Consider the following 57671-nt stretch of genomic DNA (forward strand, 5'->3'; position numbering starts at 1 on the left):
CGGCCATGCCAGCCTGTTCCGCGCCGCGGCCGAGGGCGCGGCCGGCGTGCCGCGAGAGGACGCGGTGTCCCCAGCCATCGAGGCCATCACCCGCCGCCTGCGCGCCGAGTTCGATCCTCTGAACCTCTTCCACCGGGCCGCCTGAGTCCGCGCGCACCATGCAGACCCAGCTCTCTCCCGAATACCAGCAGCGCGCCGATGGCCGGGCCGCCGAAGCCATCCTGCGCAAGTGCGTGCACTGCGGCTTCTGCACCGCCACCTGTCCCACCTACCAGGTGCTGGGCGACGAGCTGGATGGCCCGCGCGGCCGCATCTACCTCATCAAGCAGGTGCTGGAGGGCGCCGAACCCACGCGCAAGACGCAGTCGCACCTGGACCGCTGCCTGACCTGCCGCAACTGCGAGAGCACCTGCCCCAGCGGCGTGGACTACGGCCACCTGGTCGACATCGGCCGCCAGATCGTGGAGGAGAAAGTACCGCGCCCGGCGGGTGAGCGCGCTGTGCGCTGGCTGCTCAAGGAAGGCCTGCCTTCGCCGCTGTTCGGCCCCGCGATGAAGCTGGGCCAGGCGCTGCGCCCGCTGCTGCCGCAGGCGCTGAAGCACAAGGTGCCGCCGCGCCAGCCCGCGCGACCGCTGCCCACGCGCACGCACGCGCGCAAGGCGCTGCTGCTGGCCGGTTGCGTGCAGCCGGCCATGATGCCCAACATCCACGCCGCTACGCTGCGCGTGCTCGACGCCGCCGGCGTCCAGGGCGTGGTCGCGCCCGAGGCCGGCTGCTGCGGCGCGGTGAAGTTCCACCTCAACGACCAGGACGGTGGGCGGGCGCAGATGCGCGCCAACATCGACGCCTGGTGGCCACACATCCACGGCGGCGCGGTAGAGGCGATCGTCATGAACGCCTCCGGCTGCGGCGTGACGGTGAAGGAGTACGGCCACCTGCTGGCCGACGACCCGGCCTATGCCGAACGCGCGGCGCGCGTGAGCGCCCTCACGCGCGACCTGAGCGAACTGCTGCCGGACCTGGTGCCTGTCCTGCGCCCCCAACTGCGCGAAACCCCGGACGCACGGCGCGTGGTGGCCTTCCACCCACCCTGCACGCTGCAGCACGGCCAGCAGCTCAAAGGCGGCGTCGAGAGCCAACTCACCGCGCTGGGCTTCAACGTGCAGGTGGCGCGCAGCGAGGCGCACCTGTGCTGCGGCTCGGCCGGCACCTACTCGGTGCTCAACCCCGGCATCGCCACCACCCTGCGCGACCGCAAGCTGGGCCATCTGGGCGAACTGGCGCCGACCGTCATCGCCAGCGCCAACATCGGCTGCATCACCCATCTGCAGAGCGGGACCGACACGCCGGTGCGCCACTGGGTCGAGCTGCTCGACGAGGCCCTCCGCGAACCGGGCTCGCCATGATTCCCGCGCTCGCCACGCTGCTGTTGTGCCAGTTGCTGGGCGAGGTGGTGGTGCTGCTCACCGCTGCGCCGGTACCCGGGCCGGTGGTCGGGCTGGCGCTGCTGCTGGGCCTGCTGGCGCTGCGGCCCGCGTGGGCCGACGCGGTGCGGCCCACCTCGCAAGGCCTGCTGCAGCACCTTTCGCTGCTTTTCGTGCCCGCCGGGGTGGGCGTGATGCAGCACCTGCAGCGCCTGGGCAGCGAGGCGCTGGCCATCGGCGTCGCGCTGGTGCTCAGCACCCTGGTGGGGCTGGCGGTATCGGCCTGGGTGATGGTCGCGCTGATGCGCTGGCAGGCCAGGAGACCCCATGGCCGCTGAGGCTCCCCAGCGTCTGGCCGACATCTGGGTCTACCTCGCGGCCACGCCGCTGCTGGGCCTGACGCTCACCCTGCTGGTCTACCACGCGGCCTTCGTGCTCTACCGGCGCAGCGGCTTCCACCCGCTGGCCAACCCGGTGCCGCCGGCCGTGCTGGTGCTGGCCACGCTGCTCTGGGCCACGGGCACACCCTACGCCACCTATTTCGAGGGCGCCCAGTTCGTGCACTTCCTGCTCGGCCCCGCCACGGTGGCGCTGGCGGTGCCCTTGTTCGAGCAGATGCACCGCCTGCGCCGGCTGGCCCTGCCGCTGCTGGGCGCGCTGGTGGCCGGCGTGCTGGCCACCACCGTCACCGCCATCGCGCTCGCGTGGGCGCTGGGTGCCTCGCCCGCGACCCTGGCTTCGCTCGCGCCCAAGTCGGTCACCATGCCCGTGGCCATGGGCATCGCCGAGAAGATCGGCGGTCTGCCTTCGTTGACGGCCGTGCTGGTGATGGGCACCGGCGTGCTCGGCGCGGTGAGCGCCCGCTTTCTTTTCCAGGTGCTGCGCATTGAAGACCCGGCCGTGCGCGGCTTCGCGCTGGGCACCATCGCGCACGGCATCGGCACCGCGCGCGCCTTTCAGGAAAGCGAGGAAAGCGGTGCCTTCGCCGGCCTGGCCATGGGCCTGAGCGCGCTCTTCAGCGCGCTGGTGCTGCCTGCGGTGGCGGCCGGGCTGCTGGCATGGATGGCGCCGTAGGCCTGTCCACACGGTACTTGCATGCGGCCCGTCCGGGCGCGCCACTCAGGCCGCCAGCGCCGCCTCGATGTCGCCCGCCAGCTTCTCCGGCGCATCTTGTGGTGCGTAGCGCCGGATCACGCGGCCGTCCTTGCCGACCAGGAACTTGGTGAAATTCCACTTGATGGCCTTGCTGCCCAGCAGCCCGGGGGCCTCGGCGGTGAGCCACTGGTAGAGCGGGTGGGCCTTGGCGCCGTTGACGTCGATCTTGCCCATCATGGGAAAGCTCACGCCGTAGTTGAGCTGGCAGAAGCTGGCGATCTGGTCGTTGCTGCCCGGGTCCTGCGAGCCGAACTGGTTGCAGGGGAAGCCCAGCACCACCAGGCCGCGTTCGCCATAGGTCTGGTGCAGTTTCTCCAGGCCGCCGAACTGGGGCGTGAAGCCGCAGGCGCTGGCCGTGTTCACGATCAGCAGCGGGTGGCCGCGAAAGCGCGACAGGGGCACCGGCTTGCCGTCGATGGACTGGGCTTCAAAGTCGTAGATGCTGCTCATGGGACTCTCCTGGGTGAGGGTGTGTTGGCCAGCCGGATTGTGGCGTGCACGCCCTGGTGGCGACAAAAGTGTCACATTCCGCGGCCCTGTGCCGACGGAGGGCGGTGCAAAGCCGCCCGGGCCCCGACCTTCGCGGGCATACTGGCCGGCGGTCGATACTCCCATAACAAAACGAGTCGGGGGCAGGTGATGTTGACGTACACAGTGGCGCTGGTGGGCTTTTCGCTGGCCGAGGCCGCCACCTTCGAATCCTTTTTTCGTCTGGCGGCGCGCCGGCCACCCGGCTACCGCGTGCAGGACGAGGTGATTGACGCCCAGATCCTGGTGGTCAATGCCGACAACGCGCAGGCCCTGCACCTGGTGCGGTACGCCGAGCTGCCGGGCAAGGTGCTGCTCGTGGGCAGCACCGACGGCGGCACCGGCTGGCCGCTGCAGAACAAGCCGGTGCGGCTGGTCAGCGTGCTGGCCGCGCTGGACAAGATCGTGGGGGCCAGCCCTTCCATGGCGGCCGGCGCCTCGCGCTACCAGGCCACCGAACCCTTCAAGGCCTCGCAGCTCCAGGGGCTGGACGCCAGCATGCGCCGTGCCGCCAGCCGCCGTGGCGGCGCCGACACCGAGTTCCCGCCCACGCGGCCCATGGTCCGCGAGGCCGCTGCCATGGCCACCGCGCCGCGCACGGCCACGCGTCCGGGGGTGGTGCGCATGACCGACTTTGCCGGCCTGGAGGACCTGCCTTCGCCGCCCCCGCCACGCACCCGCTCGCCGCGCTCGCGCCTGAGCGCCGAGAAGGCCGGGAGCGCCGGTGCGTCGGTGCCCGAGGTGCAGCGCGGCGACCTGCTGCTGGTGGCCGAGAGCCTGGTGGAAGGGCGCATCCTGCTCAAGCGGTTCAAGAAATACGGCCTGGCGGTGGACTGGTCGCGCGAAGCGCCACAGGCGCTGGTGATGCTCAAGGCCCACCACTACCGAGTGGTGGTCGTCGACCGCCTCAAGGGCGAGCCCGACGCCTTCCAGATCTGCCGCTCCGCCAAGCAGGCCAAGGGCCCCAAGGGGTCACCCGTGGTCATCATGTTCGCGCCCACCGCCGGCAGCATGGACCGCATGAAAGCCAGCCTCGCCGGCAGCGATGCCTACCTCTCGCGTTCGGTGAGCGAAGCCGATCTCTACAAGGTGCTGGCGCAGCACCGTCTGGTGAGCCTGGACGGGTTCGCACCCACGAACGTGGGGTTCTGAACCACCTCCGGGGCATCGGCCCCGAGCGGCGCCTTACCCGTGCAAGTCGTCCCGCCGGGCAATCTCCAGCAGGCGCTCGATCTCGTGCGGATGGTGCCGCTGGTTGTGCCGGTGCCAGAACGCGATCATCGCCATGGCGGCGGCCACCAGCAGACCGAAAGCGGTGATGGCCGCGAAAGCCGACAGGCCCATGCCGGTGGAGAAGCTGTAGAGCGCACCCAGGCCCAGGATGCAGGCCTGCTCGTTGAAGTTCTGCACCGCGATGGAGCGGCCGGCGCCCATGAGGTTGTGGCCGCGGTGCTGCAGCAGCGCGTTCATGGGAACCACCAGGAAGCCCCCCAGGCCGCCGAGCAGCACCAGGAAGGGCGCGGCGACCCAGACGTTGTCGATGAAATTCATGAGGATCACCAGCAAACCCATGCCGATGCCCAGGGGCATCACCCGGGTGGCCTGGTCCAGCCGCATGCGCATGGACGCGACCACCGCACCCACCGCCGTGCCCACCGCCACCACGCCCACCAGTGAGGACGCCTGCGTGGTGGAGTAGCCCAGCGCCGCGCCGGCCCAGGCCAGCACGATGTAGCGCAGGTTGCCCGAGACGCCCCAGAACAGCGTGGTGGTGGACAGGGAAATCTGGCCCAGCCGGTCGCGCCACAGTCGGTTGTTGCAACGCCAGAAGTCCGGCAGCAGCTCCAGCGGGTTCTTCGGCATGGGCCGCGGCGTCACGCCGGTGAGCGGGATGCGCAGGTTGAACCACGCCGCCAGGGCGTACACCACCACCAGCGCGGCCACCGCCGCTTCGGCTGGCCGGTCGATGCCGGTGTGCACGCCGGGCACGTTGATCGACAGCAGCCAGCCCGAGAGCACGGGCCCCACGAGCTGTCCGCCCAGCAGCACGCCCAGGATGATGGAGGCGATGGTCAGCCCTTCGATCCAGCCGTTGGCCTTGACGAGTTGCGAGGGCGGCAGCAGTTCGGTGAGGATGCCGTACTTGGCCGGTGAATAGGCCGCCGCGCCCAGGCCCACCAGGGTGTAGGCCAGCAGCGGGTGCACGCCGGTGAGCATCAGCAGACAGCCCGCCACCTTGATGGCGTTGCTGATGAACATGACCTGGCCCTTGGGCCGCGCGTCGGCAAAGGCGCCCACGAAGGGGGCGAGCGCGACATAGAACAGGGCGAAGAGCGGGACCAGCGCGGCGCTCTGCCATTCCGGCGCGCCGCGTGAGCGCAGCAACTCGATGGCGGCGACGAACAGCGCGTTGTCGGCCAGCGAGCTGAAGAACTGCGCCGTCATGATGGTGTAGAAGCCGCGCTTCATGAGGATGATTCTGTGTGCCGGGCGACTTCTGTGGGGCTGGCGTGAGGCTGCCGGCAAGCGCTTTGTGCGACAGTCGGCGTTCGGGCGTCTCCAACGATGCGGCGTTATAGCATGCCGCCTTGCAGGCCCCGTGTCCCGCCAGCCCAGCGCCAGCGCCCAGGCCCGCTTCCGCCGACTTTTCGCACGCCATCCGCCCATGCCACGCCCCATCCTCGCCACCGTCCACCCCGAGGCTTTGCGCCACAACCTGCAACGCGCCCGGCAACTCGCGCCCGATGCGCGGGTCTGGGCGGTGGTCAAGGCCAACGCCTATGGCCACGGCATCGAGCGCTGTTTCGAGGCCCTGCGCGGCGCGGATGGTTTCGCGCTGCTCGACCTGGCCGAGGCCGAACGCGTGCGCGCGCTCGGCTGGCGCGGCCCCATCCTGCTGCTCGAAGGCGTGTTCGAGCCGCGCGACCTGGAGCTCTGCTCGCGGCTGCAGTTGTGGCACACCGTGCACTGCACCGAGCAGATGGACTGGCTGGCCGCGCACAAGACGCAGGCACCGCACCGCGTCTTCCTCAAGCTCAACAGCGGCATGAACCGCCTGGGCTTCACGCCCGAGGCCTTTCGCAGCGCCTGGGCGCGCCTCAACGCCTTGCCGCAGGTGGAGGAAATCTCCTTCATGACGCACTTCAGCGACGCCGACGGTCCGCGCGGCATCGCGCACCAGATCGCGGTGTTCGAGGCCGCCACCGCCGACCTGCCCGGCGAGCGCACCCTGAGCAACAGCGCGGCCATCCTGCGCCACGCCACCGCGCGCGTCGGTGGCCAGCCGCTGGCCGCCGACTGGGTGCGCGAAGGCATCGCCCTCTATGGCAGCGCGCCCGACTTCCCCGAGCACAGCGCGGCCGACTGGGATCTGCGGCCGGCCATGACCCTGGCCAGCCGGCTCATCGGGACGCAGCAGCTCCAGGCCGGCGACACCGTCGGCTACGGCTCGGCCTTCACCGCCGACGGCCCGATGCGCGTCGGGGTGGTGGCCTGCGGTTACGCCGACGGATACCCCCGCCACGCACCGGTGGGAACGCCGGTACTGGTGGGGGGTATTAGGTCCCGCACCGTGGGTCGGGTGAGCATGGACATGATCACCGTGGACCTGTCTCCGCTCGACGCGGCAGGCCTGCCCGCCGGCGTCGGTACCGAGGTGGTGCTCTGGGGCCGCGCCGCCTCGGGCGAGGTGCTGCCGATCGACGAGGTGGCCCGGCCGGCCGGCACCATCGGCTACGAACTGATGTGTGCGGTGGCGGCCCGCGTGCCGTTTGCATCACCCTGAGCCGGGCACGGATTCAACATACTGGTTGGGGTATGTAATATACTGCGCTCCTGAGAGGAGTCCGCAGCATGTTTCCCTGGCTTTTTTCCCGTCGGTTTCACGTGTTCGCCGCGCTCGGCGCAGCGGCTGGCATGGCATGGGCGCAGGCCGAGGCGCCCCGGGTGCCGGTGGCCGAGGTGGGCGCGCGCGCCGTGGCGCAAGGCCTGGTGCTGGACGGCCACCTGCAGGCGGTGCGCCAGAGCACGCTCTCGGCGCAGGCCAGCGGTCGCATCGCCAGCTTGTCGGTCAAGGCCGGCGACCGCGTGAAGGCGGGCCAGGTGCTCGCGGTCGTGGACGACCGCCTTACCCAGGCCGGTGTGGCCCAGGCCCAAGCCGGCGTGGCGCAGGCCGAGGCCTCTCTGGCCAACGCCCGCGCCCAGTTCGAACGCACCCGTGACCTGCGTGCCCAGGGCTTCGTGGCCCAAGCGGCGCTGGACACCGCCGAAGCCCAGTTCAAGGCCGCGCAGGCAGGGGCCGCGGCAGCCCGCGCCGGCCAGGCCCAGTCTTCGCTGGCCCAGGGCTTCACGCGCCTGACAGCCCCTTACGACGGCTGGGTGCTGCAGACGCACACCGAGGCCGGCGCACTGGCCACGCCCGGCGCGCCGGTGCTCACGGTGTACGCGCCGCAGCCGATCCGCGCCGTGGTCTACGTGCCGGCCTCGCAACAGCCGTTGGCCGAGGCCGCGCAGCGCATCGAGGTGCAACTGCCCGGCACCGGACGCTGGATCCGCCCGGTGCAGCGCACCAGCCTGCCGGCGGCCGATCCGGTGTCGCAGACGGTGGAGTGGCGGCTGGACCTGGCCGAGGCCGATGGCGCCGGCCAGGTGCCCGGGCGCCAGGTGCGGGTGCGCTTCGTGCGCGAGGGCGATGCCACCAGCGACGCCCGCCTGCGCGTGCCCGCATCGGCGCTGCTGCGCCGTGGTGAGTTGACCGCGGTGTACGTGGTGGTCGAGCGCGGCGCCGAACGCGCGCCGGGCTTCTCGCTGCGCGCGGTCCGCACCGGCGCCAGCGACGACGGAGCGGGTGTGGAGATCCTGGCGGGCCTGAAGGCGGGCGAGCGCATCGCGCTGGACCCTGTGCGCGCCGGGCTGGCGGGCGCGCGCCCGGCACCCTGAGGACGCTGCCATGAACAAGACGCCGTCTTCCCACGATGCGGGCCTGGGCTTCTCCGGCGCGGTGGCGCGCCGCTTCCAGTCCAACGCCATCACGCCGCTGCTGGCCATCGTGGCCCTGCTGCTGGGCTTCTTCGCGGTGATGGTGACGCCGCGCGAGGAAGAGCCCCAGATCAACGTGACCATGGCCAATGTGCTGATCCCGTTCCCCGGGGCTTCCGCCGCGGACGTGCAGCAGCTCGTGGCCGTGCCGGCCGAACAGGTGCTCTCGCAGATCCAGGGCATCGAGCACACCTACTCCGTGGCGCGCCCCGGCGTGGCGGTGCTCACCGTGCAGTTCAAGGTCGGTGTGCCGCGCACCGAGGCCCTGGTGCGCCTGTACGACGTGCTCAACGCCAACCAGGACTGGCTGCCGCAGGGGCTGGGCGTGTTGCCACCGGTCGTCAAGCCCAAGGGCATCGACGACGTGCCGGTGCTCGCTGCCACGCTGTGGACGCACGACGCCGCCAGTGCCCTGGAACTGGAGCGCGTGGCGCGTTCGCTGGAAGCCGAGCTCAAGCGCGTGCCCGGCACGCGTGAGGTGCAGACGATCGGCGGGCCGGGGCGTGTGGTGCTGGTGGCCCTGGACCCCGCGCGCCTGCGCGAGCGCGGCGTGAGTGTGCAGGCCTTGCAGCAGGCCATCGCATCGGCCAACCAGGCCATGCCTTCAGGCACCGTGGCCCAGGCGGCGCGCGCGCCGGGCGAGCCCGGCATGCTCAGCGTGGAGACCGGCGAGTTCCTCAAGGGTGAGCAAGACGTGGGCGACATCGTGGTGGGCACCAGCAATGGCCGCCCCATCTACCTGCGCGAGGTGGCCCATGTGCAGGCGGGTGCCCAACAGCCGACGCAGCATGTGTGGTTCACACCCGGCCCGGCGGCTGGCGGCGCGGACGCGGCCCAGGTGGGCCAGGCTTTTCCCGCCGTGACGCTGACGGTGAGCAAGAAGCCGGGCGAGAACGCGGTGGACGTGGCGCGTGGCGCGCGCGAGCGGCTGGACCAGCTCGCCAACAGCGTGATTCCCGAAGGCGTGCAGGTCAGCATCACACGCGACTATGGCCAGACCGCCGCCGACAAGGCCAGCAAGCTGATCCAGAAGCTGGTCTTCGCCACCGGCAGCGTCATCGTGCTGGTGGGCCTGGCGCTGGGCCGGCGCGAGGCGGTCATCGTCGGCGCGGCGGTGGTGCTCACACTCACCGCCACCCTGTTCGCCAGCTGGGCCTGGGGCTTCACGCTCAACCGGGTCTCGCTGTTCGCGCTGATCTTCTCCATCGGCATCCTGGTGGACGACGCCATCGTGGTGGTCGAGAACATCCACCGCCACCGCCAGCTCGAACCCGATGCGCCGCTGGCGGCCATCATCCCGCGCGCGGTGGACGAGGTGGGCGGTCCCACCATCCTGGCCACCTTCACCGTCATCGCGGCCCTGCTGCCCATGGCCTTCGTGAGCGGCCTGATGGGGCCGTACATGAGCCCGATCCCGATCAACGCCAGCATGGGCATGGCGATCTCGCTGGCCATCGCCTTCACCGTCACGCCCTGGCTGGCCCTGCGGCTCACCAAGGCCGATGCCAGCCATGCGGCCCATGGCCCGGGCAGGCTCACGCGCGCGCTGCAGTCCGGTTTTGCCCGTCTGCTCACGCCCCTCTTGCAGAGCGCACGCAAGCGCTGGCTGCTGCTGGCCGGCATCCTGGCCGCGCTGCTGCTGTCGGTGGGGCTGGCGCTGGTGCAGTGGGTGGTGCTCAAGATGCTGCCGTTCGATAACAAGAGCGAGTACCAGGTGGTGCTGGACATGCCCGCCGGCACGCCGCTGGAAGACACCGCCGCCGCGCTGCAGGACATGAGCGCCTACCTGGCCACGCAGCCCGAGGTGGCCAACGTGCAGGGCTACGCGGGCACCGCCGGGCCCATCACCTTCAACGGCCTGGTGCGCCAGTACTACCTGCGCGCCGAAGCCGAGAGCGGCGACCTGCAGGTCAACCTGGTCGATGCCCACCAGCGCCATGAGAAGAGCCACGCCATCGCGCAGCGCCACCGCCCCGCACTGGAGAAGATCGCCGCCGCGCACGGCGCGCGCGTCAAGGTGGTGGAGGTGCCGCCGGGTCCGCCGGTGCTCTCGCCCATCGTGGCCGAGGTCTACGGCCCGGACGAGGCCGGCCGCGCCGAACTCGCGCGCCGCGTGGCCGCGGCCTTTGCCGCCACACCCGACATCGTGGGCGTGGACACCACGCTCAAGGAGGCCGCGCCGCGCGCCTTCCTGCGTGTGCGGCGCGCGCGCGCCGAAGCGCTCGGCATCCCGGTGCAACGGGTGGCGCAGACCGTGCAGGCCGCGCTGTCGGGCAGCGACGCGGCCTACCTGCACGACGGCCTCTCCCGCCGCGCCGTGCCGGTGCGCCTGCAACTGCCGCGCGAGGCCCAGGTCGGGCTGGACGCGCTGCTGGCCCTGCCGCTGCAGGCCGCCAATGGCAGCATGGTGCCGCTGTCCGAGCTCGTGGTGGTCGAGCGCGGCGTGATCGACCCGCCGCGCTTCACCAAGAACCTGCTGCCGGTGACCTACGTGCTGGGCGACATGGCCGGCGCGCTCGACTCCCCCCTGTACGGCCTGTTCGGCATCCGCTCGAACCTGGGCTCGGCCGCGCTGCCGGACACCGGCGCCTTGGGCGAGTACTGGATCTCGCAGCCAGGCGATCCCTACCGCGCCTACGCCCTCAAGTGGGACGGCGAATGGCAGATCACCTACGAGACCTTCCGCGACATGGGTGCCGCCTACGGCGTGGGCCTGATCCTGATCTACCTGCTGGTGGTGGCGCAGTTCCGCAGCTACGTCACGCCCCTGATCATCATGGCCCCGATCCCGCTCACCCTCATCGGCGTCATGCCCGGCCATGCGCTGCTGGGTGCGCAGTTCACCGCCACCAGCATGATCGGCATGATCGCGCTGGCCGGCATCATCGTGCGCAACTCCATCCTGCTGGTGGACTTCATCGAACTGGAGACCGCGCGCGGCATGCCCTTCGTCGACGCGGTGGTGCAGTCCGCCGCCGTGCGCGCCCAGCCCATCGCGCTCACCGGCCTGGCGGCCATGATGGGCGCCTTCTTCATCCTCGACGACCCGATCTTCAACGGCCTGGCCGTCTCGCTGATCTTCGGCATCGCGGTCTCCACCCTGCTCACGCTGGTGGTGATCCCGGTTCTCTACTACGCGGTCTACCGGCGTCGCCACGAGGCGCCGCCACCGGCCACTGCGTGAACGTGTGTCCCCTCTGTTCTTTTTTAACCAAGGAGTCTGAAATGACCGTCGAACGCTACATCCGCATCCTGGCCGGCTTTGTCGTCATGCTCTCGCTGGCGCTGGGCGTCGAAGGCAGCCCTCTCTTCATCAACAAATGGTTCCTGGCGCTGACGGCCTTCGCCGGCTTCAACCTGTTCCAGTCCGGCATCACCGGCTTCTGCCCACCGGCCTTCCTGTTCCGCAAGCTGGGTGTGCCTGAAGGCGGCGGCGCCTGTGCCACTGGCAAGCGGAGCGACTGACGCTTTCGGGAGACACGCCATGCGCCACGCCACGCCCCTGAAGTTCCTCATGCCAGGCTGGTTCTCGCTGGTCATGGGCCTGTGCGGCCTGGCGCTTGCCTGGCATCGCGCGCAAGGCCTGCTCGGTGACATGGCCGAAGGTGTTGCGCTGGTGCTGGGCGTGGCCGCGTTGCTGGTGTTCCTGGTGCTGCTGGTGGCGTCGGCCGTTCGCGGTGTGCGCTACGCCCAGGCCCTGGCCGAGGACCTGCGCCACCCGGTGCGGCATGCCTTCGTGGCCGCGCTGCCGGTGTCGCTGCTGCTGCTGGCCACCGTGGGCGTGGCGCTGGCGGGCCCGCAGGCGCCGCTGGCCGCGCTCTGGCAGACGCTGTGGTGGCTGGGCAGCCTGGGCCAGCTCTGGGCCACGCTGTGGGTGCTCGGGCGCTGGCTGGCGCCGCCCGAGCCGGGCGCGCCGCCTGGGCTCTGGCCGGCCATCACGCCGGTGCTGCTGATTCCCGTGGTGGGCAACGTGGTGGTGCCCCTGGCCGGCCTGCCGCTGGGGCATGGGCTCTGGTCGGCCGCGCAGTTCGGCATCGGCGCGGTGCTGTGGCCGGTGGTGCTGGCGCTGCTGCTGGCCCGGCGCATCGCGCATGGCCCGCTGCCGGAGCGCATCCTGCCCGCCTGGTTCATCACCGTGGCGCCGCCGGCCGTGATCGGCGTGGCGCTTCTGCAGTGGCAGGCACCGTTGCCACTGGCGTTGGGCGCCTGGGGCGTGGCGGTGTTCTTCCTTCTCTGGGTGGCCACGCTGGCCCCGCGCCTGGCGGGCCAGCCGTTCACCATCGCCTTCTGGGCGCTGTCGTTCCCGCTGGCCGCACTCACCGTGTTGACCCTGCGCCTGGCGGACGCGACGGCAGAGCCCGCGCTGCGCACCCTCGGCCTGCTGCTGCTGGCCATGGCGTCGCTGGCCGTGCTGTGGCTGGGCTTCGCCACCGTGCGCGGGCTGCGCGAAGGCAGCCTGCTGGCGCCCGAGCCGGTGGCCGCCATCGCGCCAGCGGCAGCCTGAGTGAACGTTCAGCGGCCGGGCGAACAGGCGGGAAAGCCGTAGCGTTCGCAGAACGGGTTGCCCAGCACCGGCAGCCAGGCCGGGATGCCGTGGAACTCGCGCGCCACCTCGGCCAGCACCGTGTCGCGGTACGGCTGGAAGCGGAAGCCCGTGCCGTCGACCGCGTAGAACGCCACGCCGTCGATCTCGAAGCGGCGCTTGCTCACCCGCTCGAAGTAGGGCGCGAAGGCGGCGAGGTCGGGGTCGTCGTAGGAAAAGATGCGCAGCGGCTTGCCGTCGTAGCCGCGGAAATCGATGATCTGGTCGTCCTGGCGCGCATGGTGGCGGCCCACGCCGAACACCGGCACGTAGCGGCCATGGTGGTAGGCCAGCATGGCCGCCGGGTTGTAGGTGCGTGCCATGAGCGTGGCGTCGGCCGGCAGGTCGCGCCGCAGCTCGGCCACCACGGCGGCCGTCTCACGCAGAAACACCGCCCGCTCGTGGACCTTGAACGGCTGCCACCAGGCCAGCGGCGCCCAGGCCACGGCCGCCACCACCAGCAGGTGCGGCACCGAGAGTGCCAGCGTCCAGGCCATGCTGCGGCGCAGTTCCCACGCGCCCAGGCGCAGGCCGGCCCACAGCACGAACAGCGGCACGAAGCCCAGCACCCAGTGCAGGCCGATGGTGCGGCGCGTGCTCAGCAGCAGGAACACCAGCAGCGGGAACAGCCACAGCACCGCCGCAGTGCGCGCGGTCACGGGTGACACGCCCGGGGCGACGCGCGACACCATGCCGCGCCAGAGCAGCCAGGGTGTGAGCAGGTAGAGCGCCATGCCCACGTACACCCCGAAGGTCTGCAGCGACCAGTGCGAGCCTTCGTTGCGGTTGAACACGTTGAACATCACGTTGCTCCAGCCGTGCGTGGCGTTGAAGGCCAGGTTCAGGGCGATCGAGGGCAGGGCGCAGGCGAAGATCAGGAACGGTGCCCACCAGCGCTCGCGCCGCCAGCCGAAGGCGTGCACAGCGTAGGCAAAACCCAGCAGCGCGGCGAAGTACTTGGAGAGAAAGGCCAACCCGAGGAACAGGCCCGCCAGCGCATAGCCCGCGGCGGCACCGCGCTGCGCGCCGTCGGCCCGCAGGTAGGCCCAGGCCGAGAGCGCCATGAAGAAAATCAGCGGCGTGTCGGTGGTGACCAGCACGAACATCCACGACCACGGCATCACCAGGTAGACCGCCCCGGCCAGCCAGGCGCTGGCCTCGCGCTCTTCGGGCAGGAAACGGCGCAGCAGGTCCACGATGCCCAGCGCGATGACGCTGGTGACCAGCAGCGTGAAGCTGCGCAGCGCCAGCGGGTGTTCGCTGATCTGGCGCAGCAGGGCCAGCAGCCAGCCCACCATGGGCGGGTGGTCCGAATAGCCCCAGGCCGGGTACACGCCCCACTGGTAGAAGAAGGCTTCGTCCCCAGTCATGGGAAAGCCCGCCGCCAGCACCACCTTGAGCAGCAGGGTGGCGGCGAAGGCGGTCCAGAAAACGCGGCGCGCGGCGTGCGGTGTGTTCACGGAAAGACGGGCAACGCTCAGGCTTCGAGCGCGAGCAGCGAGACGCCGATCACGATCAGCGTGCACGCGCCCACGCGCAGCCACGAGAACGGCTCACCCAGCCAGAGCACGCCCGCGGCCATGGTGACCACGAAGCCCAGGCTGACCAGCGGGTAGGCCACGCTCACATCCAGGCGCGACAGCACCCAGAGCCAGAGCACGGCGCCCGCGCCGTAGAGAACCAGGCCCACCCACACCATGGGGCTGGTGAGCGCATGCAGATAGGTGGCACCGACGTCGCCTCCGGCGGGCGCACCCATGCCGCGCTTCATGGCGATCTGTGCCAGCGACGAGAGCAGCACGCAGAAAAGGGCCAGGCCCAGGGCAATGGATTTCATGGAAGTGAGGTCCTCGGGTGTCAGAAACCGGTGGTGGCGAGCAGGCCGATACCGCCCATGGCGATCAGCATGGCCCAACTGAAGGGATCGCGCAGCGCGAACTGCAAGGGGTCTTCGCCGTGCAGTTCGCGCCGGCCCGTCTTGAGCCAGATCCGCATGATCCACAGCAGCAGCAGGGGGGCCGCGCCCCAGAGCCAGTCGGGCTGGCGGTAGAGCGAATGGCTGTTCTGGCTGTCGATGTAGAGCGCCAGCACCATCACCGACAGGAAACCGCTGGCCAGGCCCATGGCGCGCAGCGAGGGCAGGTCCTGCATCTGGTAGCCGCGACCCGGCGCCAGCCGGGCTTGCTCATCGGCGGCGATTTCTTCCAGTTCCGCGCAGCGCTTGACCAGGGCCAGGCTGAGGAACAGAAAGATCGAGATCGCCAGCAGCCAGTTGGAGAGGTCCACGCCCGCGGCCACCGCGCCCGCGCCGATGCGCAGCGTGTACAGGCCCGAGAGCATCAGCACGTCGACCAGGGCCAGCCGCTTGAGCACCATGGAGTAGGCCAGTGTGGCCACCGTGTAGCCCGCCAGCATCGCGGTGAAGCCGGGCGAGACCGCCCAGGCCAGCACGAAGGCCAGCACCAGCATGGCCAGGCCCAGCAGCACCGCGGTGGGAATGGCGATCGCGGCGGCCGCCAGCGGGCGGTGGCGCTTCAGGCGGTGCACGCGGTCGTTGGGCAGGTCCAGCAGGTCGTTGAACAGGTAGGTGGCCGAGGCGCACAGGCCAAAGGCCAGGAAGGCCATCAGCACCATCGCCCAGCGCTGCGGGTCCAGCGAGTGCGCGGCCAGCAGCGGCACGAACAGCAGCGCGTTCTTGGACCACTGCTTGAGGCGGATGGCGCGCAGCACCGTGCCCAGGCGAAGCGGCTCGCGTGCGAAGACACGGGCCTGCGGGTGCACCTCGCGCAGCGAAGCCAGAACGCCCTCGGGCGCATTCACCGCCACGGCCTGCGCGCTGCCGGCCCACACCGGCAGGTCGTCGCGGCTGTTGCCGGCGTAGGCCCAGCGCGCGTGGCCGCCCTCGCGGGCATGGTGGTCGATGGCCGCGCGCTTGCGTTCGCGGCTGAGGTTGATCCGTCCATCCTGCGGCGCGTTGCTGCCCAGCGCGTCTTCGAACAACCGCAGGTGGTCCGCGACCTCCTGCACGATGCGCTGGTCCGCTGCACTGGCCAGCACCAGCGGGCGCCCGCGCCCATGCTCGTCGCGCAGGTACTGCAGGAAACCATCGTGGTAGGGCAGGCGCGCCGGATCCGGACGCACCGCATCCGCCAGGCGCTGCTTGAACCCGGCCTTGCCGAGCAGCAGCCAGGCCAGCAGGCGCAGCAGGTTCAGCGGGTGGCGCCGCACGAACAGCATCACCGACTCGTGCAACGTATCGGTGCGCGTGAGCGTGCCGTCCAGGTCCACGTACAGCGGCCATTGGGCGGACTCGTTCAGTGGTGCGGTGGTGGGGTTCAATCGGCGCTCTGATCCGGGGGGTCGAGCCGATTCTAGTGTCGCGGGTTGGCGCTTCGTTGAGCCAATCCGTGAGCAAAGGGCATGCCCCGTTTCAAGCACCGGACCACGGCGAGGGTCGGCCGTGTCCGTCCCACCCCAAAGAACACGGCCCAGCGAACCGCTCGGGCTCGCTGGGCCGTGCAGCCCGTCGCGCCGGCTTCAGGCGGTGGCCTTGGCGAAGAACTCCCGGTACTTGGCCCCCAGCTCCTCGGCGCGCGCATCCACCTCAGACAGCGGCATGCGCAGGCATTCGTAACCCAGCAGGCGGTGCATGACCTGCATCTCCCTTTCGGTGAACACCACGGTGCCATCGGCTTCGATGCGGTCAATCCCATCGAAGCGCTGGCAGTCGTTGTTCACCTGGATCAGTGTGTCCAGCGCCATGCCATCGGGTACGTCGACGACCGCCTCGCCGCCGACCAGGCGCACGCGGTACCCGCCCGGCAGGCCACCCGGTGCCGGTGCGTGCACCGTGGCGGTCTGCTCCAGCAGCACCGGGGAGAGCACGGAAACCGCAGAGGACGCGGTGATCAACTGGCGGAATGCGCCACCCGTGCGCTGGAACTTCGTCTGCACCAGGCCGAAGGCGTCTTCGAAGTCCACCTCGCCGGTGACATCGTGGCCGTTGATCCTTGCCCGGGCAACGTAGGGCGCGCCGCCAGAGTCGCCAGCGGCCGGAACGCGGTGGCTCAGGTAGTGCTGGGTGTACAGCGAGACATGGACTTCCTGCAGCGGCACCTCCAGCATCAGGCCCAGCGCGCCACGCAGCGCGGGCAGCACGTTGGCGACGTTGCCGATCCCGATCTGCGGCGCCATGCCCACCGACTTCAACACGGGTCCCACCGCGTCGGGAAACGCAGCGTTCACGACGAAGGGCTTTTGCCCGCTCAGGTCCACCGCCTTCATGAGCTTGTGCATGAGGGACAGGTGCATGGGCAGCCACGGGCCGAACTGCGCTTCGTCCAATGCCTTGAACGCGGCGGTCGGCAACTGCGTGATGATGCGCCAGGACTGCAGGGTGGCCGTGTTGAAGATCACGTCGGGCTTGAGGTCGCGGATCCAGTGTGCGGACTGCTCGACGTTCTGAAGGTCCATCTGCACACATTCGATCCGGTGGTAGCGGCCCAGCTGGGCAGAGAACAGCAAGGCCAGGTTCTTGCGGCGGTTCATCTCGGCGAGATCGCGCCCGGCGAGGATGATCTTGCCGAACTCCTTGCCCTGCACCAGCAGGTTGAGCACCAGGCCGGCGAGGTCGCCGACGCCGATCATGAGAAGGGTCTTGGACATGGGTGTTTCCTTTCAGAGAAGTTCTTGCGGTGTCATCGGCAGGTGCGCACGATGTCCAGCGCCTTGCGGTAGGCGGCGTTCACGTCCTTCAGGCCCGTGATGAAGGCGGGATGGAAGCAGAACGCCTCGGGGGGCATGCCGTCGGGCTCATAGGCCTCGCAGAAATAGGGAATGCGCATCAGCTTGTCCATGACCTCGCCGGGCACGGGCTCACCCCACGCCGGGCCAGGAGGAATGCGGTCCGAACCCGACTCGAACAGCTCCAGAAAGAACGCGGGTGGGATGGTGTAGACGCAGTCGGAGCCGATGCTTTGTTCGATATGGAAGCAATGCCTGGCCGTGCCGCTTTTGTCCACCCGCAAGCTGCACAGCAGCATCTTGATCGGCAGGCCCAGGGCTTCCACCATCGGCTGTATGCGTTGGAACAAGGCCATTTCCGCCCAGCGGATGTCGCGCACGGTCAACTCGATGCCGCGCTCCCGTGCCTGCTGCGTGAACTCCTCCTCCGCGCCCAGTCGGCCCACCATGTAGGTGATCACGGCGCGCCAGCGCGTGAGATCGACGCCATTGGCCTGGGCCTGTGCGTAGCCTGACTTCAACGCATCGAGTGCGCGCACGAACTGAGGCACGGAGAAAGACAGGGTGTTGTTGATGGAGATGCCGCGCGCGGCCAGTGCCTCAATGGCCTCGTAACCCTGCTTGCTGCCCACCACCTTGATCATGAGGTTGGGCGATACGGCCGCCATCTCGACGCCCTGGGCCACCAGCGCCTCCGTGTCGAAGCTGGAAACCGGTGGCATCTGCGCGCAGACCCAGCCCTGGCTGCCGCCGGAACGCCTCCAGTGCTCCAGCCACAGCCGGCTCTCGTCGGCGAACGTCTCCATGTAGAGCTGCCAGTAGATGTCTTCGTCGGTCGCCGTCGTGCGGGACGCCGCGATGCGCGAAATGCGCTCGCGCGTCCGCTCAGGGTCCATCAGGAGCGACTCCAGGAACAGGCGGGGGTTGGTCGTGGAGCCTTTGAGCAGGCCGGAGCCCTCTCCCCTCCCGCCGATCAGTTGGGCGAAGCCGGCATGGAAAAGCTCGCGTTGCCTTTCCGGCAAAGTCTCGGCCAGCCGGTCTCGCCACTGGACGAAGCTCGATGGCATGGAATCCCACCAGACCTCGGCATGGGGACTGCGATGGGCAATTTGATTCAACAGCAGCATGGTTGCGCTCCCTTGATTGGGCGTTCTGTTCAGCGAGGCCGTGGTCTCGGCCCCGCCACCTCACCCGCGAAGGCCTGATGGGCATCGCGGGCGACGGAAGTGTCACAAAGGAGACGGCGGAACAGGTTGCAAACTTCGAAGTGAAGATTTCAGGCCATGAACGTGATGAAGAACGGTTCGATCTGCGAATGGCCGTCGTCGCATGTCCGCTCCGCATGCAGTTCGGCGTTCATTTGCGGCGACTGGGTCACGCGGTGGCGCGGTCGTCGTTCGCTTGGCATGCAACTCGAATCTGAGTCATGACCGTTGGAGCAGCGAATCTGTTGATTCGAGACTTTCAGCACTTCTGGGCCACCGTCTTGGCCACACTCCCGGCGGCTGCCGCATGCATGGCATGCCAGGCGCCGGCGGCGGAAACAGGGAACCCTGGACCCGCCTAAAGAACGTCCATTCATCAGGGAGACATCACATGTTGGCCACCCCAGTCCTGCAGGAACCCGCACCTGCGCGCGCGCATCCCCACTTCGGCTCGCCGGGCCAGTCGGCTTTCGACGCCGTGTTGTTCGACTGCGATGGCGTGCTGGTCGACTCCGAACCCATCACCAAAGAGGTCCTGCGGGAGATGCTCACGGAAATGGGGTGGGCCATCTCCTCCGACGAGTGCATGGGCCTCTTCATCGGCAAAGCCCCCACCGATGAGGCCGCGCTGATCGAGCAGCGCACCGGGCACCGCCTCACGGAGCCATGGATTGCCGAGTTCCGCCGGCGGCGCAACGAGGCGCTGGAGCGTGAACTCCTCGCGGTGCCCAACATCCACCAGGCCGTGCACGCCGCGTACGTCCACCACGGCGGGCGCATCGCCTGTGCATCGGGGTCGGACCGGCGCAAGCTGGAACTGCAACTGGAAAAGGTCTCGCTGATGCGGTATTTCGACGGCCGCATCTTCAGCGGGCCTGAGATGAAGCGTTCCAAGCCGGCGCCAGACGTCTACCTGGCGGCCGCGCAGGCGCTGGGGGTGTCGCCGCAGCGCTGCGTGGTGATCGAGGACACCGTCACGGGCGTCACGGCCGGGGCGGCTGCCGGCGCGCTCGTGTTCGCCTACAACCGCGAACCCATCGGCGACCTCACGCCCCGCGCACTCCTGAATGCCGGCGCAACGCTGGTGTTCCATGACATGGCGGAACTCCCATCGCTCGTATGTGGATAGGCCTGGGCGCCGGTGCGCTGGCCGGCGCGCTGTGGGGGCTGGTGTTCATCGCGCCACGCATGTCCGCCGGCTACTCGACGGTGGACCTGGCGGCGGGCCGCTTCATGGTCTACGGGCTGGTCTCGGTGGCCCACCTGGCCCTGACCGACGGCCTTCGCAGCCGGCCCAGCCCTGCCCAGGCGCTGGCCGCCCTCGGCATGAGCGTGCTGGGATTCACCGGGTACTACGCCCTGCTGGCCTTCGCCATCCGCAACGCGGGTACCGAATTGCCCACCCTCATCATTGGCACCATCCCCCTCTGGGTGACCGTGCTGGGCAAACCCCAGGACCTCAGGCTGAGCGCGCTGCTGCCGGGCATTGCATTGACTATCCTGGGTCTCCTGCTCATGGCCAGCGCACAGGCGCCCGACGCATCCGGACAGTCAGCCACCGGCCACTGGGTGGGCCTGGGGGCCACCGCGCTGGCCCTGGCGTTCTGGGTCGCGTTCTCCCTCCTGAACTCGCGCTGGCTCGCCGCCCATCCCGATCTGGGCGCCACGCGGTGGACCAACTGGCTGGGCATCGGCGCGGGCCTGGGAGGGCTTGCACTGTGGTGGACCGCCGGCTCACCCATCGAGGTACTGGCGCAGCAACCGCGGCTCCTGGAACTCGTCCTCCTCGTGGCGGTGCTGGGCGTGGGTTCCACGTGGCTGGCCACCGTGTGCTGGAACGTGGCGAGCCAGCGCCTGAGCGCCAGCCTGTGTGGTCAGTTGATCCTGTGCGAGACCTTGTTTGCGCTGCTGTACTCGTTTACATGGGACCAGCGCTACCCCAGCGTGGCGCAAGTGACCGCCTGCGTATTGTTTACGGCCGGCATCGTCGCTTCGGTTCGCGCCCATGGCCCTGCGGCCCAACGTCTTGGGCACGGGCATGGGCCGCCTGCCCAGCCTGTGCCAGGAGGCCATGGCCCGTGAAGGACGAACCGGGCCTCGTCTTCGAAACAAGTTGATTGCGCAGATTCAGCCGCACAGGTCTATCAGGCGCGATTTCATGCAATTGCCTCTGATGCAGCTTGAACGGTACCCATGATGTGGATCTGACTCCCCATCTGATCGATTCATCGGCGGCCTTGTCGGACTGCATGGCCAACTGGTCAAGAGACCTCAATGGGGCGCAAAACCAAGACATTGGATACATCGTCAAGGAGCCATATGCCTGAACTGTTGAACTGCTCGTTGTGCAAACACAAGGTGTCCAGTGACGCAAGCACTTGCCCTGGTTGCGGGACTGCTTCATTCAAGCCCAGATCCGGGGGGTCGTCGCGCCCGGGCCCTCAAATTACATGCCCGACATGCCACGGTTCAGGCCAACTGACCCGAGAGCGAACGACGCTGCGTTGTCATGGCTGCTCGGGGCGGGGATCGGTTCCGTCTTATTGACGGCCAGCGCGCCGCGCCCGTGCTCCCTTCCCGTCCGTTTTAACCCTTGCGAACATCTCGTCGCCTGAGGGAGATATCTCATCCATAGGCCTGGTGGTGGAGGGGGCTGATGGGCGGCTCATCATGTTTGTAGATATTCGCCGTTGCGATGCGCGATGTGTTGCGCGTGGCATTTGATTCCGACTTTAATTTTTGAAGTGAGGTATCTATGGAGTTTGTATATAAGGGCAATTTTCTGTATTCATCTCTCGTCATCTTTTGGTTGACTGTTGGTGCTATATGGCTGTTGCCGATGAAGAGGCGCCTTCAAAAGAAACATGGCTTTGATAAGAGTAATGATTACTTTATTGATCTGGCCCGGGCTGGTGACCCAGAGTCTAAGAGGGTTGTGATGCATACCAAAATTCATCTTGTGTTATCGGCTTCTACCTCTGGATTGATGTTCATGTTCTTTTGATTTGATGGCTGGAGTCACCAGTAGCGGGCTGTGCTTTTATGGCTCTTGCCAGAGTTAATTCGAAGAGCCTGATGCCTGTGTTGAATGGAGGTGGGTGGTGAAAATCTTGTTTGTGGTTGTTCTGCTTATTGTTGTGGCGATCCAGTTCTATTTCTCGTGGAGGATATTTTCTATGAGGAAAAATTTTGATTCTGAGAAAAATAAAATCGAAAGAATGATGAAGCACAGTAGAAGAATGCAGCTGATGGGGCTGCTGTTCTTTGCGGCTGTCTATTTTTCAGGGGGATTCAAATAGGTCGCAGCAAGTGCGACGGAATGGTTGCGGAGACTGGTGGATCTCTACGCACACCACCACAAGCTGGGTGCATCTGGAAAGACGGCGACGGCCAGACCGACGCGGGCGAACTCCTCAGCCTGGAACAGGCCAGGGTGCTCAAGCTCAACCTGCGCTACGCCGACCTGAGCAACCACGTCAACACCGCAGACCCCCAGGGCAACCAGCACCGCCAGGTAGGCAGCTACGTGGCCGCCGCCGACGGCAGCACACGCGGCATGAACGACGTGTGGTTCTCCGTCAACCCCGGGCAGACCGCGGACCTCAACCCTGTGCCCGTGAGCGAGGCCATCGCCGCGCTGCCCGACGCCATGGGCATGGGCAACCTGCCCAGCCTGCGCCAGGCCATGGCGCGGGCACCGCGCCGTTCTCCTTCTCGTACCTCCGCCCCGCTCGCTCATTAACCCGCACGGGTATCTCGTCACCTGAGAGAAATGCCCCGCCATGGGCTTGATGGCCAAGAGGCGGCGGCTCATGAAGAACGAACCGGGCTTCGTTACTTTATTACTGGGCGGCTGATACGGCACTCATCATGCTTGGCGGTATTCGTCATCTTGATTGCTTGTGCAGTGCGTTTGGAATTTGATGCGAAATACTTCTTGAAAAGGACGTTTGATAGTGAAAATTGCGAAATCTCAATTTTTAATCTTGGCAATTTTTGTGAGCATCTTATGCCTGCTCTGGGGTGCTTTGAAATACTACTCCATGCAAAATGAAAGCAAATACAAGGTGCTCATCAATATGCATGCTTCTGCGTTGCAGAATGGGGCTTCTGAAACTATAGATATGGGTCAAGAAATTCGCAAAATATGCTTGCAACCTCCATATGTAGCGTTAGATGATTTTGGGCGGAGTTCAGGGGAGCATCTAAAAGCATATAAAAAACTAAAAGATGGGCAGGTTGGCGTGCATTTTTTTCTTCGAACTAGCGGACATAGTTATGCCATTTTTAACGATTCAAAACTGCATGTGGACGTGATGTCTAAAGGACTCTGTGGCCTATCTTCGATGCTGACACTGAGTAATCGAGATGGCTTGATTTTTATCCGAGTGGAAGGGGGTAATCTATGATCATAATTTCACCACTGTTTTATACGGGTGATATCCTAAAAATAGCAGAAGTGATGCCCTGGCCGAACTCGACGACAACCGCGACGGCGTCGTCGACGCCCTGGACACCACGAGCTGGGCGCAACTGCGCATCTGGAAAGACAGCGACAGCGACGGCCAGACCGACGCGGGCGAACTCCTCACGCCGGAACAGGCCGGAGTGCTCAAGCTCAACCTGCGCTACGCCGACCTCAGCAACCGCGTCAACACCGCAGACCCCCAGGGCAACCAGCACCGCCAGGTCGGCAGCTACGTGGCCGCTGCCGACGGCAGCACGCGCGGCATGCACGACGTGTGGTTCTCCGTCAACCCCGGGCAGAGCGTGGACCTCAACCCCGTGCCCGTGAGCGAGGCCATCGCCGCGCTGCCCGACGCCATGGGCATGGGCAACCTGCCCAGCCTGCACCAGGCCATGGCGCGGGTGCCGCGCCGCTCTCCCTCTCGTGCCTCCGCCCCGTTCGCTCATTAACCCGCACGGGTATCTCGTCGCCTGAGGGAAATGCCTCGCGCATGGGCTTGGTGGTCGAAAGGCGGCGGCCCATGAAGAACGAACTGGGCTTCGTAACTTTATGAGTAGGTTGCGGAAACGGATGTTCATCATGCGTGACGCCCCGGCGGGGGTAGGCAAGTACAACGTGCTGCAGTTCAAGGCGGGCATCGCGCCGGGGGACGTGGTGGTCACCCGGTCCGACGATGCGCTGGTGCTCGGCATCGCGGGCAGCACGGACAAGGTCACGGTCGCGTACTTCTTCTACCAGGGCGACCCTGGCAACAACTACAACCCCATACAGGCCGTGAAGTTCGCCGATGGCACGGTGTGGAACACGGCGCAGATCGTGAGCCAACTGCCCGTCTACGCCAACAGCAGCGCCACTCTGGGCAATGAGCAAAAGGACCTGGTGCTGACGGGGTCGACCAACGCATCGGGCACCGGCAACGCGCTGAACAACAACCTGACGGGCAACACCGGCAGCAATGTGCTGCTGGGACTGGCGGGTGGCGCGCTACGAACTCAAGCCGTCGGCCAAGGGCAAGCCGCCACTGGCGGTGTGGACGGCGTTCTGGGCGGGTGCGGACGGCCGTCGCCGCAGCCGCGCATTCTCGGTCAGCCGATGGGGCGAGGAGGGGGCCAGGCTCAAGGCGATCGAAGCGCGCGAGCTGAGCGTGGCGCTGGTCGCTGCGGAGCGGACCACGCCGCGCAGGCGGGTGTCCTGAGGTCTGGATGGGGAGCCCCGCGTTGCTCAGGGAGCGGGGCGCGTGTAGATATCGAACCAGGCCGGCTGGCCGGGTTGGCCAAACTGCAGCATCACCGCCTTCACGGGTCCTTCGTTGGTGGCGTTGACGCGTCGGTAGTCCGGCATCACGCAGTGGTCATGGCGTTCACCGGGTTGCTCTGAATTGGCCATGGGGATGAAGCTGGGCTGCCCGTCGGCCTTCTCATGCAGCGCGAACCACACGCGGTAGCGCGGAACGGGCACGGGCAGGCTGAAACCGTCGGCGCGGAAGCCGACCTCCAGTGGTTCCGTCGCACCGGCGGCGGTGTCGGGGCGGTGCGTGGCCATCACGCGCTGGCCGTCGGTGCCGACCCAGTGCAGGCGCAGCCAGGGCGCACCTTCGCGGGCCGACCACACGAGGTGGACACTGGCGCCGTCCAGGCAGAAGCGCGGGTGCGTGCGCTCCCGCATGTCTTCCCAGCGCTCGCCGTGGCGCTCGTCCACACGCTGCAGGCGCAGGCCGGGCGGCGCGGTCAGCGACTGGGCATAGACCACGCCGGCCTGGGGCAGCGCGAACTGGCGCACCGGCTGCACCGTGTGGGCCAGGGCCGTCGGTGGCCCCGGGTCGCGGGGGTTGTCCTGTGCATGGCGGAGCGCCGCTTGCAGCGGTTCGATGGCGTTGACAAGTGCGATCAGAGGCAGGCCCCAGATCAGCAGTCCGCTGAGTGACAGCGCGGTGCTTTCTCCGACGCTGAACGCGGGACGCAGTCGCGGCCCCAGGAGCAGGTGCGTGCCGAACCAGATCAGTGGCGCCAGCGTGAACAGCAGGCCGTAGAACACGGCCAGGCCTTCCATGCCACTGACGGCGCGGGCCGGTACCAGCACCACCAGCACGCACAGACCGGCCGCCAGCAGCGACGTCAGGCGCAGGACGGCCCAACTGGCGCCCCGGCTGCGCGTGCGGCAAAGGCGCCATTCGAGCCCCAGCGCCAGCACCACCAGCGCGGCCACCACCGCCGCCATCATCTGGACGTGAGCGGGCAGCAGGGGCAGGGCGGTGGTGAGGTCGGAGAGGTTCATGGGCGAGGAGGTATGCCTGCATGCTACGCCGCGTGCGCGCGGGCTTGGGGCGCGGGGTGTTCAGCGGCGGCATGGGTCTCGTGTGCGGTTGGGTCCGCGTCCAGGAGAATCGGCACATGTCTTTTTCTGACTGGTTCACCGGGCTCACGGCCCGTTTCGACGCCGATGTGATGCGCGAGCCCGCCGCCAGGGCTGGCCCTGTGGCGGCGCCGACACCGGCGGGGTGGGTGCCGCTGCTGGATTGGTGTCACAGTGGCGCGGGCGACGGCCGCTGCCCGTGGTGGCGGCCTGGCGCGCTGCCTCGCGTGGGCCAGCGTTTTGAGGTGGCCTGGCTGGATGCGTCCTGTGCGCCTGTGGTGGCGGCCTTCTGCCTGCATCTGGATGGCAGCGAGGCCCTGGCCGCGGGCGGCCGGCTGGCGGGCCTGCTGCTGCGCCTGCGCACCAAGCGGGACGACGCGCTGTGGTGGCGTGCGCGCCAGCGCACCGATCCCTGGGACTGTGGCCACTTGCGCGAGGGCACGGCCGCGCTGCAGGCGCTGGCGCGCTTTCGCCCGCGCCGCGCCACGCTGATGGTGGTCGAGGGGCTGCCGGACGACAGGCTCCAGGCGGTGCTGCGGATCCTGCGCGAACACGGCGCCGCGTACCGGCATCCGGTGCGCCTGCTGGTGCTGGGCGGCGAGCCGCCGGCGGGTGGCCGGCGCCTGTGAAGTGTCAATGCGGCGGCGGCAGTTCGTGCAGCAGCCGGGTGACCAGTTGCGACTGGCTGTGCACGCCCACTTTGGCGAACACCCGCTTGAGCGTGGTGCGCGCCGACTCGTAGGTGGTGCCGGCGCTGCGCGCGGCCTCGCGCAGGCTGTGTCCCTGGAGCAGGCCCATCACCAGCCGTGTCTCCGCCGGGGTGCAGCCGTACCGCGCCCGCAGCGCTTCGGCGGCTTCCCGCTGACTGGCGCCGTCGTGGCGTGTCACGCTCAGCAGGACCAGTGCCGGCCGAGGCAGGTAGCGCGCGGCCGCGTGGCCACGCACCGGGGTGGCCTGAATGCGCAATGGGCCCTGGGTGCCGTGCGGCAGCTCCAGGGTGTGCGCGGCGGCCGCGCCGCTGGCTTGCTGCGCGGGTGACAGCGCGGCCTCCACCAGCGCCTGAAGGCGCCATTGCGTGCTGGCCGTGCCCGTGGCCAGCCGGCCCTCGCGCAGGCGCAGCCCGCCACCTTCGCGCAGCAAGGCTTCCATGGCGCGGTTGGCCAGCACCGGGCGCAACTGGCGGTCCACCAGGGCGACGCCGTACCGCAGGCCGTCCAGTGCCGCCGCCCCTGCGCCGGTGACGTCGGCGCGTTCCATCTGCACCGCCATGCGCAGCGCGCGCGTCATGTGCCGGCTCAGGCGTTCGAAAGCCGCCACCTCGGTGGCGTCGAAGGTCGGCATGTCCGGCGCCCGCAGCAGGGTCACGTTGGCCACCATGTCGTCTTCGGCGAACAGGGTGTTGCCCAGCGTGTAGCGGAAATCCTGTGGCCGCATCCAGTCGTTGTAGTAGGCCGATCGGTAGAGCGCCTGGTCGTCGCGCAGGTACGCCGCCAGGCGTTCGTTGGTGCGCACCACGCCGGGACGGTGCAGGCGTTCGCTCAGGTGGATCCAGGGGTTGTCGGGCGCGAAGTACAGCGCATCGAACGCGCCCAGCCAGCGGGGCGATACGCCTTCGAGCGCGACCGGCCGCACGCGGCCGGAGAGCTTGTCCAGGAAGTAGAAGGTCTGCCCGTTGGATGGAAAGGCCTGCGCCGCCAGCCGCATTGCATCGGCCCAGGCGTCGGGTTCGAACACCGCGCGGTAGACGGTGTCGGTCAGGGACTCTTCCAGATCGGCTCGCATGGCGGGGCGACGTTCGGCTGGCAGTTTCAGAGAGGGTGGTGTGCCCATGGCCGTGGGCGACGTGCTCCCGTTTGGGAGATGCGCGCGGCAGGGGCTCTTTTTACCCTTGCCCGATCCTCTCACCAACCCGCAAGGAGCCGCAAGTGCCTTTGACCACTTTGTCCGGTGTCATCACCGGTATCCGCCATTCCACCGAAACCGTCGGACAGATCGGCAAGAACGGAGGCTCGGTGCAGACCGGCCAGGTCCTGGCCTTCCGGGTCGACGACCGCTCCGCGCGCATCAAGCTCAAGGACATGCCCGACGTGCGCGACGACGACCGCGTGACCCTGGCGGGGCGCGTGAAGAACGGCACCTTCCACGCCCTGGCCATGCGCAACGACCAGACCCGCGCCGTCTTCGCCACCGCCGCCTGGCCGGGCTATGTGATGGGCGGCATCATGGTGGCGCTGGGCATTCCGCTCAGCCTCATGATCATCGGCCTGCCGTTTCTCGTGGTCGGCATCTACACGCTGTACCAGGCGGTCCAGTACACGCAGGCCGCCCGGCTTCTGCAGGGTTGATGTGGGGCGGACCCGCCGCCGGATTTTGTAACAAACCTCCCCATTCCTGTCACTGCCTGGCCCGTCCAGGCATTTTCATATGGTGGATTTTGGGGTCTATTTTTGACAAAAAATAATCTAATTAAGAAAACTTAAGTACTTGCACCACATGGGTGCGAGAAGATATGGTTTCTGTTGAAAATCAAAAAAATCCATATAAAACATTGTTAAAACAATGTTAATAAAAAACTATCTGAGCGAATCTGAGCTTTCTGCTTGTTGTAAATGTGTCGAATAGATCACTTTTTCGGATCTAGTTTGTGCTCCGACGGACTTTGTAACCAGTGACGTCGCTATAGTCCCCGCTTGTAACGAAACGCAGCCTTAACGGGGTGCGTGCACACCGGCACCAGGCCCGCGTGTGCGTCCAAGAGGGGAAAAAACATGTTCCGTTTTTTTGCACGTGGTGCGGCCACGGGTAAGGGCACTCCTGCGCCTTTTGCAAACACGGCCCGCACGCTGGCGTTCGCCGCCGCGCTGCTGGCGGCCACCTCGGTTCACGCCACGCTGGTGGTGAGCCAGGCGGTGAGTGCCAGCACCATCGTGGTGGGGGAGCGCACCCGGCTGACCATCACCGTGAGCAACGACAGCGTCCAGGAAGACGGTGTCCAGCTCATCAACAACCTGCCGCCACAGTTGCGCCTCTACCCGGCCAGCTACCCCGGCTACGTGGCGCCCGTCAGCACCTGCGCTGGCGCCGTGGTCAACGCAGCGCCGGGCGCCGGAGTGGGCGGGGTGGACGTGCTCTCGGTCACCGGCATGAGCATCCCCGCGCACAGCGCCGGCATCGACGGCTCGTGCACGGTCTCGGTGGACATCACGTCCTACAACGGCGGCGGCACCTGGAACAACGTCATCAACGCCACCGACCTCTCGCCCGCCGCCGCATCGCCCGCGCAGCAGAGCGTGCTGGTCAACAGCATCCTGCTGCCCGCGGTGAGCAAGAACCTGGGCGGCGCCACGCTGGTGCAGGGGCAGTCGCGCACCGCGACCATCACGTTCACCAACCCCAACAGCGGGGTGAACATTCCCTTCACCACCTTCACCGACAACCTGCCTTCCAACCTGGAGGTGCTGGGCATCGTGGGCAACACCTGCGGCAGCAGCACCAGCTTCACCCCCAGCAGCGTGACGCTCTCGGGCGGTGCGATCCCCGCAGGTGCGCCGGGCACCTGCAACCTGCAGTTCACCATCCGTGGCGTGCTGCCGCCGGGTGCGGCCTCGGCGGCCGACGCCAACACCATCGCGGCGGGCGACATTGGCAACACGCGCGGCCTGACCTACCCGGGCGCAAACACCAACATCACGGTCAACAGCCCGATCAACCTGTCCAAGGGTTTCTCGGTCACGCCGCTGACCGCGGGAGCGGACTCGCTGCTGACGGTGCGCATCGGCAACACCAGCACCAGCCCGCTGACCATCGTGGGTCTGAGCGACACGGTGGGCGCGGGCTGGCCGGCCGCGTTGCGCAACTCGGGGCCGATCGGCGCGGCGAACCTCAATGGCTGCGGCCCGGGCGCCACGCTGGTGGCCGGCTCCGACGGCGGCGTGGACAAGGGCTTCGTGCTGAGCGGCGCCGAAGTGGCGGTGGGCGGCGAGTGCCGCATCCAGTTCAACGTCACGTCCACCACCACCGGCATCCACACCAACAGCCTGCCCCTCGGCGCGGTGACCAACGCGCAAGGCTTCACCTCGCCTGCGCGCCCGGCCTCGATCGACGTGCGCGACAACGCGCTCACGGTGTCCAAGGCCATCAGCCCGACCACCGTGGCGCCGGGCGACATCGCCACCTTCGCGGTCTCCGTCACCTCGTTCAGCATCGCGCCGCAGACCAGTGTGAGCTTCACCGACACGCTGCCCGCAGGCATGGTCTACGTGGACGCGACCCAAGGGGGCATCACGCCCACCATCACCGGCGGCTGCAGTTTCTCCGCACCCATGCCGGCACCGCTGGTGACCGCGCCGTCCTTCTCTTTCGACTTCCCGGGCGCGGCGGCCGGTGGCACCACCTGCGTGGTGCGGTTCACCGCCCGCGTGCCGGACAACGCCTCGCCCAGCACCCTGCTGACCAACCAGAGCTTCACCGCCGGCAACGGCACCGTCACCGGCAGCGCCGGCGCGGTCAGCCTGACGGCGGTGAACCCGCTGGTGGTCACCAAGACCTTCGATGGCGTGGTCGCGCGCCAGCGCTTCCAGGGCACGCCCTCGGTGGTGCAGATCGAGCTGACCAACAACAACTTTTCGGTGCTCTCCAACCTGACCTTCACCGACACGCTGCCGGCTGCGCTGCGCGTGGCCAATCCGGCCAACGCCACCACCACCTGCGGCGGCACGGTCACGGCCAACCCGGGTGACGACCGCTTCACCCTGTCCGGCGGCAGTCTGCCCGGGCGCCTGGCCACCAGTCCGTTTTCACCCGGCCAGTGCAGCGTGCGCGTGACCGTGGTGGGTGGCACCGTCGGCGTGCACAGCAACCAGATCCCGGCCTACAACGGCAGCAACGCGGCCCAGACGGTGAGCGCGACCGGCACCGTGGCGAACGTGCCGGGCAGCACGATCCGCAACCTCAACACGACCACCTCCTCGCTGGAATACCTGCCCGCGCTCACGGTGGCCAAGACCTTCCTGACCAACCCGGTGCAGGTGGGTGGCAGCAGCCGCGTGCGCATCACGCTGGGCAACACCGGCAGCGGCCAGCTCACTGGCGTGTCGGCGACCGACCCCCTGGCCGGTACCGGCCTGGTGGTGGCCACGCCCGCCAACGCCAGCACCACGTGCGCCGGCCCGGTGTCGCTGAACGTGCCGGCTGGCGGCACCAGCGCGGCGCTGACGGGCGCCACCATCGCCGGCGGTACCTCGTGCGACTTCCTGTTCGACGTGCTGGCGCAGAGCAGCACGCCCTCGGTGAACACGCTCGGCCCCGGAGCCGTCACGGCCGACGGCGGCGTGGCCAGCACCACCACCACCACCGCCACGCTCAACAAGATCACCAGCGCGGTGAACCTGACCAAGGCGTTCTCGCCCAACACCATCGCCGGCCCGGGCAGCGTCTCGCGTTTGACGATCAGCATCGACAACACCAGCGCCACCGCGCTGAGTAATCTGGCCGTGACCGACAACATGCCTGCCGGCATGGTGGTGGGCGTGGTGCCCAATGCCAGCACCACCTGCGCGGGCGGCATCGTCAACGCCACGCCAGGCGCGGGCGTGGTGAGCCTCTCGGGTGGCTCGCTGGCGGGCAACAGCGCCTGCACGGTGTCGATGGACATCACCTCGTCGGCCATCGGCACGCTCAACAACACCTTGCCTGCGGGCGCGGTGACCAACACCCAGGGGGTGACCAACGCCAACCCCTTTACCGCCAACCTCGCGGCGCTGGCCGGCCTGGGGGTGGAGAAGTATTTCGACCCATCCGCCGTCGCTGCCGGCCAGCCCGCGCTGCTGGTGATTCGCGTGCGCAATTCGCTGCCGCAGCCGCTCACCAACATCTCCACCACCGACAACCTGCCCGCAGGCCTGCTGGTGGCCACGCCCGCCAACGCCAGCACCACCTGCGCCGGTGCGGTGATCACCGCCGCCGGTGACAAGGTGTCCTTCCGTGGCGCGCAGCTCCCTGGCGGCCCCAGTGCCTGCGAGGTGCGCGTCTACGTGGTCGCGGCCGTGCCGGGCAGCTACGTCAACGTCATCCCGGGAGGCACCGTGGTGGCCAACGACGGCGCGGTCACCAACCCGCAGCCCGGCCCCAGCGCCACGCTGCACGTGCTGCAGCCACCCACCATCGCCAAGGCTTTCGCTCAGGCCACCGTTGCCCCGGGCACGCCCAACCGCCTGACGGTCACCATCACCAACCCCAATGCCACGCAGGCCCTGACTGGCGTGGCCCTGCGCGACAACCTGCCCAGCGGCCTGTTCGTCGCCCAGGTGCCCAACGCGTCCACCACGTGCGCGGGCGGCACCGTGAGCGCGGTGGCCTCGGCCACCAGCGCTCAGGTGGCCGGCGCGACGGTGCCGGCGGCCGGCTCCTGCACGTTCGCTTTCGACACCGTCTCCAACATCCCGGGCCTCTACACCAACACCATCCCGACCGGTGCGCTCACCAGCAACCAGGGTGTGAGCAACCCCGATCCCGCCAGCGCCAATGTGCGCGTGCTGGAGCCGCCGACGGTGGTCAAGACCTTCGTGCCGCCGACGATCTCGCCCAATGGCGTCTCGCGCCTGACCATCACCCTGGGCAATGCCAACGCATCGGCCCAGACCCTGGCCCAGGCGCTGGACGACACGCTGCCCGCCGGTGTGGTCGTGGCGCCCACGCCCGCCATCGGCGGCACCTGCACCAGCGGCGCCGTCACCGCAGCGGCTGGCACGGCGCTGGTGCGCTACGCCAACGGCGCCAGCATCCCCAGCGGTGGCTGCACGATCGAGGTGAACGTCACCGCCAGCACCGCCGGCACCTACCCCAACGTGATCCTGGCCGGCGCGCTGCGCACCGGCGCGGGCAGCAACCCCAGCCCGGCCGAGGCCGACCTGGTGGTGAGCCCGCTGGGCTCGATCTCGGGTCGCATCTACATGGACGCGAACAACAACGGCGTCCACGACATCGGCGAGCCCCCGCTGGCCGGCCAGTCCGTGAGCCTGATCCGCGCGCTCGACAGCGTGGTGCTGCAGAAGACCACCACCGACGCCGGCGGCTTCTACGTGTTCCGCGGCCTGGCCGATTCCGCCACCCTGGGGTCGGACTACACCGTGCGCTACCTGCGCGGTGGCAGCGACAGCGTCGGCGTGGGCGGCCAGCCTTCGCCCTCGGCGCAGATCAACCCCGGCAGCGGCACCTTCCAGGCGCGTCTGACCGCGGGCTCCACCGCCGAGGCCAGCATCGTCGGCAGCGGCCAGATCGGCACGCCGAACAACAGCAACGTCGACTTCGTCTCGCGCCGCAGCAACATCCGCCTGGACGCGACCGGCGGAACGGTGGCCAGTTCGGTGGGCAACAACTTCGGCGAACTGGTGCCGTCGGAAATCTCCGGCAAGGTTTACCGTGACGACAACAACAACGGCGTGGCCAACGGCACCGAGCCCGGCATCGCTGGCGCGCAGGTGACCCTGGCCGGCGTGGACGACCTGGGGCAGGCGATCTCGCTCACCACCACCACCGACGCCGATGGCAATTACCGCTTTGCCAACCTGCGGCCCAGTTGCTCGCCGCTGAACGCACCCACCTGTCCCGGCTACGTGGTGACGCAGGGCGCGCAGCCGGCAGGCACGGTCAACGGCACACCCACGGCCGGCACGGTGGTCAACCTGTCCTCGGGCAGCGCGACCGGCACCGCCGGCACCGCGTCCAACAACGCACCCGCCATCAGCCACGGCGCGCCGGCCTACAGCATCCCGGCGGGTACCAGCCGGGTCGCCGGCATCGTGCTGCCAGCCAATGCGCGTTCGGCCGGCAACAACTTCGGTGAACTTGCCAACGACCGCAGCGTCAGCGGCCGCATCTTCACCGATGCCAATGGCGATGGCGTGTTCAACGGCAGCGACAGCGGCGTGGGCAGCGGTGCGCCTGGCGCGGGCAATGTGGCGCAGACGCTGACGCTGACCGGTACCGACCTCAGCGGCAACCCGGTCTCCCTCACCACCACCACCGACGCCAACGGCCAGTACACCTTCACCGGTGTACCGCCGGGCGCCAACTACACGGTCACCTGCACCAGTTGCGCGCCGCCGGCCGGCTTCATCAACAGCACGGTGCCGCTGGCCTGGCCCGGCAGCACCGGCGGCACGGCCGCCGGCACGCAGGCCGTGCCCGCCATCACCGGCATCGACCTGAGCGGCCCCCAGACCGCCTCGGTCAACAACCACTTCACCAAGACGCTGCCGGGCAGCCAGGTGAGCGGCTATGTCTACTTCGATCCGGACAACAGCGGCGGCGTGGCCACGGCCGACGACCTGCCCGTGCCCGGCCAGACCCTGGAGCTGCGCGACCAGGTGTCCGGTGCGCTGGTCGCCACCACCACCACCGACGCCAGCGGCGCCTACGTCTTCACCGGCTTGCCCGCCGGCAACTACCGCGTGCTCATGCCGGCACTGCCGGCCGGCACCACGCACGGCCGCACCAGCGCCGGCACCCTGGGCGGTGCACCCAATGGCACGGCCACGCCGCCGGGCACCGCGCCCGCCGCGATCGCCAGCATCGCCGTGGGCGCGAACCAGACCACGGCGAACCACAACTTCCCGCTGGTTTCCGACATCCGCATCGCCGGCCGCGTGTACGAGGACATCGACTTCGATGGCCAGTACAGCGGCGGCGAGCCGGGCCTGCCCGGCGGCACGGTCACGCTGGTGGGCACGGACGCCTTCGGCAATGCGATCACGCGCTACACCACCACCGACGCCAGCGGCCAGTACGGCTTCGCCGGCCTGCCACCGGGCCAGTACACCGTGCGGCAGTCGCAGCCCCTGGGCTACACCAGCGTGGCCAACACGGTCGGCCCGGTCACGGGTGGCAGCGCGGGCGCGGTCGGCGCGCTCGGCGGCGCCGTCGAGACCCTGGGCCTGAGCTTCAACGCCACGCCAGGCGCGGCGCTGCAGGTCAACTTCGGTGAGTCGCAGGGCAACGGCGTGCACGGTTTCAAGGCCGTGCGCATCGTCACGCCCGCAGCGGCCGTGGGCATCTCGCCCGGTGCCGAGGTGGTCTGGCAGATCATCTACCGCAACGAGACCGCCCACCCGGTGACGATGGACGTGCGCGACACGCTGCCCACCTACATGACGCGCACCGGCGCGCCCGCCATCACCCACCGAGGCGGCAACGGCGGCGTGTTCACGCCCAACGCCGGCTACACCGGCGTCGCCGGTGGTGACCTGCTGGGCACCGCCGTGCTGGCCGCCAACGGCGGCTGGATCTCGGTGGACGTGCCCGTGGTCGTCACACCGGGTGCCACCACCACGCTGTTCAACCAGGCCAGCGCGGGCGCGCTGGGCATCCGCACCGACACCGTGGACGACACCACGCCCAGCGGCGGCCCCGGCCAGCCGCCGGCCGGCGTGATCACGCCCGGCAGCGTGCCGCAAGGCACCTACCAGACCAGCGGGCTCGACGCCACCGGCGTGCCGCTGGCCGCGCTGCCGGCTTCGCTCTCCGGCTCGGTCTGGCGCGACGACAACGGCGACCGCCGCCGCGACGCGGGCGACACGCCGGTGGCCGACTGGGCGGTCGAGGTCGTGGGCAGCGACGGCCAGGCCGTGGCCTGCCGCACCGTGCCCGCCAACAGTGCGCAGGGGTGCGTGACCATGCCCGACGGGCGCAGCCTGTTCCGCACCGGCGCCGACGGCAGCTACGGCGTGATCGGCCTGGTGCCCGGCGACTACCGCATCTACTTCCGCGACCCGGCGAACAACGTCGTCTACGGCACGCCGCAGAACACCGGCGGCGACACCAGCTCGCGCCTGTCCAGCGAACGCGACCACCTCGCGGTGACGCTGCTGCCGGGCGCCGACCTGCGGCAGCAGGACCTGCCGCTGGACCCCTCGGGCGTGATCTACGACGCCAGCAGCCGTGCGCCCATCGACGGCGCCCAGGTGCGCTTCTGCGGCCCGGCCGGCTTCAACCCGGCGACCATGCTGGTCGGCGGCGCGAGCTACACGGTGGTCGGCGGCTGCGCCCAGATGCAGACCGGCCCGGGCGGCTTCTACCAGTTCCTGCTGGCGCCGGGCGCGCCTTCGGGCGAGTACACGCTGGCCGCGTCGGCGCCGAACTACGCACCCACGCCCATCGCCTCGATCCCGCCGCAACCGGGCGCGCTCACGCCGTCGGGTGCCTCGCCGCTGCGCGTGCAGGCGCAGGCCGGTCCGCCCTCGGGCACCCAGCCCACCACCTACTACCTGCGCATGAACCTCGCACCGGGCATGCCCGACGTGGTGCACAACCACATACCGCTGGAGCCATCAACCGGTGCGGGCCTGTTCCTGCAGAAGCAGGCCAGCCGCGACGTCGTCGAGCTCGGCGATTCGGTGCAGTACACGCTGCGGGTGCTGAGCCCCAACGGCCCGGCCACCGACGTCGTCATCACCGACAGCCTGCCCGCGGGCCTGCGCCTGATCCCGGGCACGGTCCTGCAGGACGGCGTGCGCGTGGCCGATCCGGCCGGCTCGCCCGGTCCGGTGCTGAGCTTCGCGGTCGGCGGCTTCGCCGCCAACACACCGGTGACCGTGACCTACCGCGTTCGCGTCGGCGTCGGCGCGCAGCAGGGCGACGGCATCAACCGCGCGCAGGCCGCCGGGCTGGTGAACGGGACACGGGTCTCGTCCAACCGGGCCCAGGCACGCATCCGCATCACCGGCGGCGTGTTCTTCCAGGAAGCCTGCGTGGTCGGCAAGATCTACATGGACTGCAACCGCAACCGCATCCAGGACGCCGAGGAAGTCGGCATCCCCGGTGTGCGCTTCTACCTGCAGGACGGCACCCACCTGGTGTCCGACAGCGAAGGCAAGTACAGCATCTGCGGCCTGCCCGCGCGCACCTCGGTGATGCGCGTGGACACCACCACGCTGCCCACGGGCAGCCAGCTCGTGACCAGCAGCAACCGCAATGCGCTGGATGCCGGCAGCCTGTTCCTGGACCTCAAGTTCGGTGAGCTGCACCGGGCCGACTTCATCGAAGGCAGTTGCTCGCCCGAGGTGCTTGAGCAGGTCGAGAAGCGCCGCCGCGTCGGCCAGATCGTGAGTCCCCTGGTCGATCCACCGAGTCCGCCACCCCCGCGCGTTTTCCGCTCCGGTCCTTCGCCGGCCGGCAAGGGAGGTGCGCAATGAACACCACCCGTTCCGCCATGCGACCTCTTGATGCCGCCCTCCACGGTGTGCGCCGCCCGCTGCTGGCGCGCGCCCTGACCTCGGCCCTGGTGCTGCTGCCGCTGGGCACGGCGCTGGCGCAAACGCAGTCGCTGCCGCCGCGCTTCACGCCGCTGGCCCCGGGCAGCGACCCGGCCCAGCCCGCACCGGCGACCGCGCTGCCGCTGGCCGCGCACTGGCGCGCCGGCAGCCTGGCCGACAGCGGTCAACTGGTGCTGGAGGTGGCGCAGGACCAGATGGTGGCCGACGGCCGCTCGGTGGTGCTGCTCACCGTGCGCCTGTTCGACCGCGATGGCCAGAAGGTCACCGCCCCCACCGACGTGCTGGTCAGCACCAGCCACGGCCGTGTGCGCCTGCCTGGCGCGGCCATCGACGAACCGCCGCGCCAGGACCTGCGCCTGACGGTGCGCGGCGGCGAAGCCGTGGTCGAGCTGGTGTCCTCCTTCCGCCCCGGCGATGCGCAGTTGCAGGTGCAGTCCGGCAACGTCGCCGTGCGCGGGCGCGTGGGCATGGTCACCGAGCGGCGGCCCATGATCGCCGTCGGCGTGGTCGAGGGCACGCTCAACCTCAGCCGGCTGGACGCTTCCCAGATCAGCCCGGCGCGCGAGGACGACGGCTTCGAGCTTGAGATCAAGCGCCACACCGGCAGCTTCGACAACGGCAAGGGCTCGCTGGGCGCGCGCACCGCGTTCTTCCTCAAGGGCGTGGTCAAGGGCGAGACCCTGCTCACGCTGGCCTACGACTCCGAGAAGGAGTCGCGCGGCCGCCTGTTCCGCGACATCCAGCCCGACCAGTTCTATCCCATCTACGGCGACTCCTCGCTGCGCGGCTTCGACGCGCAGTCGCGCCAGCGCCTCTACGTGCGGGTGGACCAGGGCCGTTCCTTCGTGCTCTACGGCGACTTCAACACCGGCACGGGCGGCCCCGCGCGAGAGCTCAGCCGCATCAACCGCTCGGTCTCGGGCCTGCAGGTGCACCACGAAGGCGAGACCTTCGAGGCCAATGCCTGGGTGGTGCGCGACAACGTGGCCCAGGTGGTGGACGAGCAACCCGCGCGCGGTGTCTCCGGTCCCTACCGGCTCTCCAGCAGCGACGGCATCTCCGGCTCCGAGAAGGTCGAGATCCTCACGCGCGACCGCAACCAGCCGTCCATCATCCTGCGCGCCGAGCCCATGGTGCGCTTCGTGGACTACGAGTTCGAGCCCTTTGCCGGCAGCATCGTGTTCCGCGCGCCCGTGCCGTCTGTGGACGCCAACCTCAACCCGCAGTCGGTGCGCGTCACCTACGAAGTGGAGCAGGGCGGGCCCAAGTACTGGCTCGGTGGTGTGGACGGCAACTGGCGCATCACGCCCGCGCTGGAGATCGGCGGCAGCCACGTCGAGTCGCGCGACCCGGCCGACCCCTACCGCCTGAGCGGCGTCAACGCCACGCTGCGGCTGGGCGAGCGCAGTTGGGCGCTGGTGGAAATCGCCCGTTCCGAACGCGAGGCGCTGGGCGCCCTGGGCAAGGGCGACGGTGCACGCGTGGAAGTGCGCCACGAAGGCGAGCGGCTCGACGCCCGCCTGTGGGCCGGCAGCACCGACCGCGAGTTCTCCAACATCTCCTCGTCCTACAACGGCGGGCGCGGCGAGGCCGGCGCCGTGGCCACCTGGAAGATCGACCCCCAGTGGTCCTTGCGCCTGGACGCCATGCGCTCGCACGACAAGACCATCGACGCCGTGCGCGAGACCGCCTATGCGGGCGTGCAGTACGCACTCACGCCGGCCTGGACCGTGGGCCTGGGCCTGCGCCACGTCACCGACGACGGCGGCGTGCCCAACGCGGCCTCGGCCTCGGGTGTGAACATCCCGCAGACCTCGGGCTTCACGCCCTTCCAGATCAACGCGCCGCTGTTCGCGGCCACGCCCGGGCAGACGCGCAGCTTCAACGCGCTGTCGGTCAACGCCGTGGGTCAGATCTCCGATCGGCTCACGGTGCTGGGCGAGTTCGAGCAGGACCTGGAGAGCGCCAGTGGCCGACGCGTCACCGTGGGGGCCGACTACCGGCTGAGCGAACGCTTCCGCGCCTATGGCCGTGCCGAGGTCTCCAAGGGCCTGGGTGGTGTCAACGGGCTGGCGGTGCAAGGCCGCGAGACCGCGCTGGTGGCCGGCCTGTCCAGCGAGACCGTGCGCGGCGGCGAGGTCTTCAACGAGTACCGCCTGCGCGACGCCATCTCGGGCGAGGACGCGGTCAACGCCATCGGCCTGCGCCAGACCTTCGCCGTGGCCGAGGGCGTGCGCCTGAGCGCCAGCGCCGAATTCCAGAAGGCGCTGGCCGGCGAGGCCACCTCGGCCACCGCGCTCACCGGTGGCATCGACCTGGCCTACGACCCCAACTGGCGTGCCACCGGCCGCCTGGAATGGCGCCGCGACCGCAACCACGACGCCTGGCTCTCCACCGTGGGCACCACCGTCAAGATCGACCGCGACTGGTCTCTGCTCGTGCGCAACGCCCTGTCCCTGCAGAAGGCCCGCCACGGCGGCGCCTACGACCAGTGGCAGGACCGCTTCCAGATCGGCGCGGCCTACCGCCAGACCGACCTCAACCGCGTCAACGCGCTCGGCCTGTACGAGCTGCGCGCCGAGAAGGACGACAACCCGGCCGTGGACTACCGCCGCACCTCGCACGCGGTCTCGCTGCACGGCGACTACCACCCCAGCCGGCCCTGGTGGCTCACCGGCCGGCTGGCGGGCAAGTACGTGTCCGAGCGCTTCCCCGGTGGCGTGCCCTCGAACTACACCGCCTACCTGGCGGGCGGCCGCATCACCTGGGACGTCACCGAACGCTGGGACGTCGGCGTGCAGCACCACATCCTGTGGAGCCCGCGCGGCGGCTCGCGCCAGCATTCCTTCGGCGTCGAGGCCGGCTACCTGCTCAAGGCCAACCTCTGGCTGTCCTTCGGCCTCAACGCGCGCGGCTTCTCCGACGACGAACTGCAGGGCGCGGCCTACACCCGCCAGGGCGTCTACCTGCGCCTGCGCTTCAAGTTCGACGAGACGCTGTTCCGCGGCAACCAGCCCGAGACCAACCGCGCGTTCAGCCCGCTCGCCTCCGCCCAACGCCCCTGATCTGTTGTGAGACCCCTGCCATGAACGCCAAACACCTTCTGCTGTCCCTGCTGTCGCTGGCCATCCTGGGTGGCTGTGCCGCGACCGATCCCCGTGTCACCGACCGCGTACCCGGCGCGCAGCCACCGTTCGCCGAACCCGGTCGCCAGACCGACGAAGCCCAGCGCGCCGACCACCGCGTGCTGCAGTCGGTGCAGGACCGGCTGGCGCGCCTGAACCGCGACGGCCGCGTCCCCGTCAACAGCTACCCCTGGGCGAAGGCGCAGTGCTGGCTGGACATGGCGCGCCAGAACTACCACGAGAACGACCGCGGTCCCGTGGTGCGTGAGGCGGTGGACGAATCGGTGCGCCTGATCGACGCCCTGGAGAAGGGCGCCACGCCCGAGGTCCGCACACCCCTGATCGGCGGCAGCGTGCGCCTGCGCGAAGACCTGTGGGCGCGCGCCGAACGCGCGCGCACCGGCCCGGGCGCGGCCTGCGTGGCCGCGCAGGCCGCCTGCCTGGAGGTGCAACTGGTCTGGATGGGCCATGAATACGCCGAAGGCGGCTGGCGCCACGCCAACCCCTACATCGGCATGGCCGAGACCATGGCCGACCGCATGGACGCCGGGCAGGCGGCCTGCGCCGCACTGCAGCCTGCTGCTTCGCCCGCTGCTGCTGCGCCAGCGCCCGTGGTGTCCGAGCGCGTGATCGAGCGCCTGGTGCTCGCCACCGACGCGGTGTTCGCGTTCGACCGCGCCGACCTGAACGACATCGGTGCCGCCGGGCGCGCCCGCCTGGACGTGATCGCCGAACGCGCGCGCGGCTTGCGCGGCATCGAGCGCATCGTCCTCGTCGGCCACACCGACCGCCTGGGCGACGCCGCCTACAACCAGGCGCTCTCGCTGCGCCGCGCCACCGCCGTGCGCGACCACCTCGTCTCGCGCGGCCTGGACGCGGCGCTGTTCACGGTGGAAGGCAAAGGCAGCGCCGAACCCGTGAAAGCCTGCTCCGACAGCCTGGCGCGCGGCGCCCTGATCCAGTGCCTGCAGGACAACCGGCGCGTGGAAGTGGAGATCCGGGGGCGGCTGGAGGCCGGTTCGGGCGCCACCACGCACTGAGGCACCGCCGGGTCCTAGACTCCCGCCCTGGCGCATGGGCGCCGACACGCACACGGGAGGGTAGGAGATGGAATTCAAGGCGGGCCAGGCCCTGGGGCGCGGGAGGATGCGCCTGATGATGTACGGCGGCGTGCTGCTGGGCATCTTCATCAGCACGGCGTTGTCCGGCGCCAAGGGCGCGTGGCTGACCCGGTTCACGGTGTTGTTGATTCCGTTGATCCTGCTCATGCTGCTGGTGGATCTGCTTGTCATCCGCAAGCTTCCCCGCAAGGGCGAGGTCGTCGTGACCCTGGAGCCGGATGCGCTGGTGTCCCGCCTGCTCAGCTCGCGGCTCAAGCGCGTGGCCTGGCAGGACATGGAAAGTGCGCGCGTGGAGAGCCTGGGCGGTCACATGGTGCTGCAGTTGCGCTTGCGGCCCACGCCGCAGCGTCCGGACCGCCGCGCCTTCTTCACCGGCAACAACCCCGCCCGGCCCTACCTGACGCTGACGGCGCTCTCCCCGGCTGACCAGGAGCGTCTGCTCGACGCGGTGCAGGAGCGCCTGCGGGAACGGCAGGCGGGCATGGCGGCAACGCCAGCGCCCAACGAGCTGGCCATGGCACGCGCGCTCGAAGAGCGGCTGGTGTCCCTGGCGCCGCGGCCGTGGGCCAGCATGGCACTGATCGCCGCGAACGTGGTGGTCTGGCTGGTCACGGCGTGGCTGGGCGCGGGCTGGCTGACCGGCAATGCGGACAGGCTGTACGCGTTGGGCGGCAACACCGCCTCGGCGGTGCAGGGCGGCCAGTGGTGGCGGCTGCTCAGCGCGGCTTTCCTGCATTCGGGTGCCCCGCACCTGTTCTTCAACATGGTCGGCCTGTGGGTGGCGGGCGTGCTGGTGGAGCGCATCTTCGGCCGCGCGGCCTTCCTGCTGGTCTACCTGGGCAGCGCCCTGGCGGGCAGCACCGCCAGCCTCTATTTCAGCGCGCAAACCACCGTGTCCGTCGGCGCGTCCGGCGCGGTGTTCGGGCTGGCCGGTGCGCTGGTGGTCGCGGTGGCCCGTGAGCGCGAAGCCCTGCCCCGGCTGTTCAACCGCCGCATCCTCGGCGGCATGAGCCTGTTCATCGGCTACTCGCTGCTGATGGGGCTGACCCGGCCCGGCATCGACAACGCGGCGCACGTCGGCGGCCTGCTGGCCGGCGCGCTGCTGGCCCTCCTGCTGCCAACCCGCTTCGACCTCCAGCAATATGAGGCGAGGCTGGGCAACCGCATGGCGCTGGCGCTGGTGCTGCTGGTCGCCGTACTGCCCTGGGCTGCGTCGCGGGCGCCTGCGGCTGCGGTCGATGTGCAGGCCCGCATCGAGTCCCGCAAGGTCTTCGAGCGCGCAGCGCGCGAGTTCGACGAGGTGGTCAAGGCGGTGCGGCAGGATGCCGAGGACCAGCGCGAAGGTCGCCGCTCGGCGCTGGAGGTGGAGGAGCGCAGCCGCAGCGTGCACGCACCGCGCATGCACGCCGTCGCGCAGGCGCTGGAGTCGGTCCAAGCCCATGTCGGCGGTTCCGGGCTGCAAGCCTATGTCGCGGACCTGCTCATCCTGGCGCGCTCGCTGCACGAGTTGCTGGCCATGGCGTCGGTGATGGTGGACGGCAAGCTCGTCCCCGCCGACCAGGCACGTGCCCGGGTGCTGCAGGAAACGATCCAGGCCGCCAACGCGCGCCTGCTGCGCCTGCAGGGCAACAATAAGCAGCCCTCCTGAACACTCAGGCCCACACTGCGTCCAGCGCGTTCCACGCCGCCGCGATCACCGGTTCGCTCGCGCGCGCGGCCAGGCACAGGAAGCTCAGCTCGCACGCCAGCGCCACCTGGTCGGCGATGGTCAGGCCCCGGGCCTGGGCCTCGCGCATGGCGATCGCATCGCGCACCAGCGACAGGCCCACGCCGCTGCGCACCAGGTCGAGCATGGAGGCCTCCTGGTCCACCAGTGCCACGCGCTGCGGCTCCAGACCGGTGAGCGAGCCCGGTCCGAACACGCGGCGCTGCAGTCGGTGGTGGACGCTGGCCGGCGGTGTGGCCAGCCAGGGCAGAGCGGCCAGCGCCTTCCAGTCCTTGCCGCGCACCTGCGGTCCCCAGCCGGCCGGTGCGAGCACGCGGTAGGTGAAGCGCGCCAGGCTGCGCCGCACGTAGACCGCGTCGAGCGGCTCGTCGGGGGGGTCGAGAAAGAAGCCGACGTCGAGGTCGCCTTGGTCCAGGCGCGCCAGCACTTCGCCGCTCATGCCCTGGCGCAGTTCCGTGCGCACCTGCGGACTGGACTCGACCAACTGTTTCAGGAAGGCCCCGAGCCGGGTGAATTCCGGGTCCAGAATCGTGCCGATGCGCAGGCTGCCGCGCGGCGTGGTGTGCAGACTGGCGGCGGCCTGGCCGACGTCGGCCAGTGCGGCCAGTGCCTTGTCGGCCAGCGGCAGCAAGGCTGCACCATCGTGCGTGAGCACCATGCCTTGGGGCGTCCGGGTAAAGAGCCGAAGGCCAGTGGCCGTGGCCAGCGCCTTGAGCTGCAGGCTGATCGCAGGTTGGCTCAGATGAAGGCGCCGCGCCGCCCGCGAGACATTGCCCTCGCGCGCGACAGCGGCAAAGGCGCGCAGGGCCTGGGGGTCGATGGGGGGCGGGCGGTGGCGCGTCATGGCCTTTGCATTATTTGTGTTTTTTATAGAAAGCCTTCGCGGATTTCATTGGATTTTTGCGGAGGATGCCAGCACACTCGCCCGATCTTCGGAGGCAGACCATGAGCGTTTCAAATATCGACCACTTCGTCAATGGCCACAACGTGGCCGGCAGCGGTGCCCGCCGCCAGGACGTCTTCAACCCGGCCACCGGCGCCGTCACCGGCCGTGTGGCGCTGGCCAGCGCCGCCGATGTGGATGCCGCCGTGGCCGCCGCGCAGGCCGCCTTTCCCGCCTGGGCCGACACGCCGCCGATCCGGCGCGCGCGCGTGCTGTTCAAGTTTCTCGAACTGGTGAACCAGCACAAGGACGACCTGGCGCGCCTGATCACCGCCGAACACGGCAAGGTGTTCACCGATGCCCAGGGCGAGGTCGCGCGCGGCATCGACATCATCGAGTTCGCCTGCGGCATTCCGCAACTGCTCAAGGGCGACTTCACCGACCAGGTCTCCACCGGCATGGACAACTGGACGCTGCGCCAGCCGCTGGGCGTGGTGGCCGGCATCACGCCGTTCAATTTCCCCGTGATGGTGCCCATGTGGATGTTTCCGCTGGCCATCGCCGCGGGCAATACCTTCGTGCTCAAGCCCAGCCCGATCGACCCTTCGCCCGCGCTCTTCATGGGGGAGTTGCTCAAGAAGGCCGGTCTGCCCGACGGTGTCTACAACGTCGCGCAGGGGGACAAGGAGGCGGTGGATGCGCTGCTGGCGCACCCGGACGTGAAGGCCATCAGCTTCGTCGGCTCCACGCCGATCGCCAACCACATCTACGAGACCGGCGCGCGCCACGGCAAGCGCGTGCAGGCGCTGGGTGGCGCCAAGAACCACATGGTGGTGATGCCCGATGCCGACCTGGACCAGGCGGTGGATGCGCTGATCGGCTCGGCCTTCGGCAGCGCGGGGGAGCGCTGCATGGCCATCAGCGTGGCCGTGCTGGTGGGTGACGTGGCCGACCGCATCATGCCCCAGTTGATCGAACGCACGAAGACGCTCAAGGTGCTGGATGGCACCAACCTCGCGGCCGAGATGGGCCCCATCGTGACCGAGGCCGCGCGCCAGCGCATCCGCGGTTACATCGAGGCCGGCGCGAACGAAGGCGCCCAACTGCTGGTGGACGGCCGGGGTTTCGACGGCGCGCAGGCCGGTGCCGGTTGCGGCCAGGGTTTCTGGCTGGGCGGCACGCTGTTCGACCACGTCACCACCGGCATGAAGATCTACCGTGAGGAGATCTTCGGCCCGGTGCTCTCGTGCGTGCGCGTGCCCGACTTCGCCGCCGCCGTGGACATCGTCAACGCGCACGAATTCGGCAACGGCGTCTCCTGCTTCACGCGCGACGGCAACGTGGCGCGCGAGTTCTCGCGCCGCATCCAGGTCGGCATGGTGGGCATCAACGTGCCCATTCCCGTGCCCATGGCCTGGCAGGGCTTCGGTGGCTGGAAGAAGAGCCTGTTCGGCGACATGCACGCGTACGGCGAAGAGGGCGTGCGCTTCTATACGAAGCAGAAGTCCATCATGCAGCGCTGGCCCGAGAGCATCTCCAAGGGCGCGGAGTTCGCCATGCCGGTGTCGAAGTAGGCTTCTCGCGGCAGTCACCATGAGGCGGGCATGAGCGACACCAGCTTCGACTTCATCGTCATCGGCGCGGGAACGGCGGGTTGCCTGCTCGCGAACCGCCTGTCGGCCGATCCCTCGAAGCGGGTGCTGCTGGTGGAGGCCGGCCGCAGGGACGACTACCACTGGATCCACATTCCGGTGGGCTACCTGTATTGCATCGGCAACCCGCGCACGGACTGGCTCTACCAGACCGAGCCCGATCCCGGCCTCAATGGCCGGCGCCTGCGCTACCCGCGAGGCAAGACCCTGGGTGGCTGCTCCAGCATCAACGGCATGATCTACATGCGCGGCCAGCGGCGCGACTACGACCACTGGGCCGCGCTCACCGGCGACGACGCCTGGCGCTGGGACGCCTGCCTGCCCGACTTCATGGCGCATGAGGACCACTACCGGCTCGACGCCGCGCGCGACCCCGCGTTCGCCGCGCTGCATGGGCACGGTGGCGAGTGGCGCATCGAGAAGCAGCGCCTGCGCTGGGACATCCTCGACGCCTTCGCGCAGGCCGCGCAGCAGGCCGGCATTCCCGCCACGCCCGATTTCAACAGCGGTGACAACGAGGGCGTGGGCTATTTCGAGGTCAACCAGCGGGCGGGCTGGCGCTGGAATGCGTCCAAGGCCTTTCTGCGTCCGGTGCGCCACCGCCCCAACCTGGTGGTCTGGACCGAAACCCTCACCGAGCAGCTGGTGGTGGTGCCCGCGCAGGGGTCCGGCGTTCTGCGTTGCACCGGTGCCGTGCTGCGCCGTGGCGCGCAGCGGGTGAGCGTCGAGGCGCGGGGCGAGGTGGTGCTGTGCGCCGGCAGCATCGGCTCGCCCGCGCTGCTGCAGCGCTCGGGCATAGGGCCGGCGCCGCTGCTGCGGCGGCACGGCATCACGCCGCGCCACGAACTGCCTGGTGTGGGTGAGAACCTGCAGGACCATCTGCAGATCCGCGCGGTGTTCAAGGTACAGGGCGCAAGCACGCTCAACGTGCTGTCCAGCTCGCTCTGGGGCAAGGCCCGCATCGGGCTGGAGTACGCGCTCAGCCGCAGCGGGCCGATGAGCATGGCGCCCAGCCAGCTTGGCGCGTTCGCGCGCAGCGACGCCACGCAGCCGCATGCCAACCTGCAGTACCACGTGCAGCCGCTGAGCCTGGACGCCTTTGGTGAACCGCTGCACCGTTTTCCTGCCTTCACCGCCAGCGTGTGCAACCTCAACCCGGGCAGCCGGGGCCATGTGCGCATCACCTCCGCGCAGCCGGACGCCGCGCCCGCCATCGCGCCCAACTACCTGGCCACGCCGGAGGACCGCCGCGTGGCCGCCGACAGCCTGCGCCTGACGCGGCGCATCGTCGCGCAGCCCGCGCTGGCGAAGTACCAGCCCGAGGAGTTCAGGCCGGGCGTCCAGTTCCAGAGCGACGAGGAACTCGCGCGCCTGGCAGGCGACATCGCCAGCACCATCTTCCATCCCGTGGGCACCACCAGGATGGGCCGTGACGACGACCCCATGGCCGTGGTCGACAGCCGCCTGCGCGTGCGCGGCGTGGCCGGGCTGCGCGTGGTCGATGCCGGCGTCATGCCCACCATCACCAGCGGCAACACCAACAGCCCCACCTTGATGATCGCGGAGAAGGCCGCGCGCTGGATCGCGGCTTGAAGCCAGTCCCGCGCGGGCCGGCTCCGCGCTCCGTGCTGCAGGCCTGCACGTAAACTGGGTGCGCTGCCAACCCGCGCGCCCGCCATGCCCGACTCCCTGTCCAACCACACGCCGGTCTCCGGCACCCCCCGCTGCATCCTGGTCGACGACGACGAGGACATCCGCCACCTGCTGGGCGACTACCTGCGCGGCTTCGGCATGTCGGTGGAGCTGCTGGCCGACGGCGCCGCTCTGCGCGAGCGGCTGCCGCGCGGCGAGGTCGACGTGCTGCTGCTCGACCTCATGCTGCCGGGCGAGAGCGGCCTCGCGCTCTGCCAGTGGGTTCGGCAGATGCAACCTGGCCTGCCGGTGATCATGCTCACCGCGCAGGGCGACGTGGTGTCTCGCGTGCTGGGGCTGGAACTGGGCGCGGACGACTACCTGCCCAAACCCTTCGAGCCGCGCGAGCTGGTGGCGCGCATCAAGGCGGTGCTGCGGCGTGGCGGGTTGGCGGCCAGCGGCGCATCCGCCGCCGAAGTGCATTTCCGGGGCTGGGTGTTCGACCGCCTGCGCCGCCAGCTCGCCGCCCCCGACGGCACCCTGGTCGCCCTGTCCGCGGCCGAACACCGGTTGCTGGTCGCCTTCACCGATCACCCCGGCCAGGTGCTGAGCCGGGAGCGTCTGCTGGACATCACGCGCGCACCCGGCGTGGAGGTCAGCGAGCGCAGCATCGACCTCGCGGTCTCGCGTCTGCGCGGCAAGCTGCGCGAGGACGAAGGCCGCGACGGAGACCCTCCGCTGATCCGCACCCTGCGCGGCGCGGGCTACCTGTTCGACCCTCTGGGCAGACGACGATGAGACGGTTCCGCTTCGACACCCTGTTCCTGCGCCTGTTCGTGCTGATGTGGGTGGTGCTGGTGCTCAGCCACGTCGTGGCCTACCTGGCGGCCGCCCCGGTGCGGCCGGGCGACAGCGGCCTGGCCAGCCGCCTGGACCCCACGCGCATGCCCGCCATGCCCTCGCTGCCGCCCGGGCTGCTGCCCGGCAACGGGCCGGGTGCGCGGCCGGGAACGGCGGGACCACCGCCAGGGGCGAACGGCGCGCGACCCGCGGGCGCGCCCCGTTCGCCGGGCATGCCGGCCCGCGCGCTCTGGCTCGACTACGGCTTGCGCGCGCTGTTCATTGCGCTGGGTGCATGGCTGGGCGCACGCTGGCTGGCCGCACCCATGCGCCGGCTTTCGCAGGCCGCCACCGCACTGGCGCGCGGGCTGGACCGGCGCACCCCCTTGCCCACGCTGGACGAGGGGCGCGGCACCGTGGAGGTGCGTGCAGCGGCCCAGGCCTTCAATGGCATGGCGCGGCAACTGCAGGCGCAGTTCGACCAGCGTGGCCTGCACATGGCCGCGCTCTCGCACGACCTGCGCACACCGCTCACCCGGTTGCGCCTGCGTCTGGAGCGCCTGCCCGGGGAAGCCGCGCTGGCGGCCCAGGCCGACATCCGCGAGATGGACGAACTGATCGACGCCTCGCTGGCCGTGATGCGGGAACAGGCCAGCGCCGCCGCGCCCAGCGTGCTCGACCTCGGCGCGTTGCTGCAGTCCCTGGCCGACGACCTGCGTGAGCAGGGCCATGCGGTCGAGTACGCCGAGACACTTCCGTCGATGAGGGCGCGGGCCCATCCCGTGGCCTTGCGGCGCGTGCTGGGCAACCTGCTGGACAACGCCTGCCGGCATGGGCGCGGCGGTGTGGTGCGGCTGAGCGCGGTGCCGGCCCGGATCGAGGGGCAGGTGATTGTCCACGTCGACGACGAAGGGCCGGGCATACCACCGGAGCAACTGGAACGCGTGCTGCAGCCCTGGGTGAGCCTGCCTGGCGGCCAGGCGCTGGCGGGCAGCGGACTGGGCCTGGCCATCGCGCGCGACCTGGCCGAGCGCGAGGGTGGCCGCCTGTCGCTGGCCAACCGCCCCGGCGGCGGCCTGCGCGCCAGCCTGACACTGCCGGCGGCCTAGGGCCTGGCTTACGTTTTGTTTCGCCGTCGGTACAAACTGCCCATGGGGCGGTGACACCTGCTTTCCAGAATCGGGAACCTGCGGCCAGGCCATCCGGCAAGGCGTTCCAGACCATCCCCATGACCCCACATCCTTTGCTTCCAGCGGCCAGCCATGCGCATGGCCTCGGCCACGATCTCGACACGCTGGCTCGCCAGATGGCCGGACGCCGCCAATGGCTGCGCTGGCTGGCCACCGGCGCCGGCGCCTGCGCCATGCCTCTGGTGCTGGGGGCCTGCGGCGGCGCGGCCGAAGACGGGTCGGCCACTACGTCCACCGGCAGCAGTGGTTCAACGACATCCACGACCACCACCACTTCCTCCTCCGGCGGGAGTTGTTCGAGCATCCCCAGCGAAACCGCGGGGCCTTATCCGGCCGACGGCTCGCTCGCCTCCAGCCAGCGGCTCAACGCGCTCACGCTCTCGGGCATCGTGCGCAGCGACATCCGCAGCAGCGTCGGGGGTGCCAGCGGCACCGCCGCCGGTGTGCCGCTGACCCTCACGCTGCAACTGGTGAACACGGCGGCGAGCTGCGCGAACCTGCAGGGGCTGGCGGTGTATGTCTGGCACTGCACGCGCGAGGGCGGCTACTCCATGTACTCCAGCGGCATCACGGGCCAGAACTACCTGCGCGGCGTGCAGGTCAGCGACGCCAACGGCCAGGTCAGCTTCACCACCATCTTCCCGGGCTGCTACAGCGGGCGCTGGCCGCACATCCATTTCGAGGTCTACCCGAACCTGCTCAGCGCCACCGACAGCAGCCAGGTGAGCGACTACGAACGGGTCTCCCAGCTCGCGCTGCCGGCGTCCTTCTGCAATCAGGTCTATGGCGTGGTCGCCGGGTACGAGGCCAGCGTGGCCAACTTCGCCGGCATCTCCCTGGCCAGCGACAACGTCTTCGGCAACGACGGCGCCGCCCTGCAGATGGCCACCGTCTCGGGCGACGTGGCCAGTGGCTTCACGGCCACGTTGCAGGTCGGCATCTGAGGCGCACCCAGCGGGACGGCCGGGCTTTGTGTTCAGTTGCCCTCGGCCGGCTTGGGCGGCAGGCCGGGCAATGTGGCCAGCAGGTGGTCGCAGAAGCCCCCGTCGACCAGCAGGTTGCTGCCGGTGACGTAGCCGGCCCCAGGGCCGCCCAGGTAGGCCACCGCGCGCGCGATGTCGTCGCCGGTGCCGATGCGGCCCAGGGGCACCATGGCTTTGCGCCGCGCCGCCACCTCCTCATGCCGGTAGGTCGCCTCGGTCAGGGGGGTGCGCACCATGCCCGGCGAGATGGTGTTCACGCGGATGCCGTCGGCCGCCCACTCCTGGGCCATCTGGCGGCACAGCATGAGCAGAGCCGCCTTGGACGTGGAGTACGCGCCCGAGCCGGGGTGCGGGTGCAGGCCCGCCATGGACGCGATGGCCACCACGCTGCCGCGCGCGTTCGCCAGCGCGGCATGGCTGGCCTGGGCGAGCAGCCAGGTGGCGCGGACATTGACCTGGAACAGCAGCTCCCATTGGTCCAGCGCCAGCGCCTTGAGTGGCCCGGGCCGGCCCATGCCCGCGTTGGACACCAGCAGGTCGAGGCGGCCTTCGCCGTGCTCCACGGCTTGTCCGGCCAGGCGTTGGCACGCCTCGGGGTCGGCCAGATCGCCATGCAGCCCCCGGACCTCGGCACCTTGCGAGCGCAGTGTGCCGACGAGTTCGTCCAGGGCCGCGCCGGGCCGCGAGGCCGCGACACTCAGGCGCACGGACTGGCCGCGCGCCTGCGCTTCGTGAAGAACCGCCAGGCAGGTGGCGCGGCCAATGCCGCCGGTGGCACCGGTCACGAGGGCATGGAAAGGGGGAGCTTCGGAAGAGGTCATGGGTGTCCAGCAGGGAAATCAGAGAGAGCAAAGGGAACGGCACGGGCCGTGGTGGCATCAGGGGGCCAGCGGCCCCGCAGGCGTCCATTCGTCACCCAGGATCTCGGGTTCCGCGTACGCCTGGATGTTGGCGAAGTGGTGGGGCAGATCTTCCCGGTAGAGCTCGCTGGTCAAACCCTCCGCCAACCGCCGGGCCACCAGGCTGATGCCGGGGATGTCGCCCGAGGCACCACCATGGGTGAGCACGGCGGGGAAGCAGAAGCAGTGCACGCGCTCCAGGCCTGGCAGCGAGCCTGGCGTCTTCTCCAGGAACTCGAACTGGGGACCGACGTAGGGCATGCTGGCCAGGGAAGGATCGGCCTCGCCGGCCGGCGGGGCGTAGCGGTCGGCCCAGGTCAGCACATGGGGCGCCAGGTGGGCGAACTCCTCGCGGTGGGTCCAGTCGACCTGGAAGCCGGTGGCGAAGATCAGGAAGTCCAGCTCGAAGCGGCCCTTGGTGGTTTCCACCGACAGCCCATTGCCGCTGGGGGTCGCGTCGTGGATGGCGCACGAAAAATGGAAGCGCGCATTCGGGTGCCGCGAGACCCGCAGGGTGCTGCCGCGCGGTGGCGGGATCTGCACCTTGTTGATGTACTGGCGGATGCGCCATTTCCATTCGTCGGGCAGCGTCAGGTGGCCATGCATCAGGCCCGGCGTACCGGCGCCCTTGGCCTTGTTGATGCGGGGAAAGTCCGGCCGGCGTATGAGCAGTTCCACCTGGGCCGCGCCGGCCTCCAGAGCGGTGGCCGCACTGTCCATGGCCGACGCGCTGGCGCCGATGACGCCCACGCGCTTGCCCTGGAGTTCGGCGTAGTCCATGGTGTCGGACGAGTGCGCCCAGAGGTGGCGGGGCAGATGGGCGGCGAAGGCGGGTAGCTGAGGGCCGCCCAGTCCGGCGTAGCCTGTGGCCAGGACGACATGGCGCGCGCGCAGCGACTGCGTGCCAGCGGGTGACTGGAAGGCCAGTCGCACGAAGCCGTCGGCCCGTGGTTCGATGGCGGTCATGCGGTGCTGGTTGCGCACGTCCACCTGCATCACGCGGCGGTACCAGCGCAGGTAGTCCATCCACTGCAGCCGTGGGATCTTGTCCAGCGCCTGCCAGCGCGGCAGGCCGAACTGGGCCTCGTACCAGGCGCGGAAGGTCAGGGCTGGCAGGCCCAGCGCCGGCCCGGTCAGTTCCTTGGGCGAGCGCAGCGTCTCCATGCGCGCGGTGGTGGCCCAGGGCCCTTCGAAGCCTTCGGGTGCCTGGTCGAAGACGCGCACGTCCACGCCCAGGTTCTTCAGCGAGGCCGCCGCCGCCAGGCCGGCCTGGCCGGCAGGCCCAGCCATTCCAGGTCCTGCCGCAGGCGGGCTTCCAGCGCGTGCAGGCCGATGGCGTGCTCCGCCGCCGCTGCGGCGGGCACGTCGGCGCGAGCCAGCGCGCCGTTGTCGAGAGGGGAGGTCGTGTGTGCGGAAGACATGCGGGTGGTCCGGCGGAGGGCGTCAGGCGCCGATGAAGGCCTGGTACTGGGCCTCGTCCATCAGGCCGCCCAGCTGGCCTTCGTCGGCTGGGCGCACCTTGAGCAGCCAGCCCTCGCCCAGCGGGTCGGTGTTGAGCAGGCCGGGCTCCGAGACCACCGCCTCGTTCACTTCGAGGATCTCGCCATCGACCGGCATGTGGACGTCGGCGGCGGTCTTGGTCGACTCCACCACGCCAGCCGCGTCACCCTGGCCGAAGCGGCTGCCGGCCTCGGGCAGTTCCGTGCTGACGATGTCGCCCAGGGTCTCCTGGGCATGGGCGGTGATGCCCACCGTGGCGACACCGTCCTGCAGGCTGATCCAGACGTGTTCGTTCGAGAATTTCTTCATGGTGTTCATTCGATCTTCAGGTTGGCCTTGCGGATGGTCTGTTCCCAGCGTGCCGCGTCTTCCTTGATGACCCGGTCGAACTCGGCCGGCCCCGCGCAGGCCACGATCTCCTTGAACTGGCGCGTGGTCTCCGGGTCCTTGCAGGTCGCCAGGATCTGTTGCGTGAGCTTCTCCGCCACCGCCGGCGGCAGCTTGGCCGGTGCCATCAGGCCGGTCCACACCGGCACCTCCAGGCCCTTGATGCCGGTGGCCTCGGCCATGGTCGGCGCGCCGTTGGCGCTGGGCAGCCGCTGGGAGGAGAAGGTGGCCAGGATGCGCACCTGCCCGGCCTGCACCTGCGACTCCAGCGAGGTCGAGCTGGTGATGATCAGGGGCACCTGGCCACCCAGCAGGTCGCGGATGGAGCCGATGCCCTGGTAGGGGACGAAAGTGAACTTGACGCCGGCCGCCTGCGCGAAGAGTTCGCCCACCAGGTGGCTGATGGCGCCCACGCCGGTGGTCGCCACCGTGAGGCCGCCAGGGCTGACCTTGGCGGTCTGCAGCACGTCGGCCACGGTCTTGAAGGGGCTGTCGGCGCGCACCGCCAGCGACATCGGCATGTCCGCGATCATGGCCAGCGGCGTGAAGGCGGTCTTCGCGTCGTAGGGCATGCTGGTGCGCAGGTAGGGCGCGATGGTCAGCGCCGCGCCGGTGGTGAGAAAGAGGGTCTTGCCATCGGCCGCTGCGCGCGCCACGAAGGTGGCGGCCAGCGTGCCCGCGGCGCCGGGTTTGTTCTCCACCACCACCGGGTTGCCCAGCGAGTCTGCCAGCCTGAGCGCGTAGAACCGGGCCATGGCATCGAGCTGGCCACCGGCCTGGAACGGAACAACCAGGCTGACCGGGCGCGTGTCCGCGCTTTGCGCGTGCGCGGTCGCGAGGTTCAGCGCAGCCAGCAGCGCGGCCAGGAATCGGAAGGGCAGACGTTTCATCGGAAGCTCCATCAGGGTTGAGAATCGTGGTGGGAGGCCCCGCTGGGAGACCTCAGGACAGGGCCAGCCGAGCGGCGCTCAGTGCCTGCGAAAAATCGTCGATCAGGTCCTGGATGTTTTCCAGGCCCGCGTGGATGCGGATCAGCGGCCCCTCCAGCGCGGGCTGGCTGACCGAGCGCGTGGGCGTGCCCACCGGCAGCGCCAGGCTTTCGTAGCCGCCCCAGGACAGGCCGATGCCAAAGAGCTGCAGGCGAGAGAACAGCGTGGAGAGCTGCGCCTGGCCAACCGGCTGCAGCTCGATGGCGAACAGGCCGCTGGCACCCAGGAAGTCGCGCCGCCAGAGCCGGTGGCCGGGATCGTCCGGCAAGGCCGGATGCAGCACGCGCCGCACCAGCGGATGGGCGCGCAGGGCTTGGGCCAACGCGATGCCATTGCTCTCATGCTGGCGCAGGCGCACGCCCAGGCTGCGAATGCCCCGCAGCGCCAGGAAGATGTCGTCGGGGCCGGCGGTCTGCCCCAGGTCGTGCGCGCCCTCGCGCAGGCGGTCCCAGGCGCGGGCATTGGCCGTGGCCACGCCCAGCAGGGCGTCCGAATGGCCGATCAGGTACTTGGTCGCGGACTGGATCGAAATGTCCACGCCGTGTTCGAACGGCTTGAAGAAGAGCGGCGTGGCCCAGGTGTTGTCCATGATCACCAGCGCGCCCACGGTGCGCGCCTGCTCCGCGATGGCGCCGATGTCCTGGATCTCGAACGTGAGCGAGCCCGGCGACTCGACGAAGACGAGCCGCGTGTTGCGGCGCAGGCGGCTGCGCAGGCCGGTGGTCTCGTGCGGACCGTAGAACTCCACCTCCACCCCCAGGCGCGACAGCACATGGGTGGCGAAATGCCGCGTCGGGCCGTACACGCTGTCGGTGATCAGCACGTGGTCCCCTGAACGCACGACGGCGAGCAGTGCGTGCGCGCACGCCGCCAGGCCCGAAGGGAAGACCAGCGAGGCGTGGCCCCCTTCCAGCCGGGCCACGGAGCTTTCCAGGGCGCGCGTGGTGGCGGTGCCGAAACGGCCATAGCTGGCGTACGGGTTGTTGGGCAGCTTGCGCGCTTCCCACTCCTCCAGGGAGCTGGCGAGGATGGTCGAACCGCGGCACACCGGCGTGTTGACCAGTCCGTCGAAAGCCTGGGGATTGCGACCGGCCTGTATGGCCATGGTCTCGGTGCGCCAGTCTGTGCCTGCTGGCGTTGGGTGGGCGAATTCAGTCATGCAGCGACTGTAGGTGCGCAGCGCAGGGAGATTGTTCTGAAATCAACCACGTTCGGCTAAATTCTGAGCACCGCATGCTAAGCATCGGTGAAAAAAGGAATGCTCATGCGTCAGATCGACAATGTAGACAAAAAGATTCTGGATTCGCTGCAGGACGACTGCACCGTGCCCGTGGCCGAACTCGCCGCCAACGTCGGCCTGACGGCAACCCCGTGCTGGCGCCGCGTGCAGCGCCTGGAGGAAGACGGCGTGATCCGCAAGAGGGTGGCGCTGCTGGACCCGGGCAAGGTCAACGTCGGCGTGACGGTGTTCGTGACCATCCGCACCAGCCACCACGACATGAAGTGGCTGCGCTCGTTCACGGCGCTGGTGACGGCGATTCCCGAGGTGGTCGAGTTCTACCGCATGTCCGGGCAGGCCGACTACCTGCTGCGCATCGTGGTGCCCGACATTGCCGCCTACGACCGGGTCTACAAGCAGCTCATCAACGGCACCGACCTGTCGGACGTCACGTCCAGCTTCGCGATGGAGCAGATCAAGTACACCACGCGGCTGCCGCTGCACCACGCGGTGGCCTGAGGCTGGCCGGTTCAGCGCAGGCCGCCCACGTACGGCGCGGTGGCGGCCTGCAGCGACGCGGCCGCCGCCTGCAGCAGCGGCTTGCGCTCGGGCAGGCCCATCTGCGCGATGCCCGCTTCCAGCTTGTCGGCCCAGGGCAGCAGTTCGGCGTGGCCGTCCTGCGTGGCCTTCTCGCGGGCGAAGCGCACGATCTCGCGCGCGTAGTCGGCGTTGGTCGCCATCCACTCGGTGTCGGTCACGCGGCCGGTCTTGCGCCGCAGCAGCACATGCAGGTGGGCGGCGATGGCGAACAGGTCGCTGCTGCTCATGGTCTCAGCCCACCTGTTCGTGGTGCAGCGAAACGTCCAGGCCCGCGCGTTCCTCGCTCTCGCGCACCCGCAGCGTGGCGAAGCGCGAGACGATCCACAGCACCACCGCCGTCATGAAGAGGCTGTAGGCCAGCACCGCCACGCAGCCGACGAGCTGGGCCATGAAGCTGGCCTGCACGCCGGAGATGGCAGGGTCCGCCAGCAGGCCGGTGAGCAGCGCGCCCACCAGGCCGCCCACGCCGTGCACGCCGAACACGTCCAGCGAATCGTCCGCGCGCAGGCGGCGCTTGAGGGCCGTGGCGCCCCAGTAGCAGGCCACGCCGGCCACCAGGCCGATCAGCAGCGCCGAGCGCGGCGTGACGAAGCCGGCGGCCGGCGTGATGGCCACCAGGCCGGCGACGACGCCCGAGCACAGGCCCAGCAGCGTGGCGCGCTTGCGCGCCAGCCACTCGGCCGCCATCCAGGCCAGGGCGCCCGAGGCGGCGGCCACGTGCGTGACCAGCAGCGCCAGGCCGGCACGGCCGTCGGCGGTGAGCGCCGAGCCCGCATTGAAGCCGAACCAGCCGACCCACAGCAGGCCGGTGCCCGCCATCGTCAGGCCCAGGTTGAAGGGCACGAAAGGTTCGCGGCCGTAGCCGGTGCGTGGCCCCAGCGCATAGGCGCAGACCAGCGCGGCCGCGCCAGCGTTGATGTGCACCACCGCGCCGCCGGCAAAGTCCAGCACCCCCAGTTGCGCCAGCCAGCCGCCGGGCTCCCACACCCAGTGCGCGATCGGTGCGTACACCAGCAGCAGCCACAGGCCGGCGAAACCCAGCAGGGCACCGAAGTGCATGCGCTCCACCAGAGCGCCCACCACCAGCGCGCAGGTGATGATGGCAAAGGTGAGCTGGAACATGGCGAACACCGCCTCGGGCACGTGCGGTGCGATGTGGCTCACCGCCACCTGGCCCTTCTCGCCCAGGAACTCCATGCCGGCGAAACCCACGCGGCCCAGGCCGCCGACGAAGGCGCCGGCCAGCTCGCCTGGTGTGAACGCCAGCGAATACGCCAGCCCGAACCACAGCACACTGACCAGTGCCGCGATGCCGACCACGCTGGCCATGGTGTTGATCACATTGAAGCGGCGCACCATGCCGCCATAGAACAGGGCGATGCCCGGCAGCGTCATGAGCAAAACCAGTGCGGTGCTCACCATCAGCCACGCGGTGTCGGCCCCCTGCACGTGGCTGGCGTCCACCAACCCGGGTGCGCTCAGCGTGACTTCCGTCACGGCCGGCGCGGCGGCCTCCTGCGCGGCCGCCAGCCCCTGGCCCAGCAGCAGGGCCGGGACGAAGAAAAATGAGCGAAAAAGTGCTCGAAAACGGCAAAGCGAAGCCTGCCGTGCCACGTCACGGTCTTTTTGCATGTAGTCACCTTTCCCAACGAGAGGGCTTTCCGTGGTGCATTTCCTGTGCCAAGGGAGAACCCTTGCAAGGGAAAGCCCGGATGCACGGGGGTGGTGCGAGCCGTTACAGTGCGGGCACTCGCAAGCAGCGCACCGCGCTGGTGACCGCGGGGGACCGAGGAGACAACCGAGTCCAACCACAACCAACGTTCCTGAGCGTCCCCAGAGATGCCTGATTCAAACAACCGACCCGTGTGGGTCGGTTTTTTTTTGGCTGTGCTCGGCGGATGTGTGGTGGTCAACACAATTCCGATTTGTGCCGAAATCGGAAGATTCCCATCCATTTACGGAACGGCTCTTCAGAGGCGGTGTTTTTTCTGTCAGGAAAAATACAAATAAATCAATGACATAGAAGAGATCATCCGTACTTTCCCTGATCTGGTGCACGGTGGCCTGCCATTTGCAAACGGCAACTCGCCTGCCTGTCCGGGGTGGGCCCAGAGCGGACGCGAAGGCCGCCGCCCCCACCAGCCCATGGAGACAACCCACG

44 protein-coding genes and 2 pseudogenes are annotated in these 57671 nt (G+C 69.2%); 28 read left to right on the plus strand and 18 right to left on the minus strand.

The genetic code is table 11. The annotated features are described in order from the left end of the window. Positions 1 to 158 precede the first annotated feature (158 nt). Genes glcF through KIT53_RS14025 form a run of 3 tightly spaced genes read left to right on the plus strand, consistent with a single transcriptional unit; the run spans position 159 to position 2498 of the window. Positions 159 to 1406, plus strand: coding sequence for a glycolate oxidase subunit GlcF (gene glcF / locus KIT53_RS14015; RefSeq protein ID WP_297753466.1), 1248 nt, complete (start codon positions 159 to 161; stop codon positions 1404 to 1406). After that, positions 1403 to 1762 (plus strand): CidA/LrgA family protein, encoded by a 360-nt coding sequence (locus KIT53_RS14020; protein WP_297753468.1) that lies wholly within the window; start codon positions 1403 to 1405, stop codon positions 1760 to 1762. The genes glcF and KIT53_RS14020 overlap by 4 nt, the downstream gene beginning before the upstream one ends. Then, the gene (locus tag KIT53_RS14025; protein ID WP_297753470.1) at positions 1752 to 2498 is read left to right on the plus strand and encodes an LrgB family protein; all 747 of its coding nucleotides are present in this window, start codon (positions 1752 to 1754) and stop codon (positions 2496 to 2498) included. The genes KIT53_RS14020 and KIT53_RS14025 overlap by 11 nt, the downstream gene beginning before the upstream one ends. A 45-nt stretch (positions 2499 to 2543) precedes the next feature. Here the strand turns inward: KIT53_RS14025 and KIT53_RS14030 are convergent, their stop codons facing one another. Then, a complete protein-coding gene (locus tag KIT53_RS14030) occupies positions 2544 to 3029 on the minus strand; it encodes a glutathione peroxidase (RefSeq protein ID WP_297753472.1) in 486 nt (161 codons plus the stop codon). Positions 3030 to 3218: 189 nt separating this feature from the next. Between KIT53_RS14030 and KIT53_RS14035 the strand changes: the two genes are divergently transcribed. Next, positions 3219 to 4259 (plus strand): hypothetical protein, encoded by a 1041-nt coding sequence (locus KIT53_RS14035; protein ID WP_297753474.1) that lies wholly within the window; start codon positions 3219 to 3221, stop codon positions 4257 to 4259. Positions 4260 to 4292: 33 nt separating this feature from the next. Here the strand turns inward: KIT53_RS14035 and lplT are convergent, their stop codons facing one another. Next, a complete protein-coding gene (gene lplT / locus KIT53_RS14040; RefSeq protein ID WP_297753476.1) occupies positions 4293 to 5576 on the minus strand; it encodes a lysophospholipid transporter LplT in 1284 nt (427 codons plus the stop codon). Positions 5577 to 5772: 196 nt separating this feature from the next. Between lplT and alr the strand changes: the two genes are divergently transcribed. The 5 genes from alr to KIT53_RS14065 all read left to right on the plus strand — a co-directional run bounded on the left by alr (position 5773) and on the right by KIT53_RS14065 (position 12648). Beyond that, positions 5773 to 6891 carry an alanine racemase gene (gene alr, locus KIT53_RS14045; protein ID WP_297753477.1) on the plus strand — a complete coding sequence of 373 codons (1119 nt, stop codon included), beginning with the start codon at positions 5773 to 5775 and terminating at the stop codon, positions 6889 to 6891. 68 nt (positions 6892 to 6959) lie between these two features. After that, positions 6960 to 8045 (plus strand): efflux RND transporter periplasmic adaptor subunit, encoded by a 1086-nt coding sequence (locus KIT53_RS14050; protein WP_297753479.1) that lies wholly within the window; start codon positions 6960 to 6962, stop codon positions 8043 to 8045. Between the two features lie 10 nt (positions 8046 to 8055). After that, the gene (locus tag KIT53_RS14055; protein WP_297753481.1) at positions 8056 to 11328 is read left to right on the plus strand and encodes an efflux RND transporter permease subunit; all 3273 of its coding nucleotides are present in this window, start codon (positions 8056 to 8058) and stop codon (positions 11326 to 11328) included. Positions 11329 to 11369: 41 nt separating this feature from the next. Further along, complete coding sequence (locus tag KIT53_RS14060; RefSeq protein ID WP_297753483.1) at positions 11370 to 11609, plus strand: DUF2892 domain-containing protein; 240 nt, start codon at positions 11370 to 11372, stop codon at positions 11607 to 11609. Positions 11610 to 11628: 19 nt separating this feature from the next. Then, positions 11629 to 12648 (plus strand): C4-dicarboxylate ABC transporter, encoded by a 1020-nt coding sequence (locus tag KIT53_RS14065; protein WP_297753485.1) that lies wholly within the window; start codon positions 11629 to 11631, stop codon positions 12646 to 12648. Positions 12649 to 12656: 8 nt separating this feature from the next. On the opposite strand, the gene KIT53_RS14070 is transcribed toward KIT53_RS14065, so the two are convergent. From KIT53_RS14070 to KIT53_RS14095, 6 genes are all read right to left on the minus strand, one after another. Further along, positions 12657 to 14186: a glycosyltransferase family 39 protein gene (locus KIT53_RS14070; RefSeq protein ID WP_297753487.1), complete on the minus strand. Its 1530-nt coding sequence runs from the start codon at positions 14184 to 14186 to the stop codon at positions 12657 to 12659. A 17-nt stretch (positions 14187 to 14203) separates the two neighbouring features. Next, positions 14204 to 14563: an EamA family transporter gene (locus KIT53_RS14075; protein WP_297753489.1), complete on the minus strand. Its 360-nt coding sequence runs from the start codon at positions 14561 to 14563 to the stop codon at positions 14204 to 14206. A gap of 20 nt (positions 14564 to 14583) precedes the next feature. Then, positions 14584 to 16065 carry a UbiA family prenyltransferase gene (locus KIT53_RS14080; RefSeq protein ID WP_297753491.1) on the minus strand — a complete coding sequence of 494 codons (1482 nt, stop codon included), beginning with the start codon at positions 16063 to 16065 and terminating at the stop codon, positions 14584 to 14586. 198 nt (positions 16066 to 16263) lie between these two features. After that, positions 16264 to 17391 carry a hypothetical protein gene (locus KIT53_RS14085; protein WP_297753493.1) on the minus strand — a complete coding sequence of 376 codons (1128 nt, stop codon included), beginning with the start codon at positions 17389 to 17391 and terminating at the stop codon, positions 16264 to 16266. 32 nt (positions 17392 to 17423) lie between these two features. Then, entirely contained in the window at positions 17424 to 18596 is a 1173-nt protein-coding gene (locus KIT53_RS14090) for a transaldolase family protein (protein WP_297753495.1), read from the minus strand. Positions 18597 to 18745: 149 nt separating this feature from the next. Next, complete coding sequence (locus tag KIT53_RS14095) at positions 18746 to 18877, minus strand: hypothetical protein (RefSeq protein WP_297753497.1); 132 nt, start codon at positions 18875 to 18877, stop codon at positions 18746 to 18748. A 188-nt stretch (positions 18878 to 19065) separates the two neighbouring features. Here KIT53_RS14095 and KIT53_RS14100 point away from each other — a divergent pair, with 188 nt between their 5' ends. The 7 genes and pseudogenes from KIT53_RS14100 to KIT53_RS20285 all read left to right on the plus strand — a co-directional run bounded on the left by KIT53_RS14100 (position 19066) and on the right by KIT53_RS20285 (position 24337). Further along, complete coding sequence (locus KIT53_RS14100; protein ID WP_297753499.1) at positions 19066 to 19803, plus strand: HAD family phosphatase; 738 nt, start codon at positions 19066 to 19068, stop codon at positions 19801 to 19803. Then, the gene (locus KIT53_RS14105; RefSeq protein WP_297753501.1) at positions 19794 to 20756 is read left to right on the plus strand and encodes a DMT family transporter; all 963 of its coding nucleotides are present in this window, start codon (positions 19794 to 19796) and stop codon (positions 20754 to 20756) included. Before KIT53_RS14100 ends, KIT53_RS14105 begins: the two co-directional genes overlap by 10 nt. A gap of 1237 nt (positions 20757 to 21993) precedes the next feature. Next, positions 21994 to 22416, plus strand: a complete 423-nt coding sequence (locus KIT53_RS14110) for a hypothetical protein (protein ID WP_297753504.1) — start codon at positions 21994 to 21996, stop codon at positions 22414 to 22416. Between the two features lie 214 nt (positions 22417 to 22630). Continuing rightward, positions 22631 to 23083: a hypothetical protein gene (locus tag KIT53_RS14115; protein WP_297753506.1), complete on the plus strand. Its 453-nt coding sequence runs from the start codon at positions 22631 to 22633 to the stop codon at positions 23081 to 23083. A 199-nt stretch (positions 23084 to 23282) separates the two neighbouring features. Further along, positions 23283 to 23591 (plus strand): hypothetical protein, encoded by a 309-nt coding sequence (locus KIT53_RS14120; RefSeq protein ID WP_297753508.1) that lies wholly within the window; start codon positions 23283 to 23285, stop codon positions 23589 to 23591. A 130-nt stretch (positions 23592 to 23721) separates the two neighbouring features. After that, positions 23722 to 23943 (plus strand): annotated as a pseudogene (locus tag KIT53_RS20280) (calcium-binding protein); the annotation flags it as partial. A gap of 154 nt (positions 23944 to 24097) precedes the next feature. Continuing rightward, complete coding sequence (locus KIT53_RS20285; protein WP_366521925.1) at positions 24098 to 24337, plus strand: AP2 domain-containing protein; 240 nt, start codon at positions 24098 to 24100, stop codon at positions 24335 to 24337. A gap of 26 nt (positions 24338 to 24363) precedes the next feature. On the opposite strand, the gene KIT53_RS20290 is transcribed toward KIT53_RS20285, so the two are convergent. Then, entirely contained in the window at positions 24364 to 25416 is a 1053-nt protein-coding gene (locus KIT53_RS20290) for a hypothetical protein (RefSeq protein ID WP_366521922.1), read from the minus strand. Between the two features lie 116 nt (positions 25417 to 25532). Between KIT53_RS20290 and KIT53_RS14130 the strand changes: the two genes are divergently transcribed. Beyond that, positions 25533 to 26123 (plus strand): hypothetical protein, encoded by a 591-nt coding sequence (locus KIT53_RS14130; protein WP_297753512.1) that lies wholly within the window; start codon positions 25533 to 25535, stop codon positions 26121 to 26123. A 4-nt stretch (positions 26124 to 26127) separates the two neighbouring features. Here KIT53_RS14130 and KIT53_RS14135 read toward each other — a convergent pair whose 3' ends face one another. After that, positions 26128 to 27276, minus strand: a complete 1149-nt coding sequence (locus KIT53_RS14135) for a hypothetical protein (RefSeq protein WP_297753516.1) — start codon at positions 27274 to 27276, stop codon at positions 26128 to 26130. Between the two features lie 143 nt (positions 27277 to 27419). Between KIT53_RS14135 and KIT53_RS14140 the strand changes: the two genes are divergently transcribed. The 5 genes from KIT53_RS14140 (at position 27420) to KIT53_RS14160 (ending at position 42658) form a co-directional block, all read left to right on the plus strand. Beyond that, positions 27420 to 27839, plus strand: a complete 420-nt coding sequence (locus KIT53_RS14140; protein WP_297753518.1) for a hypothetical protein — start codon at positions 27420 to 27422, stop codon at positions 27837 to 27839. Positions 27840 to 28262: 423 nt separating this feature from the next. Beyond that, complete coding sequence (locus KIT53_RS14145; protein WP_297753520.1) at positions 28263 to 36683, plus strand: SdrD B-like domain-containing protein; 8421 nt, start codon at positions 28263 to 28265, stop codon at positions 36681 to 36683. After that, positions 36680 to 39829, plus strand: coding sequence for a hypothetical protein (locus tag KIT53_RS14150; RefSeq protein WP_297753522.1), 3150 nt, complete (start codon positions 36680 to 36682; stop codon positions 39827 to 39829). The genes KIT53_RS14145 and KIT53_RS14150 overlap by 4 nt, the downstream gene beginning before the upstream one ends. Positions 39830 to 39849: 20 nt before the next feature. Then, positions 39850 to 40929, plus strand: coding sequence for an OmpA family protein (locus KIT53_RS14155; RefSeq protein ID WP_297753524.1), 1080 nt, complete (start codon positions 39850 to 39852; stop codon positions 40927 to 40929). Between the two features lie 67 nt (positions 40930 to 40996). After that, positions 40997 to 42658, plus strand: a complete 1662-nt coding sequence (locus tag KIT53_RS14160; RefSeq protein WP_297753526.1) for a rhomboid family intramembrane serine protease — start codon at positions 40997 to 40999, stop codon at positions 42656 to 42658. A gap of 4 nt (positions 42659 to 42662) precedes the next feature. Here the strand turns inward: KIT53_RS14160 and KIT53_RS14165 are convergent, their stop codons facing one another. Continuing rightward, on the minus strand, positions 42663 to 43580 hold the full coding sequence (locus KIT53_RS14165) for a LysR family transcriptional regulator (RefSeq protein WP_297753528.1): 918 nt from the start codon (positions 43578 to 43580) through the stop codon (positions 42663 to 42665). 101 nt (positions 43581 to 43681) lie between these two features. On the opposite strand from KIT53_RS14165, the gene KIT53_RS14170 reads away from it, so the two are divergent. The 5 genes from KIT53_RS14170 (at position 43682) to KIT53_RS14190 (ending at position 49877) form a co-directional block, all read left to right on the plus strand. Continuing rightward, complete coding sequence (locus KIT53_RS14170) at positions 43682 to 45193, plus strand: CoA-acylating methylmalonate-semialdehyde dehydrogenase (RefSeq protein WP_297753530.1); 1512 nt, start codon at positions 43682 to 43684, stop codon at positions 45191 to 45193. 30 nt (positions 45194 to 45223) lie between these two features. Continuing rightward, a complete protein-coding gene (locus tag KIT53_RS14175) occupies positions 45224 to 46864 on the plus strand; it encodes a GMC family oxidoreductase N-terminal domain-containing protein (protein WP_297753532.1) in 1641 nt (546 codons plus the stop codon). A gap of 84 nt (positions 46865 to 46948) precedes the next feature. Further along, positions 46949 to 47701, plus strand: coding sequence for a response regulator transcription factor (locus KIT53_RS14180; protein WP_297753534.1), 753 nt, complete (start codon positions 46949 to 46951; stop codon positions 47699 to 47701). After that, positions 47698 to 48852 carry an ATP-binding protein gene (locus tag KIT53_RS14185; protein ID WP_297753536.1) on the plus strand — a complete coding sequence of 385 codons (1155 nt, stop codon included), beginning with the start codon at positions 47698 to 47700 and terminating at the stop codon, positions 48850 to 48852. Before KIT53_RS14180 ends, KIT53_RS14185 begins: the two co-directional genes overlap by 4 nt. 119 nt (positions 48853 to 48971) lie before the next feature. Further along, the gene (locus KIT53_RS14190; protein WP_297753538.1) at positions 48972 to 49877 is read left to right on the plus strand and encodes an intradiol ring-cleavage dioxygenase; all 906 of its coding nucleotides are present in this window, start codon (positions 48972 to 48974) and stop codon (positions 49875 to 49877) included. Positions 49878 to 49909: 32 nt separating this feature from the next. On the opposite strand, the gene KIT53_RS14195 is transcribed toward KIT53_RS14190, so the two are convergent. From KIT53_RS14195 to metC, 5 genes and pseudogenes are all read right to left on the minus strand, one after another. Further along, positions 49910 to 50737, minus strand: a complete 828-nt coding sequence (locus tag KIT53_RS14195; RefSeq protein ID WP_297753540.1) for an SDR family oxidoreductase — start codon at positions 50735 to 50737, stop codon at positions 49910 to 49912. Between the two features lie 57 nt (positions 50738 to 50794). Beyond that, a pseudogene (locus KIT53_RS14200) lies at positions 50795 to 52236 on the minus strand (NAD(P)/FAD-dependent oxidoreductase). A 22-nt stretch (positions 52237 to 52258) separates the two neighbouring features. After that, positions 52259 to 52624, minus strand: a complete 366-nt coding sequence (gene gcvH / locus KIT53_RS14205) for a glycine cleavage system protein GcvH (protein WP_297753542.1) — start codon at positions 52622 to 52624, stop codon at positions 52259 to 52261. Positions 52625 to 52629: 5 nt separating this feature from the next. Then, the gene (locus tag KIT53_RS14210) at positions 52630 to 53592 is read right to left on the minus strand and encodes a tripartite tricarboxylate transporter substrate binding protein (RefSeq protein ID WP_297753544.1); all 963 of its coding nucleotides are present in this window, start codon (positions 53590 to 53592) and stop codon (positions 52630 to 52632) included. A 52-nt stretch (positions 53593 to 53644) separates the two neighbouring features. After that, positions 53645 to 54850 carry a cystathionine beta-lyase gene (gene metC, locus KIT53_RS14215; RefSeq protein WP_297753545.1) on the minus strand — a complete coding sequence of 402 codons (1206 nt, stop codon included), beginning with the start codon at positions 54848 to 54850 and terminating at the stop codon, positions 53645 to 53647. Between the two features lie 114 nt (positions 54851 to 54964). Between metC and KIT53_RS14220 the strand changes: the two genes are divergently transcribed. Further along, positions 54965 to 55429 (plus strand): Lrp/AsnC family transcriptional regulator, encoded by a 465-nt coding sequence (locus KIT53_RS14220; RefSeq protein ID WP_297753631.1) that lies wholly within the window; start codon positions 54965 to 54967, stop codon positions 55427 to 55429. A gap of 11 nt (positions 55430 to 55440) precedes the next feature. Here the strand turns inward: KIT53_RS14220 and KIT53_RS14225 are convergent, their stop codons facing one another. Then, complete coding sequence (locus KIT53_RS14225) at positions 55441 to 55737, minus strand: hypothetical protein (RefSeq protein WP_297753547.1); 297 nt, start codon at positions 55735 to 55737, stop codon at positions 55441 to 55443. Between the two features lie 4 nt (positions 55738 to 55741). After that, positions 55742 to 57142 (minus strand): ammonium transporter, encoded by a 1401-nt coding sequence (locus tag KIT53_RS14230; protein WP_297753549.1) that lies wholly within the window; start codon positions 57140 to 57142, stop codon positions 55742 to 55744. Between the last annotated feature and the right edge of the window lie 529 nt (positions 57143 to 57671).

The sequence above is a fragment of the Hydrogenophaga sp. genome (assembly GCF_026125785.1).
Lineage (GTDB): Bacteria > Pseudomonadota > Gammaproteobacteria > Burkholderiales > Burkholderiaceae_C > Hydrogenophaga.

What these genes read in the sequence shown, in the direction of transcription:
- KIT53_RS14085 (WP_297753493.1), bottom strand. Translation starts at nt 17,391, where the DNA reads ATGTCCAAGACCCTTCTCATGATCGGCGTCGGCGACCTCGCCGGCCTG.
- KIT53_RS14160 (WP_297753526.1), top strand. Translation starts at nt 40,997, where the DNA reads ATGGAATTCAAGGCGGGCCAGGCCCTGGGGCGCGGGAGGATGCGCCTG.
- lplT (WP_297753476.1), bottom strand. Translation starts at nt 5,576, where the DNA reads ATGAAGCGCGGCTTCTACACCATCATGACGGCGCAGTTCTTCAGCTCG.
- KIT53_RS14065 (WP_297753485.1), top strand. Translation starts at nt 11,629, where the DNA reads ATGCGCCACGCCACGCCCCTGAAGTTCCTCATGCCAGGCTGGTTCTCG.
- KIT53_RS20290 (WP_366521922.1), bottom strand. Translation starts at nt 25,416, where the DNA reads ATGAACCTCTCCGACCTCACCACCGCCCTGCCCCTGCTGCCCGCTCAC.
- KIT53_RS14035 (WP_297753474.1), top strand. Translation starts at nt 3,219, where the DNA reads ATGTTGACGTACACAGTGGCGCTGGTGGGCTTTTCGCTGGCCGAGGCC.
- KIT53_RS14110 (WP_297753504.1), top strand. Translation starts at nt 21,994, where the DNA reads ATGGTTGCGGAGACTGGTGGATCTCTACGCACACCACCACAAGCTGGG.
- KIT53_RS20285 (WP_366521925.1), top strand. Translation starts at nt 24,098, where the DNA reads ATGTGCTGCTGGGACTGGCGGGTGGCGCGCTACGAACTCAAGCCGTCG.
- KIT53_RS14060 (WP_297753483.1), top strand. Translation starts at nt 11,370, where the DNA reads ATGACCGTCGAACGCTACATCCGCATCCTGGCCGGCTTTGTCGTCATG.
- KIT53_RS14135 (WP_297753516.1), bottom strand. Translation starts at nt 27,276, where the DNA reads ATGCGAGCCGATCTGGAAGAGTCCCTGACCGACACCGTCTACCGCGCG.
- KIT53_RS14185 (WP_297753536.1), top strand. Translation starts at nt 47,698, where the DNA reads ATGAGACGGTTCCGCTTCGACACCCTGTTCCTGCGCCTGTTCGTGCTG.
- KIT53_RS14225 (WP_297753547.1), bottom strand. Translation starts at nt 55,737, where the DNA reads ATGAGCAGCAGCGACCTGTTCGCCATCGCCGCCCACCTGCATGTGCTG.
- gcvH (WP_297753542.1), bottom strand. Translation starts at nt 52,624, where the DNA reads ATGAAGAAATTCTCGAACGAACACGTCTGGATCAGCCTGCAGGACGGT.
- glcF (WP_297753466.1), top strand. Translation starts at nt 159, where the DNA reads ATGCAGACCCAGCTCTCTCCCGAATACCAGCAGCGCGCCGATGGCCGG.
- metC (WP_297753545.1), bottom strand. Translation starts at nt 54,850, where the DNA reads ATGACTGAATTCGCCCACCCAACGCCAGCAGGCACAGACTGGCGCACC.
- KIT53_RS14050 (WP_297753479.1), top strand. Translation starts at nt 6,960, where the DNA reads ATGTTTCCCTGGCTTTTTTCCCGTCGGTTTCACGTGTTCGCCGCGCTC.
- KIT53_RS14165 (WP_297753528.1), bottom strand. Translation starts at nt 43,580, where the DNA reads ATGACGCGCCACCGCCCGCCCCCCATCGACCCCCAGGCCCTGCGCGCC.
- KIT53_RS14025 (WP_297753470.1), top strand. Translation starts at nt 1,752, where the DNA reads ATGGCCGCTGAGGCTCCCCAGCGTCTGGCCGACATCTGGGTCTACCTC.
- KIT53_RS14055 (WP_297753481.1), top strand. Translation starts at nt 8,056, where the DNA reads ATGAACAAGACGCCGTCTTCCCACGATGCGGGCCTGGGCTTCTCCGGC.
- KIT53_RS14150 (WP_297753522.1), top strand. Translation starts at nt 36,680, where the DNA reads ATGAACACCACCCGTTCCGCCATGCGACCTCTTGATGCCGCCCTCCAC.
- KIT53_RS14095 (WP_297753497.1), bottom strand. Translation starts at nt 18,877, where the DNA reads ATGCCAAGCGAACGACGACCGCGCCACCGCGTGACCCAGTCGCCGCAA.
- KIT53_RS14130 (WP_297753512.1), top strand. Translation starts at nt 25,533, where the DNA reads ATGTCTTTTTCTGACTGGTTCACCGGGCTCACGGCCCGTTTCGACGCC.
- KIT53_RS14195 (WP_297753540.1), bottom strand. Translation starts at nt 50,737, where the DNA reads ATGACCTCTTCCGAAGCTCCCCCTTTCCATGCCCTCGTGACCGGTGCC.
- KIT53_RS14155 (WP_297753524.1), top strand. Translation starts at nt 39,850, where the DNA reads ATGAACGCCAAACACCTTCTGCTGTCCCTGCTGTCGCTGGCCATCCTG.
- KIT53_RS14145 (WP_297753520.1), top strand. Translation starts at nt 28,263, where the DNA reads ATGTTCCGTTTTTTTGCACGTGGTGCGGCCACGGGTAAGGGCACTCCT.
- KIT53_RS14190 (WP_297753538.1), top strand. Translation starts at nt 48,972, where the DNA reads ATGACCCCACATCCTTTGCTTCCAGCGGCCAGCCATGCGCATGGCCTC.
- KIT53_RS14170 (WP_297753530.1), top strand. Translation starts at nt 43,682, where the DNA reads ATGAGCGTTTCAAATATCGACCACTTCGTCAATGGCCACAACGTGGCC.
- KIT53_RS14230 (WP_297753549.1), bottom strand. Translation starts at nt 57,142, where the DNA reads ATGCAAAAAGACCGTGACGTGGCACGGCAGGCTTCGCTTTGCCGTTTT.
- KIT53_RS14100 (WP_297753499.1), top strand. Translation starts at nt 19,066, where the DNA reads ATGTTGGCCACCCCAGTCCTGCAGGAACCCGCACCTGCGCGCGCGCAT.
- KIT53_RS14210 (WP_297753544.1), bottom strand. Translation starts at nt 53,592, where the DNA reads ATGAAACGTCTGCCCTTCCGATTCCTGGCCGCGCTGCTGGCTGCGCTG.
- KIT53_RS14105 (WP_297753501.1), top strand. Translation starts at nt 19,794, where the DNA reads ATGTGGATAGGCCTGGGCGCCGGTGCGCTGGCCGGCGCGCTGTGGGGG.
- KIT53_RS14075 (WP_297753489.1), bottom strand. Translation starts at nt 14,563, where the DNA reads ATGAAATCCATTGCCCTGGGCCTGGCCCTTTTCTGCGTGCTGCTCTCG.
- KIT53_RS14020 (WP_297753468.1), top strand. Translation starts at nt 1,403, where the DNA reads ATGATTCCCGCGCTCGCCACGCTGCTGTTGTGCCAGTTGCTGGGCGAG.
- alr (WP_297753477.1), top strand. Translation starts at nt 5,773, where the DNA reads ATGCCACGCCCCATCCTCGCCACCGTCCACCCCGAGGCTTTGCGCCAC.
- KIT53_RS14090 (WP_297753495.1), bottom strand. Translation starts at nt 18,596, where the DNA reads ATGCTGCTGTTGAATCAAATTGCCCATCGCAGTCCCCATGCCGAGGTC.
- KIT53_RS14175 (WP_297753532.1), top strand. Translation starts at nt 45,224, where the DNA reads ATGAGCGACACCAGCTTCGACTTCATCGTCATCGGCGCGGGAACGGCG.
- KIT53_RS14030 (WP_297753472.1), bottom strand. Translation starts at nt 3,029, where the DNA reads ATGAGCAGCATCTACGACTTTGAAGCCCAGTCCATCGACGGCAAGCCG.
- KIT53_RS14180 (WP_297753534.1), top strand. Translation starts at nt 46,949, where the DNA reads ATGCCCGACTCCCTGTCCAACCACACGCCGGTCTCCGGCACCCCCCGC.